This window comes from Paenibacillus sp. LX16 (assembly GCF_036252815.1).
In the GTDB taxonomy this organism is placed as follows: Bacteria; Bacillota; Bacilli; order Paenibacillales; family Paenibacillaceae; genus Paenibacillus; species Paenibacillus polymyxa_B.
In genome coordinates, this window is record NZ_CP141152.1 from 2,122,759 (window position 1) to 2,180,429 (window position 57,671).

61 protein-coding genes (2 of these 61 only partly in view) are annotated in these 57,671 nt (G+C 46.2%); 60 read left to right on the forward strand and 1 reads right to left on the reverse strand.

What is annotated here, in order from left to right; genetic code table 11:
• The 18 genes from smc to T3H97_RS09850 all read left to right on the forward strand — a co-directional run.
• Positions 1 to 2,740 carry the 3' portion of a chromosome segregation protein SMC gene (gene smc, locus T3H97_RS09765; RefSeq protein WP_328802410.1) on the forward strand. The gene continues 830 nt to the left of window position 1, outside the view, so only the last 2,740 of its 3,570 coding nucleotides appear in the window; its start codon lies beyond the left edge, outside the window; its stop codon occupies positions 2,738 to 2,740.
• Positions 2,741 to 2,778: 38 nt separating this feature from the next.
• A complete protein-coding gene (gene ftsY, locus T3H97_RS09770) occupies positions 2,779 to 3,795 on the forward strand; it encodes a signal recognition particle-docking protein FtsY (RefSeq protein ID WP_328802411.1) in 1,017 nt (338 codons plus the stop codon).
• A 162-nt stretch (positions 3,796 to 3,957) separates the two neighbouring features.
• A complete protein-coding gene (gene trhA / locus T3H97_RS09775) occupies positions 3,958 to 4,608 on the forward strand; it encodes a PAQR family membrane homeostasis protein TrhA (RefSeq protein WP_013309859.1) in 651 nt (216 codons plus the stop codon).
• Positions 4,609 to 4,774: 166 nt separating this feature from the next.
• Entirely contained in the window at positions 4,775 to 5,143 is a 369-nt protein-coding gene (locus tag T3H97_RS09780; protein WP_023988169.1) for a putative DNA-binding protein, read from the forward strand.
• A 51-nt stretch (positions 5,144 to 5,194) separates the two neighbouring features.
• The gene (gene ffh, locus T3H97_RS09785; protein WP_061832003.1) at positions 5,195 to 6,571 is read left to right on the forward strand and encodes a signal recognition particle protein; all 1,377 of its coding nucleotides are present in this window, start codon (positions 5,195 to 5,197) and stop codon (positions 6,569 to 6,571) included.
• Between the two features lie 67 nt (positions 6,572 to 6,638).
• Positions 6,639 to 6,911 carry a 30S ribosomal protein S16 gene (gene rpsP, locus T3H97_RS09790; protein WP_013309862.1) on the forward strand — a complete coding sequence of 91 codons (273 nt, stop codon included), beginning with the start codon at positions 6,639 to 6,641 and terminating at the stop codon, positions 6,909 to 6,911.
• Between the two features lie 23 nt (positions 6,912 to 6,934).
• The gene (locus T3H97_RS09795) at positions 6,935 to 7,165 is read left to right on the forward strand and encodes a KH domain-containing protein (RefSeq protein WP_013309863.1); all 231 of its coding nucleotides are present in this window, start codon (positions 6,935 to 6,937) and stop codon (positions 7,163 to 7,165) included.
• Between the two features lie 97 nt (positions 7,166 to 7,262).
• Positions 7,263 to 7,778, forward strand: coding sequence for a ribosome maturation factor RimM (gene rimM, locus T3H97_RS09800; RefSeq protein WP_069291714.1), 516 nt, complete (start codon positions 7,263 to 7,265; stop codon positions 7,776 to 7,778).
• Positions 7,778 to 8,596, forward strand: a complete 819-nt coding sequence (gene trmD / locus T3H97_RS09805; RefSeq protein WP_328802412.1) for a tRNA (guanosine(37)-N1)-methyltransferase TrmD — start codon at positions 7,778 to 7,780, stop codon at positions 8,594 to 8,596. The genes rimM and trmD overlap by 1 nt, the downstream gene beginning before the upstream one ends.
• A gap of 224 nt (positions 8,597 to 8,820) precedes the next feature.
• A complete protein-coding gene (gene rplS, locus T3H97_RS09810) occupies positions 8,821 to 9,165 on the forward strand; it encodes a 50S ribosomal protein L19 (protein ID WP_010346403.1) in 345 nt (114 codons plus the stop codon).
• A 101-nt stretch (positions 9,166 to 9,266) separates the two neighbouring features.
• Positions 9,267 to 9,893: a signal peptidase I gene (gene lepB, locus T3H97_RS09815; protein ID WP_025721709.1), complete on the forward strand. Its 627-nt coding sequence runs from the start codon at positions 9,267 to 9,269 to the stop codon at positions 9,891 to 9,893.
• Positions 9,894 to 9,979: 86 nt separating this feature from the next.
• Entirely contained in the window at positions 9,980 to 10,840 is an 861-nt protein-coding gene (gene ylqF, locus T3H97_RS09820) for a ribosome biogenesis GTPase YlqF (RefSeq protein WP_023988173.1), read from the forward strand.
• A gap of 208 nt (positions 10,841 to 11,048) precedes the next feature.
• The gene (locus tag T3H97_RS09825; protein WP_274485010.1) at positions 11,049 to 11,696 is read left to right on the forward strand and encodes a ribonuclease HII; all 648 of its coding nucleotides are present in this window, start codon (positions 11,049 to 11,051) and stop codon (positions 11,694 to 11,696) included.
• Positions 11,697 to 11,786: 90 nt separating this feature from the next.
• The gene (locus T3H97_RS09830) at positions 11,787 to 13,904 is read left to right on the forward strand and encodes a DNA ligase (protein WP_328802413.1); all 2,118 of its coding nucleotides are present in this window, start codon (positions 11,787 to 11,789) and stop codon (positions 13,902 to 13,904) included.
• Complete coding sequence (locus tag T3H97_RS09835; protein ID WP_013309870.1) at positions 13,901 to 14,200, forward strand: EscU/YscU/HrcU family type III secretion system export apparatus switch protein; 300 nt, start codon at positions 13,901 to 13,903, stop codon at positions 14,198 to 14,200. The genes T3H97_RS09830 and T3H97_RS09835 overlap by 4 nt, the downstream gene beginning before the upstream one ends.
• On the forward strand, positions 14,200 to 14,583 hold the full coding sequence (locus T3H97_RS09840) for a YraN family protein (protein WP_328802414.1): 384 nt from the start codon (positions 14,200 to 14,202) through the stop codon (positions 14,581 to 14,583). Before T3H97_RS09835 ends, T3H97_RS09840 begins: the two co-directional genes overlap by 1 nt.
• A 155-nt stretch (positions 14,584 to 14,738) precedes the next feature.
• A complete protein-coding gene (locus tag T3H97_RS09845) occupies positions 14,739 to 15,290 on the forward strand; it encodes a nitroreductase family protein (RefSeq protein WP_134904001.1) in 552 nt (183 codons plus the stop codon).
• Positions 15,291 to 15,454: 164 nt separating this feature from the next.
• Positions 15,455 to 17,074: a YifB family Mg chelatase-like AAA ATPase gene (locus T3H97_RS09850; protein WP_328802415.1), complete on the forward strand. Its 1,620-nt coding sequence runs from the start codon at positions 15,455 to 15,457 to the stop codon at positions 17,072 to 17,074.
• Between the two features lie 374 nt (positions 17,075 to 17,448).
• Here T3H97_RS09850 and T3H97_RS09855 read toward each other — a convergent pair whose 3' ends face one another.
• Entirely contained in the window at positions 17,449 to 17,877 is a 429-nt protein-coding gene (locus tag T3H97_RS09855) for an organic hydroperoxide resistance protein (protein ID WP_103047887.1), read from the reverse strand.
• A gap of 147 nt (positions 17,878 to 18,024) precedes the next feature.
• Here T3H97_RS09855 and T3H97_RS09860 point away from each other — a divergent pair, with 147 nt between their 5' ends.
• The 42 genes from T3H97_RS09860 to T3H97_RS10065 form a co-directional block, all read left to right on the forward strand.
• Complete coding sequence (locus T3H97_RS09860) at positions 18,025 to 18,495, forward strand: MarR family winged helix-turn-helix transcriptional regulator (protein WP_023988180.1); 471 nt, start codon at positions 18,025 to 18,027, stop codon at positions 18,493 to 18,495.
• A 337-nt stretch (positions 18,496 to 18,832) separates the two neighbouring features.
• Positions 18,833 to 19,993, forward strand: coding sequence for an ADP-forming succinate--CoA ligase subunit beta (sucC, locus tag T3H97_RS09865; RefSeq protein ID WP_328802416.1), 1,161 nt, complete (start codon positions 18,833 to 18,835; stop codon positions 19,991 to 19,993).
• 49 nt (positions 19,994 to 20,042) lie between these two features.
• Entirely contained in the window at positions 20,043 to 20,972 is a 930-nt protein-coding gene (sucD, locus tag T3H97_RS09870; protein ID WP_250244695.1) for a succinate--CoA ligase subunit alpha, read from the forward strand.
• Positions 20,973 to 21,200: 228 nt separating this feature from the next.
• On the forward strand, positions 21,201 to 22,319 hold the full coding sequence (dprA, locus tag T3H97_RS09875) for a DNA-processing protein DprA (protein WP_328802417.1): 1,119 nt from the start codon (positions 21,201 to 21,203) through the stop codon (positions 22,317 to 22,319).
• 285 nt (positions 22,320 to 22,604) lie between these two features.
• Positions 22,605 to 24,707 carry a type I DNA topoisomerase gene (topA, locus tag T3H97_RS09880; protein ID WP_061831859.1) on the forward strand — a complete coding sequence of 701 codons (2,103 nt, stop codon included), beginning with the start codon at positions 22,605 to 22,607 and terminating at the stop codon, positions 24,705 to 24,707.
• A gap of 27 nt (positions 24,708 to 24,734) precedes the next feature.
• Positions 24,735 to 26,075 (forward strand): FADH(2)-oxidizing methylenetetrahydrofolate--tRNA-(uracil(54)-C(5))-methyltransferase TrmFO, encoded by a 1,341-nt coding sequence (trmFO, locus tag T3H97_RS09885; protein WP_025723278.1) that lies wholly within the window; start codon positions 24,735 to 24,737, stop codon positions 26,073 to 26,075.
• A gap of 26 nt (positions 26,076 to 26,101) precedes the next feature.
• Positions 26,102 to 26,644, forward strand: coding sequence for an ATP-dependent protease subunit HslV (gene hslV, locus T3H97_RS09890; RefSeq protein ID WP_013309881.1), 543 nt, complete (start codon positions 26,102 to 26,104; stop codon positions 26,642 to 26,644).
• 36 nt (positions 26,645 to 26,680) lie between these two features.
• Positions 26,681 to 28,081 carry an ATP-dependent protease ATPase subunit HslU gene (gene hslU, locus T3H97_RS09895; protein ID WP_071640477.1) on the forward strand — a complete coding sequence of 467 codons (1,401 nt, stop codon included), beginning with the start codon at positions 26,681 to 26,683 and terminating at the stop codon, positions 28,079 to 28,081.
• A gap of 408 nt (positions 28,082 to 28,489) precedes the next feature.
• Complete coding sequence (gene flgB / locus T3H97_RS09900; protein WP_013309883.1) at positions 28,490 to 28,897, forward strand: flagellar basal body rod protein FlgB; 408 nt, start codon at positions 28,490 to 28,492, stop codon at positions 28,895 to 28,897.
• Between the two features lie 6 nt (positions 28,898 to 28,903).
• Complete coding sequence (gene flgC, locus T3H97_RS09905) at positions 28,904 to 29,356, forward strand: flagellar basal body rod protein FlgC (RefSeq protein ID WP_013309884.1); 453 nt, start codon at positions 28,904 to 28,906, stop codon at positions 29,354 to 29,356.
• A 39-nt stretch (positions 29,357 to 29,395) separates the two neighbouring features.
• Positions 29,396 to 29,710: a flagellar hook-basal body complex protein FliE gene (gene fliE, locus T3H97_RS09910; RefSeq protein WP_061831861.1), complete on the forward strand. Its 315-nt coding sequence runs from the start codon at positions 29,396 to 29,398 to the stop codon at positions 29,708 to 29,710.
• Positions 29,711 to 29,745: 35 nt separating this feature from the next.
• Complete coding sequence (gene fliF / locus T3H97_RS09915) at positions 29,746 to 31,329, forward strand: flagellar basal-body MS-ring/collar protein FliF (protein ID WP_013309886.1); 1,584 nt, start codon at positions 29,746 to 29,748, stop codon at positions 31,327 to 31,329.
• A gap of 11 nt (positions 31,330 to 31,340) precedes the next feature.
• A complete protein-coding gene (gene fliG / locus T3H97_RS09920) occupies positions 31,341 to 32,357 on the forward strand; it encodes a flagellar motor switch protein FliG (RefSeq protein ID WP_013309887.1) in 1,017 nt (338 codons plus the stop codon).
• On the forward strand, positions 32,350 to 33,186 hold the full coding sequence (locus T3H97_RS09925; protein ID WP_025723732.1) for a FliH/SctL family protein: 837 nt from the start codon (positions 32,350 to 32,352) through the stop codon (positions 33,184 to 33,186). Before fliG ends, T3H97_RS09925 begins: the two co-directional genes overlap by 8 nt.
• Entirely contained in the window at positions 33,173 to 34,492 is a 1,320-nt protein-coding gene (gene fliI, locus T3H97_RS09930) for a flagellar protein export ATPase FliI (RefSeq protein ID WP_069291725.1), read from the forward strand. Before T3H97_RS09925 ends, fliI begins: the two co-directional genes overlap by 14 nt.
• A 10-nt stretch (positions 34,493 to 34,502) precedes the next feature.
• Positions 34,503 to 34,946, forward strand: a complete 444-nt coding sequence (gene fliJ / locus T3H97_RS09935; protein WP_013309890.1) for a flagellar export protein FliJ — start codon at positions 34,503 to 34,505, stop codon at positions 34,944 to 34,946.
• Positions 34,947 to 34,993: 47 nt separating this feature from the next.
• The gene (locus T3H97_RS09940) at positions 34,994 to 35,977 is read left to right on the forward strand and encodes a magnesium transporter MgtE N-terminal domain-containing protein (protein ID WP_328802418.1); all 984 of its coding nucleotides are present in this window, start codon (positions 34,994 to 34,996) and stop codon (positions 35,975 to 35,977) included.
• Between the two features lie 26 nt (positions 35,978 to 36,003).
• Complete coding sequence (locus T3H97_RS09945) at positions 36,004 to 37,461, forward strand: flagellar hook-length control protein FliK (protein ID WP_328802419.1); 1,458 nt, start codon at positions 36,004 to 36,006, stop codon at positions 37,459 to 37,461.
• Positions 37,462 to 37,480: 19 nt separating this feature from the next.
• Positions 37,481 to 38,014, forward strand: a complete 534-nt coding sequence (locus T3H97_RS09950; RefSeq protein ID WP_328802420.1) for a flagellar hook capping FlgD N-terminal domain-containing protein — start codon at positions 37,481 to 37,483, stop codon at positions 38,012 to 38,014.
• On the forward strand, positions 38,011 to 38,391 hold the full coding sequence (locus T3H97_RS09955) for a TIGR02530 family flagellar biosynthesis protein (protein WP_272640488.1): 381 nt from the start codon (positions 38,011 to 38,013) through the stop codon (positions 38,389 to 38,391). Before T3H97_RS09950 ends, T3H97_RS09955 begins: the two co-directional genes overlap by 4 nt.
• Before the next feature lie 104 nt (positions 38,392 to 38,495).
• Entirely contained in the window at positions 38,496 to 39,305 is an 810-nt protein-coding gene (flgG, locus tag T3H97_RS09960) for a flagellar basal body rod protein FlgG (RefSeq protein ID WP_250272111.1), read from the forward strand.
• A 60-nt stretch (positions 39,306 to 39,365) separates the two neighbouring features.
• Positions 39,366 to 39,590 carry a flagellar FlbD family protein gene (locus T3H97_RS09965; protein WP_013309896.1) on the forward strand — a complete coding sequence of 75 codons (225 nt, stop codon included), beginning with the start codon at positions 39,366 to 39,368 and terminating at the stop codon, positions 39,588 to 39,590.
• Positions 39,587 to 40,060 (forward strand): flagellar basal body-associated FliL family protein, encoded by a 474-nt coding sequence (locus tag T3H97_RS09970; RefSeq protein WP_023988194.1) that lies wholly within the window; start codon positions 39,587 to 39,589, stop codon positions 40,058 to 40,060. Before T3H97_RS09965 ends, T3H97_RS09970 begins: the two co-directional genes overlap by 4 nt.
• A 43-nt stretch (positions 40,061 to 40,103) precedes the next feature.
• Positions 40,104 to 41,102, forward strand: coding sequence for a flagellar motor switch protein FliM (gene fliM, locus T3H97_RS09975; RefSeq protein WP_235308125.1), 999 nt, complete (start codon positions 40,104 to 40,106; stop codon positions 41,100 to 41,102).
• Positions 41,092 to 42,387: a flagellar motor switch phosphatase FliY gene (gene fliY / locus T3H97_RS09980; protein WP_328802421.1), complete on the forward strand. Its 1,296-nt coding sequence runs from the start codon at positions 41,092 to 41,094 to the stop codon at positions 42,385 to 42,387. The genes fliM and fliY overlap by 11 nt, the downstream gene beginning before the upstream one ends.
• A 29-nt stretch (positions 42,388 to 42,416) precedes the next feature.
• Complete coding sequence (locus T3H97_RS09985) at positions 42,417 to 42,782, forward strand: response regulator (RefSeq protein WP_010346372.1); 366 nt, start codon at positions 42,417 to 42,419, stop codon at positions 42,780 to 42,782.
• 12 nt (positions 42,783 to 42,794) lie between these two features.
• Positions 42,795 to 43,328 carry a flagellar biosynthetic protein FliO gene (locus T3H97_RS09990; protein WP_328802422.1) on the forward strand — a complete coding sequence of 178 codons (534 nt, stop codon included), beginning with the start codon at positions 42,795 to 42,797 and terminating at the stop codon, positions 43,326 to 43,328.
• Positions 43,325 to 44,080 (forward strand): flagellar type III secretion system pore protein FliP, encoded by a 756-nt coding sequence (gene fliP, locus T3H97_RS09995; RefSeq protein ID WP_013309901.1) that lies wholly within the window; start codon positions 43,325 to 43,327, stop codon positions 44,078 to 44,080. Before T3H97_RS09990 ends, fliP begins: the two co-directional genes overlap by 4 nt.
• A gap of 37 nt (positions 44,081 to 44,117) precedes the next feature.
• Positions 44,118 to 44,387 carry a flagellar biosynthesis protein FliQ gene (fliQ, locus tag T3H97_RS10000; protein ID WP_007430038.1) on the forward strand — a complete coding sequence of 90 codons (270 nt, stop codon included), beginning with the start codon at positions 44,118 to 44,120 and terminating at the stop codon, positions 44,385 to 44,387.
• Between the two features lie 10 nt (positions 44,388 to 44,397).
• Positions 44,398 to 45,183 (forward strand): flagellar biosynthetic protein FliR, encoded by a 786-nt coding sequence (gene fliR, locus T3H97_RS10005; RefSeq protein ID WP_023988198.1) that lies wholly within the window; start codon positions 44,398 to 44,400, stop codon positions 45,181 to 45,183.
• A complete protein-coding gene (gene flhB, locus T3H97_RS10010; RefSeq protein ID WP_254327932.1) occupies positions 45,183 to 46,295 on the forward strand; it encodes a flagellar biosynthesis protein FlhB in 1,113 nt (370 codons plus the stop codon). The genes fliR and flhB overlap by 1 nt, the downstream gene beginning before the upstream one ends.
• A gap of 23 nt (positions 46,296 to 46,318) precedes the next feature.
• Complete coding sequence (gene flhA / locus T3H97_RS10015) at positions 46,319 to 48,352, forward strand: flagellar biosynthesis protein FlhA (protein WP_016820963.1); 2,034 nt, start codon at positions 46,319 to 46,321, stop codon at positions 48,350 to 48,352.
• Positions 48,349 to 49,791: a flagellar biosynthesis GTPase FlhF gene (flhF, locus tag T3H97_RS10020; RefSeq protein WP_328802424.1), complete on the forward strand. Its 1,443-nt coding sequence runs from the start codon at positions 48,349 to 48,351 to the stop codon at positions 49,789 to 49,791. Before flhA ends, flhF begins: the two co-directional genes overlap by 4 nt.
• Entirely contained in the window at positions 49,788 to 50,675 is an 888-nt protein-coding gene (locus tag T3H97_RS10025) for a MinD/ParA family protein (RefSeq protein WP_328802425.1), read from the forward strand. The genes flhF and T3H97_RS10025 overlap by 4 nt, the downstream gene beginning before the upstream one ends.
• A gap of 30 nt (positions 50,676 to 50,705) precedes the next feature.
• Entirely contained in the window at positions 50,706 to 52,250 is a 1,545-nt protein-coding gene (locus T3H97_RS10030) for a chemotaxis protein CheB (RefSeq protein ID WP_328802811.1), read from the forward strand.
• Between the two features lie 33 nt (positions 52,251 to 52,283).
• Positions 52,284 to 54,380, forward strand: a complete 2,097-nt coding sequence (locus T3H97_RS10035; RefSeq protein WP_328802426.1) for a chemotaxis protein CheA — start codon at positions 52,284 to 52,286, stop codon at positions 54,378 to 54,380.
• 62 nt (positions 54,381 to 54,442) lie between these two features.
• Positions 54,443 to 54,904 (forward strand): chemotaxis protein CheW, encoded by a 462-nt coding sequence (locus T3H97_RS10040; RefSeq protein WP_007430046.1) that lies wholly within the window; start codon positions 54,443 to 54,445, stop codon positions 54,902 to 54,904.
• Positions 54,905 to 54,907: 3 nt separating this feature from the next.
• A complete protein-coding gene (locus tag T3H97_RS10045; protein WP_071640509.1) occupies positions 54,908 to 55,534 on the forward strand; it encodes a chemotaxis protein CheC in 627 nt (208 codons plus the stop codon).
• Positions 55,527 to 56,024: a chemotaxis protein CheD gene (locus tag T3H97_RS10050; protein WP_010346358.1), complete on the forward strand. Its 498-nt coding sequence runs from the start codon at positions 55,527 to 55,529 to the stop codon at positions 56,022 to 56,024. Before T3H97_RS10045 ends, T3H97_RS10050 begins: the two co-directional genes overlap by 8 nt.
• A 2-nt stretch (positions 56,025 to 56,026) precedes the next feature.
• Positions 56,027 to 56,440, forward strand: a complete 414-nt coding sequence (locus T3H97_RS10055; RefSeq protein ID WP_328802427.1) for a hypothetical protein — start codon at positions 56,027 to 56,029, stop codon at positions 56,438 to 56,440.
• A gap of 14 nt (positions 56,441 to 56,454) precedes the next feature.
• Positions 56,455 to 57,243, forward strand: coding sequence for a FliA/WhiG family RNA polymerase sigma factor (locus tag T3H97_RS10060; protein ID WP_013309911.1), 789 nt, complete (start codon positions 56,455 to 56,457; stop codon positions 57,241 to 57,243).
• A gap of 44 nt (positions 57,244 to 57,287) precedes the next feature.
• Positions 57,288 to 57,671: the 5' portion of a flagellar assembly protein A gene (locus tag T3H97_RS10065; protein WP_328802428.1), read on the forward strand. It continues 1,026 nt past the right edge of the window; 384 of the gene's 1,410 nt are visible here — the first part of the coding sequence; the start codon lies at positions 57,288 to 57,290; its stop codon lies off the right edge, out of view.

Genomic DNA, 57,671 nt, shown 5'->3' on the forward strand with positions numbered 1-57,671 from the left:
CCAGCTGGAAGAGCAAGTAGAGCAGTTGCAAAGGGATCTGCTGCAATACAGTGAAGCGACGGAGAAAAGTGAAGGCTACGGCGAATTGCTCAAAGAGCGCACACGCAATCTGGAGGCTAATCGGGAACAATTGATCTTATCACTTAGCACAAGTGAATCACGGCATTCCGAGCGCAGGAGTGAACTGGATCAGCTGAACGAAAAACTGTCTGCACTGAATGTAGAGCTTGACGAGTTGCGTGTGCGGCTGTCTGACGAAGAGGCCAAACTGATTGGTGTTACAGGCGGAATCAGCCAGGAGCAGGAAGAAAGCCTAAAGGGTGGTCTGCTGGAACTGATGAATCAGATGGCGCAGGCGCGTAACGAAATCCGTTATACAGACCAACAGAAGGAAGCATTGGAACGGCGTGTGACTCGCGTAAGTGACGAATCCGGCAAATGGGAAGCCCAGAAAGTACAACTTGAACAGCGCAAAAAGGGATTGGAAGCTGCGGTTCAGAAGCTGGGGCAGGAAATCAGTAGTTTGCGTAGTGGCTATATTCAGGGAAGTGAAAAGTATCAAGCCCTGCAAAAATTACTGGAAGAAAACCAGGGTACCGTTCGTAAATGGGAACAAAAACGTGAGGCTCAAATTTCACGACGAGATACAATGAAGGAAATGCAGGATGACTTTGACGGCTTCATGCTTGGAGTTAAAGAGGTATTGAAGGCTGCACGAAAAGATACTTTGCACGGTGTGCATGGAGCGGTAGCGGAGCTGATTCGGGTGCCTGAGCATTTAGAGCAGGCGATGGAAACCGCTTTGGGTGCTTCAGTTCAGCATATCGTGATGGAAAATGAATCCGTATCCAGACAGGCGATCAGTTTTCTAAAGCAACGTCAACTGGGCAGAGCGACATTTTTGCCTATGGATGTTATCCGCCCGCGTCAAATCGGCGCAGGAGAACGCCAAATTGCAGAAGGAGCCGAAGGCTTTGTCGGGATCGGTGCAGATCTTGTTCAGTATGATGATCGATATGCCGGAATTGTAGGCAGTCTCTTGGGGAATGTGGTCATTGCCCGTACGTTGGAAGATGCAAACCGTATTGCGGCTCGTTGCCAATATAGATACCGCGTGGTCACTTTGGAAGGCGATGTTGTCAATGCAGGGGGTTCCATGACTGGGGGAAGCCAGTTCAAGAAAAATGCTAATCTGCTTGGACGGAAACGTCAGCTGGATCAGTTGGATCAGGACATTGTAGATACGGAGCAGCAAATTGCAAGGTTGCGTCAGAGTGCAATAGATACCAAACGCCAGTTGGAGGAGACACAGACCCGTCTGGACGAGTTGCGCCAGGGCGGCGATGTGAAGCGCGGTGAAGAGCAGCAGATGGCAATGGAACTCAAGCAACTGGAGCATGAACTTCGTCATGTTCTGGAGCAGGTCGCTGCATCTGGTCAGGAGAAAAAGGGCTTTGATCAGGAAATCAAGGAGCTGGAAACTTCCCGTGAAGAAGCGTTGGTAAAGTTGGCTGCGCTGGAGGAAGAAGAAAAGAAAACGCATCAGGCCATTCACGCTGCTGAATTTGCCCGTAAAGCCAACGAATCTGCCAAAGAGCAGCTGCAGGGAGAGCTTACGAATCTCAAGGTAAGAGAAGGAAAGCTGGACCAAGAGCGCTTTTCTTTGGAAGAGCAGTTGCGCAGATTGCGTGGGGATTATGATACTCTTGGTAAGGATTCGAGACAAAACAAAACCTTGCTTGCTTCCATCGAAGCAGATTTGCTGACCAATGAGCAGGAGACCGTGAAACAGATTGAAAATCTCAATCAATACCGTTTGAAAAAGGAAGAAGCCGCACAGCAACTGGAATTCAAGCGGGCTGCACGTAGCAGCTTGTCCAAAAAGCTTGAAGTGGCTGAGAACGACACGAAAGAACAGCGGATTCAGCTCAAGTCAGTGGAGGAGTTGCTTCGTCAAACGGAAATTGGAGTAAATCGTCTTGATGTGGAACTGGAAAACGTTCTGAAAAAATTAAGTGATGATTATGAACTCAGCTATGAGTTAGCCAAGCAGCGTTACCCTATACCAGAAGATATTGAAGGTACGCAGAGCGAGGTAGAGAGGCTCAAACGGGGTATTTCCGCGTTGGGTGAGGTGAATCTGGGCGCCATTGAAGAATACCAGCGTGTGCATGAGCGTTATACGTTTCTTGATGAGCAAAAGTCTGATTTGGTGGAGGCCAAGACAACGCTCTATCAAGTTATTCGTGAAATGGATGATGAAATGTCCAAACGCTTTAAGACTACGTTCGATGCTATTCGGCGCGAATTTGGAACGGTATTCTCCAAGCTGTTCGGAGGCGGACGTGCTGATCTCGTGCTGCTTGACCCGGAACGCTTGCTGGAGACGGGGATCGACATCGTAGCTCAGCCACCGGGCAAAAAATTGCAAAACTTACAGCTACTGTCGGGCGGTGAGCGTGCGTTAACAGCGATGGCGTTATTATTTGCCATTTTACACGTTAAACCTGTTCCATTCTGTGTACTCGATGAAGTAGAGGCTGCACTGGACGAAGCAAACGTGGTGCGTTTTGCCCAGTATTTACGAGAATTCTCGGAGCAGACACAGTTCATTGTAGTCACACACCGCAAGGGCACAATGGAAGAATCAGATGTGCTGTACGGGGTTACGATGGAGGAAGGCGGGGTTTCCAAACTCGTATCTGTCAAGCTGGACAACGATGAAGCTGAGATTGCCTGACATTAAATAACATACTTTCAGACCAACGGAGGGAATCCATGAGTTTCTTTAGGAAATTGAAGGAAAGCATTGCAAACAAAACTGAATCTGTCACAAAACAGTTCAAAGATGGTTTGGAAAAAACACGTAAAGGTTTTGTTGAAAAAGTAACGGACTTAATGATTCGCCGAAAAAAGATTGATGAGGAATTTTATGAGGAACTGGAAGAAATTCTGATCGGAGCGGACGTAGGCGTCAACACGGTTATGAACCTCATTGAAGACCTGCGAGAAGAAGTGAAAAAGCGCAAAATCGAGGACGCATCCGAGTTACAGCCTGTATTGTCGGAAAAGCTGTCCGAGTTGCTGCGGGGTAATGACAATAGTCAGCTCAAAATGAGTCCTGACGGGATTACAGTCATTTTATTCGTGGGAGTCAATGGCGTCGGCAAAACGACAACCATTGGCAAGTTAGCTCACCGTTTTAAACAAGAGGGCAAAAAAGTATTGTTGGCTGCTGGGGATACGTTCCGGGCGGGTGCGATTGAACAGTTGGAGGTATGGGGCGAACGGGCAGGTGTAGAGGTTATTAAGCAGCAATCTGGTTCCGATCCGGCTGCGGTTATGTTTGATGCCGTACAGGCTGCCAAGCAGCGTCAAGTGGATGTTTTGTTGTGTGATACCGCAGGACGTCTTCAGAATAAAAGCAATCTAATGGAGGAACTGAACAAAATTTTCCGTGTGATTCAACGCGAAATTCCAGATGCTCCTCATGAAGTGTTGTTGGTACTTGATGCGACGACTGGACAAAATGCACTTAACCAAGCCAAGCTGTTTGGTGAGAAAAGCGGTGTAACCGGACTGGTACTAACGAAGTTGGATGGTACAGCGAAGGGCGGGATTGTTGTGGCCATCCGTCAGGAGCTGAATTTGCCTGTTAAGCTGGTGGGCTTAGGTGAAAAAGTGAATGATCTTCAGCCGTTTGATTCCGAGCAATTCGTTCATGCGTTGTTTGCGGGGTTGATTCAGGAAGAGACGGTCGAAGCAACTGCTGCAGGCGAGGAAGAACAGAACTGATACGTTTAAAGTAGGCCTTCATGCCACGTTTGGGACTAAGTAGCCATCCTGTTGCTGCTCAAGCTCGCCCAGATGTATAATGAAAGCAAGAGGTCTGTCGATGCCGTATATGTAATGTATCTTGTATGTAAAATATAAATAAGGAAGCCGGGTGAAAAACCGATGGCAAACACCTATACCTACTCCCGACGGGAAGAAGTAGCCAACGCCATTACACATGGAATTGGAGCCGTTTTAAGCGTGGCAGCGCTTGTGTTACTCATTGTTTTTGCTAGCTTGAAAGGAACCACTTGGCATGTCGTCAGCTTTACGATTTACGGGATTACGATGTTGCTGTTGTACACCAATTCAACGTTGCTTCATAGCCTGCGTGAAGGGAAAATGAAGGATTTGTTCGAAATATTCGATCATTCTTGCATTTACCTGTTCATTGCAGGTAGCTATACCCCGTTTATGCTCGTTGCACTGCGAGGTACTCTGGGATGGACATTGTTTGGAGTGATTTGGGGGATTGCACTGTTTGGTGTGTTGTTCAAGGCGTTCTTCACCAAGCGCTTCCTGTTTATGTCTACCGTGTTTTACATTGTGATGGGCTGGCTCATCACCATTGCCTGGAATCCTCTGGTTGCGACTGTTCCCGCCGGAGGGATGACGTTATTGTTCGTAGGTGGTCTTATGTATACGTTGGGCACAATTTTCTATGTGTGGCGGGCATTTCCATATCACCATGCGATCTGGCATCTGTTTGTTTTGGCAGGCAGCATACTTCATTTTCTGGCTGTTCTGCTGTATCTTACTCCAGTAAGGGTTTAAGTAACAGTGGGCAAAAAGCCGATCCGTACTTCCGTTTAAGGGCAGTGGATCGGCTTTTTTTTGTATGACAAGGGATAACGCTTGACATCTTCTTTTCTTTTATGTATCATAAGGAACGTTGAAAAGAACTGTAAAGTGTTTTTCCTTGACGATGGAGGTATACAAGATGAGTCAGGAGAATCGGCTGGAAAAGACAAACCGGATTAACCGACTGTTTGACTTCTATGAACCTCTGCTTACAGAGAAGCAACAGATGTTTTTAAAATATTACTTCCATGATGATTTTTCTTTAGGGGAAATTGCATCGGAATTTCAAATTAGCCGTCAGGCAGTATATGAACATATTAAACGTGCCGAACAGGTATTGGAAATGTACGAGGAAAAGCTTGGTTTGCTAAGTAAGTATGAGCGTAGAATCCAAGATCTCGAAGAATTAAATAAGACGTTGTATGAGGCATTCGGTAAAATCGGTGAGTCCGATGAAGGCACTCTGCAACATGTCCATCAAATTGTAAATCGCCTGCAGGAATTGTAGGACATATAGATTAAGAACAAACAACCCTGGTAGACAAGGAGGTGCGAAAGTATGGCATTTGAAGGATTATCGACTCGCTTGCAAAATGTATTCAGTAAACTGCGCGGTAAAGGAAAAGTGTCTGAGGATGATGTAGCTCAGGCGATGCGTGAAGTACGATTAGCTTTGCTTGAGGCGGACGTTAACTTCAAGGTTGTAAAGGACTTTATTGCCAAGGTAAAGGAGAAATCCGTTGGTAAGGAAGTGATGGACAGCTTTACGCCAGGCATGGTCATTATCGACATCGTGAACAAGGAACTGACCGAGTTGATGGGTGGCAGTCAGGCCAAGCTTGCCAAAGCAAACAAACCGCCTACGGTCATTATGATGGTGGGTCTCCAGGGCGCAGGTAAGACGACGACGTCTGGTAAACTGGCGAAATTGCTGCAAAAGCAAAATCATCGTCCATTGCTTGTAGCTGGTGATATTTATAGACCAGCCGCGATCAAGCAACTTCAGGTTCTTGGGGAGCAGATTAATACTCCTGTATTTACACTGGGAGATCAGACAAGCCCGGTAGAAATTGCGAAACAGGGTTTGCAGCATGCTAAGGATAATGGTAATGACTACGTTATTATAGATACTGCGGGTCGTCTTCATGTTGATGAAGAGCTCATGGAAGAGTTGCGCCAGATTCACACCAACGTCAACCCGGATGAAGTTCTACTGGTTGTAGATAGCATGACGGGGCAGGACGCGGTTAACGTTGCGGAGCACTTTAATAATAGCCTGGAGTTAACGGGAGTTGTACTGACGAAGCTGGATGGTGACACTCGTGGTGGTGCAGCTTTATCGGTTAAGGCTGTGACTGGATGTCCGATTAAGTTTGCTACATTGGGTGAAAAGCTGGATGCGATGGAGCCGTTTCATCCTGAACGGATGGCTTCACGGATTTTAGGCATGGGTGACATGTTGTCCCTGATTGAAAAAGCGCAGTCCAATATCGACGCCGATAAGGCGAAGGAAATGGAACGGAAAATGCGTAATGCCGAGTTTACTTTTGAAGATTTTCTGGAGCAAATGGATCAAGTTAAGAAGCTTGGCCCAATCGACCAGATTCTTGATATGATTCCCGGTATGGGCAACATGAAGCAAATGAAAGATATCAAAGTGGATGACAAACAGATGGGCCGGATTGAGGCTATCGTTCATTCTATGACCACACAGGAAAAGCAAAACCCAGACATGATTAATCATAGCCGACGCAAACGTATTTCTGTAGGCAGTGGAACATCACTGGCTGAGGTAAATCGTCTGATAAAGCAATTTGACGAAATGCGTCGTATGATGAAGCAGTTCTCAGATATGATGGGACCTAAGGGTGGCAAAAACAAGGCTATGAAGCAGTTGAAGAGTATGGGTAAAGGTATGAAGTTTCCTTTCCGCTAAGGCCAATAGGCCCTTGGAATTATGGGATAACAATATACAGTCTACTTTTTGAAGGAGGTGAATTTTCGTGGCAGTTCGTATTCGTCTGAAACGTATGGGTGCACATAAAGCTCCTTTCTATCGCGTCGTGGTATCTGATTCTCGTTCCCCGCGTGACGGTCGTTTTATCGAAGAAATCGGTTACTACAACCCAATCACAGTACCAGCGGTTGTAAAAATTGATGAAGATAAAGCGCTGAAATGGTTGCAAGATGGTGCACAAGCATCCGACACAGTCCGTAACTTGCTTAGCAAAGCGGGCGTAATGAAAAAGTTTCATGAGTCTAAACTACAGAAATAAGGTGCTGATACGGAGGGTCAACCATGGAAGAATTAGTGATAATCATTGCTAAGGCTTTAGTCGATCATCCGGAAGATGTAACCGTGAAGACCTTGGAGAAGGATCGGCTTGTTGTATATGAGCTTAGTGTGCATCCTGAGGATGTAGGCAAAATCATTGGTAAGCAGGGTCGTATCGCCAAGGCGCTTCGCACTGTGGTTGCATCAGCAGCCGTTAAGATGGATAAACGGGTTACCGTAGACATCATATCTTAAAGATATACGAAAGTGGGTTAGGATGTATGTCCTAACCCTTTTTCGTACATGATGAAGATGATATGGAGCGGGACCGATTACAAGCAGGAGGAACACGATGCAACAATTGTTTAATGTCGGAAAAATTGTGAACACCCATGGAATCCGTGGGGAGCTTAAAATATTAACGACGACAGATTTCCCAGAGGATCGCTTTGCTAAAGGTAGTGAACTTTTGATTGTTCCGGCTGAAGGTAAAGCCCCGATTCCCGTAACTATTGAAACAGCGCGTTTTCAAAAAAATATGGTTGTTGCTAAATTTAAGGAATATCACAATATCAATGAAGTTGAAAAATATAAAGGTACTTTGTTGAAGGTATCTGCTGAGCGGTTAGGCGAATTGGAAGAAAATGAATTCTATTTTCATGAAGTAGTCGGCATGGAAGTAGTGACCGAAGACGGAAATGAGCTCGGCGTGGTCAAAGAAATTTTGACTCCGGGAGCCAATGATGTATGGGTAGTCAAAATGCCTAAAGGCAAGGAACTGCTATTGCCGTATATAGAGGATGTTATTTTGGATGTAAACGTGCGCGAAAAACGGGTTACGGTACGGTTGATGGAAGGTCTGCTGTAATGCGGGTAGATGTGCTGACCCTGTTTCCAGAGATGTTTGATGGAGTGTTTAATGCAAGCATTCTGGGAAAAGCAAGGGATAAGGGAATTGTATCACTGCAAGCGGTTAATTTTCGTCAGTATGCCGGCAACAAGCATGGACAAGTGGATGATACGCCCTATGGTGGTGGGGGCGGCATGGTTTTGAAGCCTGACCCTATTTTTGCTGCCGTGGAAGCGCTGTTGGATAAATCAGAGGAATCAACATTAGAGACTGCCGATGAAGTTATCCAACATGAAGGGGTAGAACGTAACACAGACATAAAATCTCCGCGTATCATTTTGATGTGTCCACAAGGCGAGACTTTTACGCAAAAGAAAGCGGAAGAGCTGGCCAAAGAGGACCATCTTATTTTTATATGCGGGCATTATGAGGGTTATGATGAGCGTATTCGAGAGCATTTGGTGACGGATGAGCTTTCTATCGGAGACTATGTGTTGACTGGTGGTGAGCTTCCAGCCATGACCGTCATTGACAGTGTGACACGGTTGCTACCAGGAGTGCTGGGGAACGAAACGAGTGCGGTAACGGACTCGTTTAGTACCGGGCTGCTGGAGTACCCCCATTATACCCGGCCTGCGGAGTTTCGGGGCTGGAAAGTTCCTGATGTACTCCTGTCAGGGCATCACGTCAATATTGATTCTTGGAGACGACAAGAGGCGTTACGTCGTACGATGGAACGCCGACCGGATCTGTTGGAACAAGCTGAATTGACAGGCAAGGAGCGCGTGTGGATTGAGGAGCAGTGCAAAGCTGACGGTTTGGAGGAAAAGCAATAAAGCGCTTTAGACATGAGTGGATTTGAAAGCAGGCAGTGACCTGTTTTATAATGGAGTCAATTAAATAATGTTTGGTCAAATCCCTTTTTGTTGTTGCAATGCGGTATCCTCCATGATACAATACATCTGTTGTGTGTAATACGGTGGTCCTCTGTGGATAATGAAGGAAACGGTTGTGTTTCCAGAAGAAGCATGAACACCTGTACGGAAGGAGGGAGTCATAGATGAATATCGTCCAAGCGATCACTGAAGAACAACTGCGTAAAGATTTGCCTAACTTTCGTCCTGGTGACACTTTGAAAGTGCACGTGAAAGTTATTGAGGGAACTCGTGAGCGTATCCAGTTGTTTGAAGGTGTTGTAATTAAACGCCGTGGTGGTGGAATCAGTGAGACTTTTACAGTTCGTAAAATTTCTTACGGTGTAGGTGTGGAAAGAACTTTCCCGCTTCATTCCCCAAAAATCGATAAAATCGACGTGGCTCGCCGTGGTAAAGTGCGTCGTGCGAAGCTTTATTATCTTCGTGAACTGCGCGGTAAAGCAGCGAGAATTAAAGAAATTCGTCGTTAATACAACGAATAACGAAAGGGGCTTGGTTACAAGCTCCTTTCGTTTTTTCTACGTACATAGGGAACTGTGGATTATTGACCGTAAAGAGAGGACAGTGAGCTATGGAGCAAGAAGTAGGACAAGGAGCTGTACAGCAGCCAACTGATCAGGATGGTACGCCCAAGCGTAAACCAAAAAATGAGATTTTTGAGTGGCTCAAGGCCATCATTATTGCGTTAGTGCTTGTCTTTTTAATCCGCTGGCTTCTCTTTAAGCCGTTTATTGTGGATGGCCCGTCGATGCAGCCTAACTTTCATACCGGAGAACGCGTCATTGTGAATGAGATTTTGTATGATTTCCGTGCCCCTAAACCAGGGGAAGTGATCGTGTTTCATGTGCCGGAGGAAGGAAGAGACTTTATCAAACGCGTCATTGCCGTTGAAGGAGATACGGTCAAGGTAGAAGGTGACACGATTACAGTAAATGGTAAGCCGATTCAGGAATCTTACCTGAAAGCTCCTTTGGAAGAAGCGCATCAAAATGGCGAGCTTTACAACAAGTTTACAAATTTTCCAAATGAGAAGTTTAAGGATGGAAAAGTTCCGGCGGGGCATATTTTTGTAATGGGAGATAACCGTTCCAATAGTACAGACAGTCGGATGATTGGATATATTGATTTGAAGGAAGTCGTGGGTCGGGCTGACGTTATTTTCTGGCCGGCGAAAGATATGCAGTGGATTAACCACTAGAATAACTAATAAGCAGCATAGCTGCCGTAATCCTAACTAAGAGCCTAAGGGTAAAAGTAGGAGTTACGATCAATGGGGTGATGACGGTGACGATTCAATGGTTTCCTGGTCATATGACCAGAGCTCGCCGCCAAATTGAAGCGAAATTAAAGTTAATTGATTTAGTTATTGAGCTGATTGATGCTCGATTGCCGCTCTCCAGCCGAAATCCAATGATTGATGATATTTTGCAAGGCAAGCCGCGAATGATTATTTTGAATAAAGCAGATTTGGCGGACCCGGTAGTATCACAGCAATGGATTGCCTACTTTAAGGAGCAGGGACATGTGGCCTTACCAGTGGATGCCACAACTGGAACAGGACTAAAAGAAATTCCGATTCAGGCCAAACTGCTGCTTAAGGAAAAGATAGATCGGCAGATTAGGAAGGGAATGAACCCGCGTCCTATGCGTGGATTGATTGTTGGTATTCCGAATGTCGGTAAATCGACACTGATCAACCGAATGGCGGGACGTAATATTGCAGCTACGGGTGACCGTCCAGGGGTAACGAAGGCACAGCAGTGGATCAAGATTGGAGAAATTGAATTGCTGGATACACCAGGGATTCTATGGCCTAAATTTGAGGATCAGAATGTAGGCTATCGTCTGGCAGTTACAGGTGCGATCAAGGAAGAAATTCTGAATGTCGAGGATATTGCCTTTTTTGCGACTAAATATTTGGTTCAGTACTATTGGGATGCACTGGCAGAGCGCTTTGAGCTCACCGAACGTCCTGAAGATACAGAAAATCCTGATGAAATTGTCAACGTTATGGAAGCGATCGGACGTAAACGTGGCTGTATTGTTAGCGGCGGACGTGTGGATCTCGAAAAGGCGTCAAAAATCATTTTGCGTGAGCTGCGTGCAGGGAAGCTGGGACGATTCAGTTTGGAAGCTCCTTACTGATTTTACTGGTACACCGATACAGAATATAGCATTTTGTGGCAAGGAAGAACCTTCCCCATCTCTCCGGAGAGGAGGAAGGTTTTTTGGCATTTGAAGGCAGTTAGAAAAGGGTTTTGGACGATGAAGGTCTGTGGTAAGCTGAATTCAATCGCTAGAGCTACGGCATGAATGACGCGTTAAACTACATATAGATGGGCAGGTATTGAATATGGAAGATAAAGAGATTGTAGTGAAGGACATGCTACATTATGAAAAAAAATGCTGGGAGCAGTCTTGTGAGCGGATTGCAGGGATTGACGAGGTAGGTCGTGGATGCCTGTTTGGAGATGTTGTGGCCGCAGCAGTCATTTTACCAGTGGGTGAGTTACTGGAAGGTGTGGATGATTCCAAAAAATTGTCGGACAAGAAGAGAGAAGCATACTACGAGCTGATTATGGAGAAGGCCATTTCTGTAGGAGTTGGCTATGTAGATGCGCAAACGATTGATGATATTAATATTAAGCAAGCAGCTCGTTTGGCTATGAAGCAGGCTATTGAGGCTTTACATGTGTCTCCTGATTATTTACTGGTGGATGCAGAAAAGGTAGATGTGCCTATTCCTCAACTCTCTATTATTAAAGGAGATGCCAACAGTCAGTCTATTGCGGCAGCCTCTATCATCGCCAAGGTAACCCGTGATCGGCTGTGCAAAGGTGAATGGGATGCGAAGTATCCGGAATATGGGATCGGTATACATAAAGGTTACGCTACCAAGTTACACAGGGAACAAATTTTGGCGCTAGGACCTACAAAGATGCATAGACGCAGCTTTCTGGGCAATTTGTTGACGGAGCAACCGACGCTGTTTGATCTGTAGTTACTTATTATGAATCGGCACAATGCCGATATAAAGTATAACTAATACCATAAGCCCCTTTGAATGGGGGAGAGTGAGAGGAGGGGCGATATGAACATCGGATCTGTATTTCGTGGATTACTTGGAGATGTGAAGGCTGGAGAGGCTAAAAAGCTCGATATGCAGCCAGGCCAGGTCGTACGAGGAGTCGTGCTAAAGGTGTCTGAGGACGGCGGCGAGGCTGTGTTGCAAATACAAGGTTCTCAGGTCAGGGCAAAGCTGGAGACCCCTCTTCAACCTGGACAGACTACAACGTTTCAGGTTCAACCGGCTTCCCCCAGTGGAATGACGGTGCTTAAGCCTCTGAACGATGTGGCCAATACACCACAGCAAACCGTAGCGCTGACAGATGTATTGGAATCGGTGGGACTACCGGATACAGCTCAGAACAGGGAGCTTATACAGGCAATGCAAAAGAATGGTGTGCCGTTGACATCTGAAAATGCGGCTTCTTTGCGAGAAGCTATGGCGAAGCAAAGCGGCAATGTACAATTGGGAACGTTTGTGCAGGCGGCGGCAGTTGCCTTTCAGCGGGGACTTCCATTGACGGCAGAAAGCATAAACGGATTGCGTCAAGCGATGTTTGGGCCTCCTTTAAATGATCTGTTGTCTTCGCTGGAGCAAGAGCTTGAAACGATATTAAAACAGCAAGGACAGGGAATATCCACTGAACGCTCAGTGGGGGAATTAACAGCTATAAAGAGCGCTGATCGAATGTCTGCTAGTCCAACAGGTGCTTCTTTCGGGGGGGTAGTAGATGGGCAGGAAGGCCGAACTCCTATATTGTCCAAGGATGCTTCTACCGCTGCAAAGCAGGCAGAAGCTGGACAAACCACAGGCGGTAAGGAATTGTTAAAAGGGACTCAAGCAGCCAACCTTGCTGCTGCAGTGAGTGAAGCGAGTGCTTTGGCAACAGATTCAGATACTGCGACGGGGGCTACATCTGTAGCCAAAGGGACTGCTTCAGGAGAAGCGGAGGCAGTCAATGGACGCGGAGCGACAGTGGCATCGGAAGCTAGCGTAAATGCTCCAGAAGCGAGTGCTGATGCATTAAATGGTCCCCGCACCAGAGTGGAGCATTCACAGTCACAGCAAGCCACTGCGACAAGCACACAGCTTAAGGATGCCGATGGCGCTCCAGCGGCTGCCACGGCAGAACCTGCGGGGGCAAAGACAGCCTTAACCGCGGCCACGGCTGACCGTCCCACCGCACAGCAGGCTGGTGCCCCTGTGCCGCAATCCACAGCAGGTAACACTGCTGCGCCAGAGGTGCCGCTCCAGCGGCTGCGCACGTTGCTGCAGGAGCTACGCGCGGCGGTGCCGCCCGCACTGAGCACGGCTGCGCCAGAGCCGCCCGCAGCGGAAGTGGCGCAGCCAACGGCTGGCGCCTCGCGGGCCGCAGACGCCGCTGCATCGCAGCCTGCGGCGTCCAGCCCGCAGCTCACCCCCTCGGAGGACCCGTGGGTGGGCCGCGTACTGAAGCTGCTCGGTGCAGAGCACGAGCAGCAAGTACACCGCGCGACTACACAGGTCGCGCAAGGGGCGGCGGCACGTATGGAGCCGCCAGAGGGAATGCCCCAGACGCTGCCGGGATTAGCGGCTGCGTCTGGGGACACGGTGTCAGCAGACGCAGACACCGTAAAAGGGGCGCTGCTCCAGCTGATGAGCAGTGACGATCTGCCGCCCGCTTTGAAAGAGGCGGCTCAGCAGGTTGTACAGCACCTGACAGGTCAGCAGTTGCTACTCAATACAGACCGAACGGCGCCTTTTGCACAAGTACACATGTTTATCCCGTTCGTTGGACCGGACGGTCGTGAAACAGCTACGATCCAGATTCAGTCCCGCCGCGGCAAACGGGGAGAGCTGGACGCCTCCAACTGTCGTCTTTGGTTTGATTTGGACATGAAGGGGCTTGGACCGACCCTGGTAGATGTCCAGGTTGTAGATCGGATTGTAAGTGTCAAGCTCCATAATGATCATGAATGGGCGGCTTCGTTGTTAACCAGTGGGCGTGAGTCCATTCACACAGCGTTGGAGTCACTAGGATACCAACTTCTATCGCTTCGTACCGAGCCTATGCCCATAAGGACTGAACAGAACAGTCTCGCCTCTTCTGAAGTAGAAAGCTATGTGCCTCAGCCGTATAAAGGAGTCGATCTTAAAATATGAAAGAGCCGTTGGAACCTCCTTCTCCTTCCATAAAGAAGGCGGTCGCCCTTAAATATACGCCTGGTGAGAGCGAAGCACCGATTGTCGTTGCCAAAGGGAGCGGCCGTGTTGCGGATAGCATTTTAGAAAAAGCTAAAGAACATGGTGTTCCAGTACAGGAGGATGCTGCGCTGGTTGAAGTACTATCCAAACTCGATTTGGACGAACAAATTCCTGCTGAGCTCTATCAGTTGGTGGCAGAGGTGCTTACCTATATATATCAAATGGATCGGCTTGCATCAGGGGATGACTGGTGATGTCGAATGAAATGAAGGCTGGCGGCAAGGATCAACGGAAAGCCAAAGGAGCGATGGGCGAAGAGGCAGCGGCTTTGTTTTTAGAAAACTTGAGTTTCCGTATCATAGAGCGTAATTGGAGATGCCGCAGTGGTGAAATAGATCTGATTGCCAAGCAGGAGCATACATTCGTGTTTATTGAGGTACGTAGTCGAAGTAGCTCCAAATATGGAACGCCAGCAGAATCAGTTAATGCGCGTAAAATAGCCCAAGTTCGCCAAACAGCCGCTGTATATTTGCATATGAACAGGATTGGAGATGCTCCAATCCGCTTTGACATGATTTCTGTACAATTAACTGACGAAAAGGCAGTTGTTACGGACCATTTAATAGGCGCATTTTAAAAGAGTAAGAGCTTTTTCAAAGGTAAGAGTGCGGGACTGAATCCATATGTGTAGGTTGACAGGAAGGAAAGCTACAGGTATATTTTATTGAGAATAGTTATCATTTTCATCTTAAAATGAATATCTAGAAGTTGTACCTGTGAAGGAGGATTTACGTGACAAAGCATACCTTTAGTGAACATGTCATAGATGTAATTCAGGAACGCCGGACGATTAAACGATTTAAATCCGACTCCATTCCGGTAGATACGATCAAAGAACTGCTCGACGTCGCTGTGTGGGCTCCTAATCATAAAATGCGTGAACCGTGGCGTTTTCTGTTATTTGCTGGTGAAGGACGGAAAAAGCTTGCAAAAGCAATTGCAGCCGATATCGGTAAGGACAACAAGTTTGAGAGCGGCATTTTGCACAACCCGATCCAGCTTTTAGTAGTGATGGAAGAAGATCCGCGTCAAGCGGTTTGGGATGAGGATTTTGCAGCGGTCAGTGCGCTTGTACAAAACTTTATGCTTGCCGCATGGAGCAAAGGAATTGGAACGTTTTGGGTGACAAAGCCATTTTTGTATTCGCCTAAGTTCCGTGAGCACTTGGGAATTCAACCGGGTGAGAAGGTAATAGGAATGATATATGCAGGCTATCCTGACGTTATCCCAGAATCAAGACCACGTACTCCGGCAGCCGATAAGCTGACCTTGTTTGACAAATAATCTGTCGTCAGATAAACTTAGTCAAGAATTTTTGAAGGCATGGTTCGGAGTTAAAATTTCGAACATCACATTTGCAAAGAATGAAAATTTGGAAGCACCTTTTTTCATATATGCAATGATTCCCGAGAGGGAGCATTCCAATATGAGGAGAGGTGCTTTTTGATATGTATGGAAAATTACACGGAGCTTGTTTGTATGGAATAGATGGCGTTCTGATTGAAGTTGAGACTGATTTGTCCAATGGCTTGCCTCAGACGGCGATTATAGGCTTGCCGGATTCGGCGATTCGAGAGGCAGTGGAGCGTGTCAGAGCAGCAATCAAAAACTGTGGCTTTAAATATCCGTCCCAGCGTGTCACGATTAATTTAGCTCCTGCTGATTTGCGTAAGGAAGGTTCATCTTTTGACCTTGCTATCGCTTTAGGGTTGCTGACAACCAGTGAACAGGTCGTTTTACCCGTGGGAGAACGGACGCTGTTTATTGGTGAGCTGGCGCTGGATGGCAGTATTCGCCCTGTGAATGGGGTACTGTCCATGGTTGATCTGGCCAAGCGTGAAGGATTCAACTCCGTGCTGCTTCCCCAGGAAAACGCAAGCGAGGCTCGTCTGATTACGGGTATACGTATTTACGCTATACGTCATCTAGCAGATCTTATTCCGATTGAAGATCGTGCACAAGGCACTGTTGATAGCCCAGCGACAAATCCGGGTTGTACTGCCAGTAAACAAGTCATGATCTGTTCCTATGACCATTTACCTCAAGCAGAGCATATACGGTTGTGTGAAAAAGAAGAGATAACTAGCAACATGGAGGATTACAGCGATGTGTTGGGTCAGCTGCACGCCAAGCGTGCGTTAGTCATCGCTGCAGCCGGAATGCATAATATCCTGCTTATGGGACCGCCGGGGGCTGGGAAAACAATGCTCATCCGCAGGTTGCCATCTATCCTTCCGCCTTTGACTGAAAAGGAGGCGCTTGAAGTCACCAAAGTATACAGCGCTGCCGGGAAGTGGAAGGAGTCATCGCCTCATCTGATGAATATTCGTCCCTTCCGTTCGCCTCATCATACGATCTCTGCTGCTGGTTTGGTGGGTGGGGGAGGTATACCCAAACCAGGAGAAATCAGTCTTGCACACCGGGGAATTTTATTTCTGGATGAGTTGCCTGAGTTTAGCCGTCATGTACTAGAAGTGCTGCGTCAACCTTTGGAAGACCACAATGTTACGATCAGTCGTTCACGTGCAGTTTTTAAGTATCCGGCGCATTTCTTACTTGCTGCCTCTTTAAATCCGTGTCATTGTGGCTTTTTCGGAAATGACACGGAACATCAGCGCTGTACCTGTTCACCTGCAGCAGTAGCCCGCTACCGTTCACGTATTTCTGGTCCACTGCTGGATCGGATTGATCTTCAGCTTGAAGTATCGCAACCGAAGGATTGGCGGGAGGAAAAAGAATCATTGTCGTCCGTTGAAATGCGAAGACAGGTGCTGGCTGCTCAAGCGATACAAATCCACAGATATAGCAAGCTTCCCTTTTCATGGAATAGTGAGCTGTCCGGTCAGATGCTTCGTAAATATGCTGTATTAGAAAAAAATGCAGCGGAGTTGCTTGATCAAACAATGGACGCACTCGGTTTAAGCATGCGTGCGTATGATCGAATTCTCAAGCTTTCGCGTACCATTGCAGACTTACATGACTCGGAGAAAATTTTGACTTCACATGTGGCTGAAGCTATTCAATACCGCCACATGGATAGAGCAAATGCCAGTTTTCCTGAAAGTTAAAAAGGCGATAAAACTTAGTAGTTATAACACATTATCTTTATGAAAGAGTTTTTCCAAGGGGTATGTACAATAGAAAGTGGAAAAAAGAGCAAAAAAAAGCTCCAGGCAAAAAGACCTGGAGAAGAAAAATAAGATTATGACAATAGTGATTATACTATGAGTATATCATTTTCGTATATACGATTATGCATCATCTTCCATGTTACTTGATGGAAAAAAACAAACAGTCTTTAAGGAATGGATAGCTCAAAGGATAATAAACCCCTCGACCAAAACGGTCGAGGGGCTTGTTGTGAACTTTATTCTAACGAAACTATTGAATTCATGAAGAGAGATGAAGATGGCCCCCCTACATATGCTAAAGAAAATCTACGTTACAAAACGTTCAGTTTCACTTCAATATTACCGCGGGTAGCGCGGGAGTATGGACATTGTTCGTGTGCGCCTTCCACCAGTTTTACTGCAGTTTCATGATCGACGCCTTTTACCAGTACGTCGAGACTTACTCCGATTCCGAAGCCGCCGTCTTCCACTTTTCCGAAATGGACCGTAGCTGTTACTTCAGTACCTTCATGCTTAACACGTTGCATGCGAGCAACCATATTTAAGGCACTGTCAAAGCAAGCGGAATAGCCTGCTGCGAACAATTGCTCTGGATTCGTACCTGCACCGCCTGCGCCGCCCATTTCTTTTGGGGTATCAATATCTAAACGAAGTTCAGGGGAAGAAGACTCGATATAACCGTTACGTCCACCAACCGCTTTTACTGTTGTTTCATACATTTTTTGTTGAATGGTCATCATAATCCAATCACTGCCTCTCGCTCAACTTATATTTTACACAATTTAATTTATCAAAATAATTATTGTTTGTAAAGTGTTTTGTGCAATTAGCATGTATTTTATTATATAATGTGCTAAAATAATGACGAAAGTAGGTGATCAGACAGCATGGAAAACAATCCTAATGAAGGTACAGCGTTGAAACTTGATAATCAGTTATGCTTTGCCATATATGCATGCTCCAGAGAGATTACGAAGCTATACCAGCCTTATCTGGAAAAGCTCGGTGTGACGTACTCGCAATATTTGGTACTTATCGTGCTCTGGGAGCGTGAAGAATGTACAGTGAAGGAATTGGGGGAGGCACTATATTTGGACTCCGGCACACTAACTCCGCTATTGAAGAGATTGCAGAACGCCGGGCTTATCGATCGAAAGCGTTCCACTCAAGATGAGCGTAAGGTGCTGATTTCTTTGACGACAGAGGGAAGCGCATTACGGGAAAAAGCTCTGTCTGTACCAGGATGCATCCAGGAAAAAACAAGTATGACTCATGATCAATTTGGGTCGCTTCTGCTCCAGTTCAATGATCTGCTCGATCGTGTTCATCAAGCTAATGTACAAATTGAAAAATCATAAGGTATCTTCAGTTGCTCTTGCGAATCTTATGGCATGAGTTGTTCTCAGCTGGAAAGAAAAAATACCTAATCATGCTTGAAGAATTAAAGTGCCTCTTAATGTGGATTAGGCAATCCCATGTTGTAGAGGTGCTTTTTTTGTGAATTTGTATTAGGAGTAGTATCCAATAATATCCAAACATTCGATTTTGGGAATGATAATGATATCAAAATACTGTAATTCATGAGGTTAAATTATAAGGAAAGCGTTTTAAAAACATGTTACAATGATGTAGGTTTAGTATAGATTTCCTTGTGAACCGCCCTTGTTGCAGTCATGTTGATAGGAGGATTCCAGAATGAATATCCATGAATATCAGGGTAAAGAAGTATTGAAGCAGTACGGAGTGGCTGTACCGAACGGTAAGGTTGCCTATACGGTGGAGGAAGCCGTTGCTGCGGCAGAATCGCTTGGAAGCGCTGTTACGGTGGTAAAAGCACAAATTCATGCTGGTGGACGCGGTAAAGCGGGTGGCGTGAAAGTTGCCAAAGGTTTAGATGAGGTGCGGACTTTTGCTTCTGAAATTTTGGGTAAGGTGCTGGTGACGCATCAGACCGGACCTGAAGGTAAAGAGGTCAAACGCCTTTTGGTTGAGGAAGGCTGCGATATTCGTAAAGAATATTACGTTGGCGTTGTCGTAGATCGTGCGACTGGACGTATCGTAATGATGGCCTCAGAAGAAGGCGGTACGGAAATCGAAGAGGTGGCTGCAGCCACTCCGGAGAAGATTTTTAAAGCGGTTGTTGATCCAGCGATTGGGCTTCAGGTGTATCAGGCCCGTAAGTTGGCGTATGAGATTAATATCCCCAATGAACTGGTAAACAAAGCGGTCAAGTTTATGCTGGCGTTATACGAAGCTTTTGTGGACAAGGACTGTTCGATTGCAGAAATCAATCCCTTAGTCGTTACGGGTGATGGGAATGTACTGGCGTTAGATGCCAAACTGAATTTTGATTCTAATGCGCTGTTCCGTCACAAGGATATTTTGGAATTGCGTGATTTGGATGAAGAGGACGAGAAGGAAATTGAGGCATCTAAATATGATCTAAGCTATATCGCTCTGGACGGAAATATTGGCTGTATGGTCAACGGTGCGGGCTTGGCGATGGCAACCATGGATATTATCAAATATTACGGTGGCGATCCGGCCAACTTCCTGGACGTAGGGGGCGGTGCGACGACGGAAAAGGTAACCGAAGCGTTCAAAATCATTTTGTCCGATCCGAAGGTTGAAGGTATTTTCGTGAACATTTTCGGCGGAATTATGCAGTGTGACATCATTGCGAACGGCGTCGTGGAGGCTGCCAAACAGTTGGGGCTGACTCGTCCGCTTGTTGTCCGTCTTGAAGGGACAAATGTTGAGCTCGGCAAACAGATTTTAGCGGAATCCGGTTTGAATATCGTAGCAGCCGATTCCATGGCGGATGGTGCCCAAAAAATCGTCGAACTTGTTCAATAGCCTGTTTGCATTCCGATATGCCGAATAAACGATAGGGGATGTGAAGATCGTGAGTATTTTGGTCGATAAGCATACAAAGGTGATTACACAGGGGATTACGGGAAAAACGGCGTTGTTTCATGCCAAGGGTGCACTTGATTACGGTACACAAATGGTAGGTGGCACCTCTCCGGGTAAGGGGGGCACCGAGGTAGAAATTACACTGGAGAACGGACAACAGGTCAAATTGCCAGTGTTTAACACCGTAAGCGAAGCCAAGGAAGTTACTGGCGCAACAGCGAGCGTGATTTACGTGCCACCGGCTTTTGCAGCAGATTCCATTTTGGAGGCTGTAGATGCAGAATTAGATCTCGTGATTTGTATCACGGAAGGCATTCCGGTGCTTGATATGATCAGGGTCAAACGTTTTATGGAAGGTAAAAAGACCGTTCTGATTGGCCCTAACTGCCCAGGCGTTATTACGCCAGGAGAATGTAAAATCGGTATTATGCCAGGTTACATTCATCTACCAGGTCATGTAGGTGTTGTGTCACGTAGTGGTACTTTGACCTATGAAGCAGTGCATCAGTTAACGACCCGAGGTATAGGACAATCTTCCGCGGTTGGTATTGGCGGTGACCCCGTTAAAGGTTCAGAATTCATTGATATTTTGCAACGTTTCAATGAGGACCCCAATACTCACGCTGTCATTATGATCGGAGAAATTGGGGGTACAGCCGAAGAAGAGGCGGCCGAGTGGATCAGGGACAATATGACGAAGCCAGTGGTTGGTTTTATCGGCGGTGTGACTGCGCCTCCGGGCAAACGGATGGGGCATGCAGGCGCCATTATTTCTGGTGGAAAAGGAACGGCCAAAGAGAAAATTGCCACGCTTGAAGCCTGTGGGATCAAGGTGGCACCGACTCCTTCCGAAATGGGCTCGACACTGGTAAGTGTGCTGGAAGCACGTGGTATTTTGAATTTGTGTACGACACATTAAATCGTGTTTCTTCATTAATATACAGGCCATAAAACTGCATCGAAATTTGCCGCAGGCTAGTGTATAATGAAAGAAAGGTAAGCAACCTTTTTATCTTCTGAAACAGGGGATGAAAAGGTTGCTTTTTTTTGCGTTAAGACAGGCTTGTCAGGGAAACGCTTGCAAAATGATTCATTGTGCCACAAAATAAGGAAGGGTTCACTCTTCCGTGAATGGGGGAACCATAGTTTGGAAGAAAGATGGCTTTTGTTAGGCTTACATGAGTTAGAGGGAATCGGAAGAAAAACAATTCAGCGTATTTGGTCGAGTGACTATCGATTGCATGAGCTACTGCATTTTAGCGAACAAAAGTGGATTGAGATAGGGTTAAGCCCTGCTCAGGCACGAATTGCGGCTCAGTGCTACGATGAAGAATGGGTGCATGAACGTTATCAGCGAGTTCAGTCCGGTGATATTGGAACGGTAACTTATGTGGACGAGGATTATCCCCTATTAATGAAGGAAACAGTTGACCCACCTTGGGTAATGTATACAAAAGGGGATAAATCACTTTTGCATACATGTTCTGTAGCTATGGTAGGAACTCGCGTTCCCACCGCTTATGGACGTAGAGCAGCGGAGATACTAACAGAGGGATTATGTAATGCAGGGATTACAGTAGTTAGCGGATTGGCGAGAGGGATTGACAGTATTTGTCACGAAACTGCCCTACGCTGGGGAGGAAACACGATTGGTGTACTGGGAACAGCGATAGATCAAATTTATCCTCCCCAAAATGCGTCTTTATTTGCAGAGATGGCTAGCAAAGGCTTGATTGTATCGGAGTATCCTCCAGGCACGAGGTCACATCCGGGAATGTTTCCACAACGTAATCGGATTATAGCTGGCCTAACGAAGGGAACGCTCGTCGTCGAAGCAGATGCAAGAAGCGGCTCCTTGATTACAGCTGATGCTGCGCTAGAGGCAAATCGAGATGTGTTTGCTGTTCCCGGACCCATTACGTCACCGAAGAGTAGAGGCACGCTGAGCTTGATTAAGCAAGGAGCCAAAACAGTCACTGAAGCTTCGGATATTATTGAGGAGTATGAAGCAGATTTGCGTACAAGGGAGGTTTCTTCATACAATAGAGAGCAGAGTCTTAAACTGAAGGAGGCCTCCAAAGTGCCAGAAAGGGAGACTTCTGAGGAAAACCGTGTCATACTGTTGCTCGAACAGGGAACCATGACACTGGATGAACTGCTTGATGCTACAGCATGGGATTTTGGACTTTTACACGCAGTTCTGTTATCGTTAATCATAAAAAAAAGGATCGCCCAGCTAGCGGGCACAAAATACAAGCTTATTTAGTAGTTGTTTTTGCAAAATCCTTAGTTAGTAAATGCACAAATTCATTTTTAAACATCAGGTGGAGGGCAGTATGGCATTCATCCGCGCCGCGGATTCCTACTCCTTCCCCACTTCCTGAAATGTGTTGACATTATGACTCGCAGCAGCGGAGCAGATGGAATCTTTCTGAACAAGTATAGCGATCTGGAAAAATGACCAATCTGTGAAGCGCTCTCCGCGTCATAAATCACCACATTTCAGGAAGTCTATCATATTCATGTGTGTAATTGAGAGGAGGAAGAGCCTATGGCGGATTCACTCGTCATCGTGGAATCGCCTTCCAAGGCGAAGACGATCGGCAAATACTTAGGCAGCAAATATATCGTCAAGGCTTCCATGGGTCATATCAGGGATTTACCGAAGAGTCAGATCGGCGTAGAGGTCGAAAATGATTTTAATCCCAAATACATTACCATTCGAGGTAAAGGCTCAATTCTAAAAGAATTAAAGGATGCCCGAAAAAAAGTAAAAAAAGTATATCTGGCGGCTGACCCGGATCGCGAAGGTGAGGCTATTGCCTGGCATCTGGCGCATGCGCTGGAACTGGACGATACAGCAGATTGCCGTGTTGTATTTAATGAAATTACGAAGCAGGCTGTCAAAGATGCTTTTAAAACACCCCGTAAAATCAATATGGATTTGGTCAACGCTCAGCAGGCACGACGGATACTGGATCGACTTGTTGGCTACAAAATCAGCCCGTTGCTCTGGAAAAAGGTAAAAAAGGGTCTATCCGCTGGGCGTGTGCAGTCGGTTGCGGTGAAGATTATTTTGGACCGGGAAAACGAGATCAGTGAGTTTGTACCGGAAGAATACTGGACGATTACAGCTAAACTAGCTATTAAAGACAGCACCTTTGAAGCGAAATTTCATAAGCTGCGCGGTGAAAAGAAAGAGCTCTCCAGCGAAGCGGATGTACAAGAAGTGTTGGAAGCTATCGGGAAATCGTCTTACAAGGTGCGCGATGTGAAAGAGAAAGAGCGTTTGCGCAATCCTTCTCCTCCATTCACAACAAGTTCCTTGCAGCAGGAGGCGGCTCGGAAGCTCAACTTCCGCGCATCTAAAACGATGTCTGTAGCTCAGCAGCTATATGAGGGTGTGGATTTAGGTAAAGAAGGGACCGTGGGTCTGATTACGTATATGCGTACGGATTCCACACGGATCGCCGCTTCAGCTCAGGAGGAAGCGAAAGAATTAATTATTCAAAAATATGGCGAAGCTTTTGTGCCTGAAACTCCTCGACAATATTCAAAAAAAGCGGCCAACGCCCAGGATGCGCATGAAGCGATTCGCCCAACCTCTGCGTTACGCGATCCGGAAACAGTTAAGCCGTTTATGAGTCGGGATCAGTTCCGCTTGTACAAATTGGTATGGGAACGTTTCATGGCCAGCCAGATGGCTTCTGCTATTATGGATACTTTGTCCGTAGATATTGAAGCGGGTGAGACGATATTCCGGGCAGCAGGTTCTAAGGTTCGTTTTCCAGGTTTCATGAAAGTGTATGTAGAGGGAAATGACGACGGTAAAACTGAAGAAGATAAACTGCTGCCACCACTTCAACCAGGCGATAAATTAAAAAAAGAAGCGGTTGAGCCGAAGCAGCATTTTACACAACCGCCTCCCCGTTATACGGAAGCGCGACTGGTGAAGACGCTGGAAGAACTGGGTATAGGACGTCCAAGTACGTATGCACCAACGCTGGAAACCATTCAGAAACGTGGGTACGTTGCTATTGAAGAAAAGAAATTTTTTCCTACAGAGCTGGGCGAATTGGTCATCGAACAGATGGAGGAGTTCTTTCCAGAGATTCTGAATGTGGAGTTTACAGCTAATATGGAAGGTGATCTTGACCACGTCGAAGAAGGCGAAGGTAATTGGGTCAAGGTGTTGAGTGACTTTTACGAGTCATTCGAGAAGCGACTTGAAGTGGCTGAAGAAGAAATGAAAGAAATTGAAATAAAAGATGAAGTATCCGATGTCATTTGTGATAAGTGTGGCAGCCAAATGGTGTATAAGCTCGGCCGATTCGGTAAATTCCTGGCCTGTTCTGCTTTTCCAGATTGCCGTAACACAAAGCCAATTGTTAAGGATATCGGGATTAATTGTCCTACATGCGGTGAGGGCCATGTCGTCGAACGACGGAGTAAAAAAGGACGTATCTTCTATGGATGTGACCGCTACCCGGAATGTGATTTTGTTTCCTGGGATAAACCGTCCATTAAGCCTTGCCCAAGTTGCAGTAGCCTAATGGTCGAAAAACGTACAAAACAAGGAACGAAGCTCAACTGTACTGTCTGCGATCACAGCGAAATGCTGGAAGAGAGCGATGAGAGCGTAGAGACTTCTTAAGAACAACAATAGCAGGGGGATTTAAACGTGAGTGAACTACAAAAGGTAACGGTCATCGGAGCAGGTTTGGCGGGCAGCGAAGCTGCCTGGCAAATTGCAAGCCGTGGAGTGCCAGTCAAGTTATATGAAATGCGGCCGGTTGTAAAAACACCAGCACATCATACAGATAAATTTGCCGAACTGGTATGCAGTAATTCCTTGCGGGCAAACGGCCTAACGAATGCAGTAGGCGTACTGAAGGAAGAGATGAGAATACTAAACTCCTTGATTCTGAGTGCAGCAGATCGTCATGCTGTTCCGGCTGGCGGTGCATTGGCAGTGGATCGTGACGGATTTTCCGGTCATATTACTGATACACTTCATCAACATCCCTTGATCGAGGTTGTTAATGAAGAGCTTCAGGAAATCCCACAGGATGGTATTGTGGTCATTGCGACGGGGCCTTTAACTTCTCCTGCTTTGTCGGAACAAATTAAATCGCTGATGGGAGAAGAGTATTTTTATTTTTACGATGCGGCAGCCCCTATTGTAGAAAAGGACTCTATCGACATGAGCAAGGTTTATCTGGCTTCCCGTTATGATAAGGGAGAAGCAGCGTACTTGAATTGTCCGATGAACGAAGCAGAATTTGATGCTTTTTACGAGGCTTTGATTACGGCTGAGGTGGCGCAAGTCAAGGAATTCGAAAAAGAAATTTATTTCGAAGGCTGTATGCCCATCGAAGTGATGATGCAACGTGGGAAACAAACGGCATTGTTCGGACCGATGAAACCTGTGGGTCTCGTAAATCCACATACAGGTGAACTGCCCCACGCAGTTGTTCAGCTTCGGCAGGACAACGCCGCAGGAACGCTGTATAATCTGGTTGGTTTCCAGACTCACCTCAAATGGGGGGAGCAAAAGCGTGTGTTTTCAATGATTCCGGGTCTTGAAGAGGCAGAGTTTGTACGTTACGGTGTGATGCATCGCAATACCTTTATTAATTCTCCGCAGCAACTTCATCCAACTTATCAGTTCAAGGGAAGAAGTAATCTATTCTTCGCCGGACAAATGACCGGTGTAGAGGGATATGTGGAGTCAGCGGCTTCTGGTCTGCTGGCCGGGATGAATGCGGCACGAGCAGCGCGTGGACAGGAAATGTTTGTATTTCCTGCGGAAACGACATTAGGCAGCATGGCGCGGTATATTACGACCGCTGATTTTAAGCATTTTCAACCGATGAATGCAAACTTTGGTTTGCTTCCAAAGCTGGAGACACGGATTCGTAACAAAAAGGAAAAAAATGAAGCTCTCGCTAATCGCGCGCTGGAAAGTTTGCGCGGTTATATCAACGAAACGGGAGTTATGTCAGCTGAAGTACAGGCATAAGGATGAAGGAAAAGGAGGAGCGCGTTATGGATATGTCCTTTCATGCTACCACCATCTGCGCTGTACGCCACAATGGCAAAGGAGCTATTGCGGGTGATGGACAGGTAACGTTCGGCAACAGTGTTGTAATGAAGCAGACGGCTAAAAAAGTGCGCAGATTGTATCGTGGTCAGGTCGTTGCGGGATTTGCGGGTTCGGTGGCCGATGCTATCACGTTATTTGAAAAGTTCGAAAATAAGCTAGAGGAACACCACGGAAATCTTCAAAGAGCAGCCGTGGAACTGGCCAAGGACTGGCGTCAGGATCGTATCCTGCGCAAGCTGGAAGCGCTCATGATTGTGATGGACTCATCCGGAATGCTGCTCATTTCTGGAGGCGGCGAAATTATAGAGCCGGATGATGATGTGCTTGCAATTGGATCAGGTGGTAATTTTGCATTGGCAGCTGCCCGTGCTTTCAAACGCCATGGCTCTGGCATGGAAGCAAAGGACATGGCACGGGAAGCGCTAGAGGTTGCTTCGGAAATATGTGTGTATACGAACAATCAGATTATCGTGGAAGAACTGTAAATCGGCTCTGAGTATTCAAGGGTGGAGGAGTGCAAAATGAATAATCAATCGTTGACGCCCAGACAAGTGGTATCCGAGCTGGATAAGTATATTGTCGGACAAAAGCAAGCTAAAAAATCTGTTGCTGTTGCCTTGCGCAACCGCTATCGGCGTAGTAAGCTGCCGGATGATATCCGGGATGAAATTGTGCCTAAAAATATTTTGATGATCGGGCCGACTGGTGTGGGTAAAACTGAAATTGCACGTAGACTTGCACGGCTCGTGGGAGCTCCTTTTGTCAAGGTAGAGGCGACCAAATTTACAGAAGTGGGTTACGTGGGTCGTGATGTGGAATCCATGGTGCGTGATCTGATGGAAACCTCCATTCGCATCGTTAAGTCGGAACGAACAGAGAATGTGAAGGACAAAGCGGAGGACATGGCAAATGAACGGATTGTCAGCATTCTTGTACCTGCAGAAAAGTCAAACAAATCGCAACGTAATCCTTTTGAAATGCTATTTGGTAATAACACGGGAACTTCGGTAGAAGAAGAACCACCACAACAGGATGGATCTTTGGCAGAAAAGCGCCGTAAGGTTAAATTCGATCTGTTATCCGGAAAGCTTGAGGATGATGTCATAGAGATTGATGTGGAGGATACTGCACCCAATATGCTCGATATGTTTGCTGGGCAAGGGAATGAACAAATGGGTATGAATATGCAGGAGATGTTCGGAAGTTTTCTGCCCAAGCGGACGAAGAAGCGCAAGCTACCAGTCAAGGAAGCTCGCAAGGTGTTGATTCAAGATGAAGCCGCCAAATTGATCGATATGGATGATGTGATTCAGGAGTCTGTGAAGCGTGCTGAGCAATCCGGTATTATTTTTATTGATGAAATAGATAAGATTGCCAGCCAGGGTAAGGGTAGTGGCCCCGATGTGTCGAGAGAAGGCGTCCAGCGCGATATTTTACCTATTGTCGAGGGATCTACCATCATGACCAAATACGGTCCGGTAAGAACAGATTACATTCTGTTTATTGCTGCAGGAGCTTTTCATGTTGCAAAACCATCTGACCTGATCCCTGAGCTTCAGGGCCGTTTCCCAATCCGTGTGGAATTAAGTAGCCTGACCTTGGATGAGTTTGTGTCGATATTGACGGAGCCTAAAAATGCGCTGACCAAGCAATACACTGATTTACTCCGTACTGAGGAGATTGAAGTCGAATTTTCTGCGGAAGCGATCCGTGAGATTGCCAGCATTGCTGAGTCTGTAAATCGCAACACCGAAAATATTGGCGCACGTCGTTTGCATACTATTCTAGAAAAGCTGCTGGAGGATCTGTCGTTTGAAGCACCAGAGCTTACATTGGATCGTATGATCATTACCCCGGAATATGTACGTGAGAAGCTGGGAGATATTGCCCAAAACAGGGACCTTAGTCAGTATATTTTATGAATAGGGTTTCTAAAAATAGGGTGTGTGGTCCAGAATAACACTATCTTGCACCGTCGTTTAGACCTAGATAATGGTCAAGTTGATGATTTTTCTGTCTATTCCAAAAGTAGGACGTATAATCTTTTACAGGTGTAAAGTGCTAAGAAAACATTCATTTTCTTGAAATAAACCTGAAAAATTTAACATTTTATGCATCTAAAGCCCTCTTTTTTAAAAAAGATAGGGCTTTTTTCTTATTGTAATTAGGTCCCAACTCTACGAAACTTAGAATATATGACAGAAAGTTATTATTTTCTACTTAAGACCTAAAAGAAATGTATAATTATGAAATTTTATTGTCGAAAAAAAGTGAAAAATCTTGTTTTATTGAATCTTACTTTGGAGTAGACGCTGGGAGGGAGGAGCTAAATGAATCTGCTGGGTGATATGAGCTTTCAAAAGCTTCAGGCAGGTGTACAGGCGGCAAATACGAGACAACGTGTGATGGCCGACAATATATCCAATGCGGATACCCCGTATTTTAAGCGTTCGGAGGTTTCATTTGAAGAACTGCTTCAGCAGCAAATGGACGGGGATGTCACACCACTACGTGGAAAAGTAACCAATTCAAGACATTTTCAAATAGGACCTGTGAACTCCATTCCAGATGCCACGGTCACCAAAGATGGGTACTCAGTCATGAATAACAATATGAACAACGTAGATATCGACAGAGAAATGAGTCTTATGGCTGAAAATCAACTAAGATATAATACCTACATCCAAGAAATTAATGAGCGCATCAAGATGATGAGAACAGCGGTAGAAGGGAGATAGGACTAGGTGAAGATTAACAACGGCTTTGATATTAGTGCATCTGCTCTTACGGCCCAACGGTTGCGGATGGACGTTATATCTAGCAACATTGCCAACGCAGAGACAACTCGGGCGAAAGTAGAGAATGGACAAGCAGTTCCATATCGGAGAAAAACGGTTGTTTTGGAGCCGAACCAATCTGGCTTTGCCGATGTTTTGAAGGCTCAAATGGAAGGAAGTAGTACAAGCGCTGCTGGCGTTAAGGTTTCGCAAATTCAGGAAGATCAGTCACCTTTGAAGCCTGTGTACAACCCGGGTCACCCGGACGCTGATAAAGATGGCTATGTATATATGCCTAATGTAGACATTATGAAAGAAATGGTCGACATGATTTCCGCAACACGCTCATACGAAGCCAATGTAACAGCTCTGAATGCATCAAAGGCTATGGTTTCCAAAGCGCTTGAAATCGGTCGCTAAGTTCTAGGACTACTAACTACTTAATAGGGAGAGTAAAACATGATTCAGAACGCCATGTTTAATGTACAGACACCGGCAATACAGCAGATTCAATCGCCTAACAATGAGTTGACGAAAGCGACTCCTTCCGAATCCTTGAAGGATTTTGGTTCCTTCCTAAAGGATGCTCTCAATGAGGTAGGGCAGCAAGAAGCCGCTACGCACCAGATGTCCGACCAATTCATGGCAGGCAAAGTTGATGTAGATCAGGTCATGATCACTTCCCAACAAGCGCTGCTTTCCCTGCAGCTTACTACACAGGTCCGAAACAAAGCGATCGAAGCCTATCAGGAGATCATGCGTACACAGATGTAAAGAGGGTTTAGCAAAGTTTCGGATGGGGTGACGGAGTGAACGAGAGAATCGCCCAATATCGGGATAAGATTTCCGGGTATTGGAATAATTTCAGCAAAAAACAGAAAATATTACTTGTTTCGACATTAGCATTCATCATTATCGCCGTTGTAGTGCTAACGATGCAGTTTACCAAAACCGAGTATGAAGTGGCTTTCCGAGATCTAAATGCTAACGATGCTGCCGGAGTCATTAAATATCTCGATTCTGCGGGTATACCGTATCAACTTAATGCTGGCGGGACACAAATCTCAGTCCCAACTGCTAATGCGGATAAGGCGAAGGTAGATGTTGGGTCTCAAGGCCTGATTCAGAAGGGTTCAATCGGCATGAGCGCTTTTGACCAGTCCTCCTCTGCCATTGGTATGACGGAGAACGAGTTCAATGTGAAGTACAATAATGCATTGAACGGCGAAATACAGCAACTGTTGGAACGGATGGATGGTGTCCAAAGCTCCAAAGCTGTCATTAATATGCCAAAGGAAAACATTTTTGCCGGACTTGAAGAAAAGGACAAAGCCTCCGCTTCGATTCAAATGGAATTCGAGCCTGGCTTTACTCCAAATCAGCAAGCAATCGACGGATACTTTAATCTGGTAAAAACGGCCGTGCCGAATCTGCCAGTGGAAAACATTACGATCACCAATAAGGAATATGAGTTGATTCCAACGGCCAAGGGCGGCCAAGGTGGGCTCACTAGTGGTGTTCAGGAAAACATGGCTCTACAGAAGAAGTTTGAGAGCGATGTAAGGAATAATGTCCAACAATTTTTGTCGAAAATTGTTGGAGACGACAAAGTAAACGTGCTGGTTATGTCCCAGCTAAATTTCGACAAAGTAACATCTAAGGAACAAATGGTCACACCTGTTGATCAAACGAAAATGAAGGGTATTGAGATTAGCGCCCAACAAATTCAGGAAAGCTATACGGGCAGTAGTGGACAAACCGGAGGAGTTGCAGGAACAGGAACACAGGATGTTCCGGGCTACCCCGGAGGAGCTAATTCCGGCAACACCAGCTCAGATAAGAGCTCAAGTACGATTAACTACGAAGTTAACCGAATTGCAAGGGATATTATCCAAAGTCCGTACACTGTAAAAGATTTAACCATTAATGTAGCAGTTGAACCACCAACAGGTCAGCAAACGTTGGATACTGCAACTCAGACAGCAATTCAAAATATTTTGGTTAATATCGTAAGAGCGTCGTTGGCGAATTCTGGTACTACAATTACAGACGCTGATTTGGCTAAGAAGGTTTCGGTGTTCTCACAAGCTGTTCCGGCGCCTGCGAGCACAAATACATTCTTCTCAGCTTCCAACCCTTGGCTATGGGGCATCGGAGCTGCTGTTCTGGCACTGCTGGCGGGTGTAATCTTCCTCATCGTACGCGGTCGTCGTAAGCAGGAAGAAGAGTTGGATGAAGAATTGCAACTCATGCCAACGCCGACGGAGTTCCCGTCTATTACCATGGAAAGTGTGACAAATGAAAGTCAAGTGCGTAAACAGCTTGAAAGTCTGGCGAAAAAGAAACCCGACGAATTCGTCAATCTGCTTCGTACATGGCTGGCTGACGAATAGAGGTGAGTTCATTGGCAAAGGCAAGCAGTCAAGGTTTAACGGGAAGACAGAAAGCAGCTATACTTCTGATCACAATGGGACCAGAGGTATCTGCTCAAATATTCAAGCATTTGCGTGATGAGGAGATCGAGCAACTTACTTTGGAAATTGCCAATGTGCGGAAGGTCGATGCCATTGAGAAGGACTCCATCATGGCCGAGTTTCATCAAATTTGTTTGGCTCAGGAGTACATTTCTCAAGGCGGTATTAATTACGCTAAAGAAATATTGGAGAAAGCACTCGGATCGCAAAAAGCAGTTGAGGTCATTAACCGTCTAACAGCGACGTTACAGGTAAGACCCTTCGATTTTGCTCGCAAGGCTGATCCAAACCAGATATTGAATTTTATACAGAATGAGAATCCGCAAACGATTGCTCTCGTGCTTTCGTACTTGCAATTCGAGCAGGCGGCTGCAATTCTGTCGTCTCTGCCACAGGAAAAGCAGGCAGATGTGGCCCGGCGTGTCGCTGTCATGGACAGTACATCTCCGGAAGTTATTTCCCAGGTGGAACGAGTGTTGGAGCAAAAGCTGTCTGCAACCGCGACGCAGGATTATACGAATGCAGGTGGTATCGAGTCCATTGTTCAGATTTTGAATGGCGTAGACCGCGGAACCGAACGTACGATTCTCGACTCGCTTGAAATTCAAGATCCAGAACTGGCTGAGGAAATCAAGAAAAGAATGTTCGTGTTCGAGGATATCGTCAATGTGGACAACCGTTCCATTCAGCGCATTGTCCGCGATATCGACAATGCAGATTTGCAATTGGCGCTTAAAGTATCCAGTGAAGAAGTACGCGATGTGATTTTCCGAAATATGTCGAAGCGTATGGCAGAAACCTTCAAAGAGGAAATGGAGTACATGGGACCGGTGCGGTTGCGTGATGTGGAAGAAGCACAGACACGTATCGTATCGACGATCCGCAGATTGGAAGAGGCCGGTGAGATTATAATCGCACGCGGCGGAGGAGATGACATCATTGTCTAACTTGATCAAATCTTTCCAATATGTTCCTGTAGAGGCTTTGAAAACAATTGATGTGGCACATACGTATGCGCCAGAAACGACGGATGAAGAAATCACAACTGAATATACGGAGCCGGAGCCTCAGCGAGATCACGAGGCTGAACGACTACGGGATGAAATGCTGAATGACGCTAAGGATTTTGCCGAACGTCAGGTTCGCGAGGCAGCTGAAGAAGCGGAACGGATGCTTCAGGAGGCACAGCAGCAGATTGAAGCATGGTGGCAGGAACGACGCGAGCATGACGAGCAGTTAACTCAGTCGTTAAAAGCTGATGGGTTTCAGCAAGGATATGAAGAAGGTCAGAAGCTGGCTGAGGCCGAGCTCCAGACGAAATCAGAGCAGATGATGGAAGAAGCACAGGATATTTTGCGTCAGGCTTATGAGATCAAGGAACAACTGATTCAGGAAGCTGAGCCTTTCCTGGTTGAACTGAGTAGTGCTATTGCTGAGAAGGTCATTGAGAAACAGCTTAGCCTTGAGCCTGAATACACGATTGAATTAATTCGTAAAAATTTGGCTCGTAAGCGGGAAAAAGGAACCATTACATTGTGTGTGTCGCCTCAGCATTTCGCATTTGTGCAAGGTGCGCGAGAAGAATTGTCATTAACTGTCGATTCGCAGGCAGAACTGCAAATTATTCCTGATGGTACCGTGAAAGATCGCGGTTGTGTTATCCGTTCTTCCTTTGGAAGTGTGGATGCGCGGATTGATACGCAATTAGCTGAGATCAAAAAGGAATTACTGCGTCTGGCACATGAGAATGAGGAGCGAAGACATGAAGGGGCTTAATGCGCAGCGCTACATGGATCATTTGCGCCAGCTGGACCCGGTTCGGGTAAATGGCAAGGTTACGCAGGTTATCGGCCTGATGGTTGAATCGGAAGGTCCAGACGCCAGTATCGGGGATGTTTGTTACATTTATCCGGGTAAAACGGCAAAGCCGTTGCAAGCGGAGGTTGTAGGCTTCAGGGACAATAAAGTGCTCCTGATGCCACTTGGAGAACTGCAATCCATTGGTCCCGGTTGTGATGTTGTAGGAACAGGGAAGCCGTTGAATGTGCAGGTCGGGTCGGAGCTGTTAGGCAAAGTGCTGGATGGCTTGGGTCAGCCTCTGGATGGTTCATTGATTCCCTCGCGAATGGCGAGATATTCAACCTTCAATATTCCATCTAATCCGCTGAATCGTCCGCGTGTGCAGGAACCAATCAGTATCGGGGTACGCGCTATCGACGGGTTGCTTACTATCGGTAAAGGACAACGGGTTGGTATTTTTGCAGGTTCGGGTGTAGGTAAAAGTACCTTGATGGGAATGATTGCTCGTAATACGGAAGCCGATGTGAATGTAATTGCCTTGATCGGGGAACGTGGACGCGAAGTGCTGGACTTTATTGAACGGGATTTAGGTCCGGAGGGACTAGAACGTTCCGTGGTCATTGTGGCAACTTCCGACCAACCTGCGTTAATCCGCATTAAGGGTGCACTTATTGCAACGACGATCGCGGAATATTTTCGGGATCGCGGGTTAAATGTCATGCTGATGATGGATTCAGTTACCCGGTATGCGATGGCCCAACGTGAAGTGGGACTAGCCGTAGGGGAGCCACCAGCAATGAGAGGGTACACACCTTCCGTGTTTGCTAGTCTACCTAAGCTTCTAGAACGTGCAGGGACAGGTCCTACTGGCTCCATAACCGCTTTTTATACGGTACTGGTCGATGGTGATGATATGAACGAGCCCATCGCGGATGCGGTGCGCGGGATTTTGGATGGACATATTGTTTTGAATCGTGGGATTGCGAACAAAGGACATTTTCCCGCAATTGATGTGTTAGCGAGTATTAGCCGGGTTATGAAGGATATCGCACCACGAGATCAGATAGACGCTGCCGAGAACATTAAGCGCTTGATGGCCATTTACAAAGATTCGGAGGACCTGATTAATATCGGGGCCTATCAGCAGGGTTCAAATGCAGAAATTGACGAATCCATGGAGCGTATACGGGATATATGGGATTTTACAAGACAAAGAACAGATGAAAAGGCTGAGCTGGATGAGGTAAGGGAGCGTTTGATTTCTGAATTTACGAGGAGATGAAGGTTGAACGATGAGATTTCAGTATTCCTTTCAGAAAGTTGTAGACTTGAAAACCAACGAAAAGTCACAGGCCGAATGGTTGCTTTCCAGTGCTGTCGGACAATTGCAGGCTGAGGAGCAGACATTAACACAGCTTGTAGGCGAAAGGAATCGGGTCATATCAGCCATTCAAAAGGCTGCCGAGGATTGCGCGCCACTCTCTACTATTCAGGAATTACAGGCTTATGTTAATCATCTAGACCAATGTATTACACGCAAGCATAGGGATGTTCAATATGCGCAGCAAAATGTGCAAAGCAAACAAACCGTTTTGACCGATAAAATGCTGGATGAACAGGTTTGGCTGAAAGCGAGAGAGAAGGCCAACGTGAAATTCCAACAGGAAATGCTCCTGCGCGAGCAGAACGAGCTGGATGAAATGGCTTCCGTGCGATTTGCCATGAAAGCCCGGTAAGCGGAAAGTCATAGGATACGCATATCAGCTGCCTGAGGAGGAAGACGATGGCACAGAAGTTAGCAGAAAATGAACTGGATATGGATTTAGGAAAAGAATCAGGCGGGGGATTTGAACGGTTTATGTTTTTCCTGATTCCGATTGTGTTCACAATCGTTCTGGTCGGGGTCCTGCTTACATTGTTCAATATGGACTTCAGAAGCGAAATGATTTCATTAGGGAACAAAATACCAGTTGTTAAAAATTGGGTACCTGAACCGAAAGATAAGGCTACCCAGACGAAAGAGGCAGATCAGAAGGCACAGTCTGAAAGTTCTGAAGCAACCATTCAGCAGTTAAAGGCAGATTTAGCCAAGCAGACGGAGGAGCTTAAAAAGGCTACCGCTGCTAAGACGACACAAGATAAAAAGGTTTCTGAACTGCAGAATCAGGTCAATACGCTGCAAACGCAACAGGAACAGCAGCCACAGGCCAGTCAGCAGGGACAGGCTGGTACGCAAACTACAGGTGGAACAACAAATGAAGATCCTTATGTAAAACAGGCCAGAGATCTTGCTAGCATGTATGAAGGAATGACAGCTAGTAAAGCGGCACCGATTATGGAGAATCTGACTACGGAAGAGACTGTGCAGCTGCTAAGCTACATGGACCCTGCCAACAGTGCAAAGATTTTGCAAAAGATGGACGCTAAAAAAGCAGCCGATATTACTATGGCTCTGAAAAACGTAACGCCATCTACGGATTTGTCAGTTGCTGCGTTGCAGTCTCGTCTGAAAAAGGATCAAGGTACCACAGCTGGAACAACGAGTAAGAGTTTGCAAAGCACTCAAATCAGTAGCACATTTGCTTCTATGGACAAGAAGAGCGGTGCCGAACTTATTTTACAAACTTACAAAATCAGTCCAGACAAGGCATTAAACATATTAAATACAGTAGATGATTCGACACGTGGTTCTTTACTACAAAATATGTCTGCCAAGGATGCGGCTCAGACCGCAAAAATTTTGAACAAACTGATGGGCAGTAAGTAATTTAAATGAAGGGAGGTGAAAAATAAATGACCCTTATTTCTCAAAGTGTATCGGTCAGCTCAAGTCAGACAGCTAGCAGTACAACGGCCTCAACAACGACTACAGCCACAGCTGCTGGAGCAACCACGGGTGCTTTTAATCAAACACTTACGCAAATGATGACAGGCGGGCAAACGGGCTCAGCAGGCACAGATGCGAACGGCTCTCCATTAGTTATGGTACTTCCGCTTATTGCAACTGGAGAATCCACGGAAGCTCCCACCGAGCCGCTGGCCGAAACACTGGCTCCTTTGCTACAAAATCTCGATAAGCTGGATGATCAAGTAGCTGTCGATCCTGCTCTGCTTGCAACTCTGCAAGCGTGGATACAGCAAGTACAACAGTTTTTGCAAGGCGACGGAACAAATCAACAGTTAAACGGTGGAGAAACGACAGAGGCGACAGGCTTAACAGCCTTGGCAGCCAACCCGGCTACTCTTCGATTTGCATTGCAGGACGCTTTGTCACAACTTGCCAATGTAGCAGAGCAGGCTTCTGGAGACCAAAAGTCCCAAGTGGCACAGTTGCTACAATCGCTCCAAAGCGCAACGGCAGGTACGGGAGCAATTTCCGATGAGCAGTGGAATGGTGTAATGAAAGCTGTGGAACTTGCTGATGGTGGGGATTCACAAGCGGTTCAGCCTTCTGCAAATCGATCAAATGGTACTCAGACCGTAGCTGCGGCTACTACTGACAAACAGGTTGTTGCTTCTCAGCAGCAAACAAGTCAGGGTGAAACTAATCAACAAGGCTCAGATGGGCAACGTTCATCAACTAATCTTCTCGTTCAGTCTGCAGTTAAGACGACTGAAACGGATGAAGCGAGTGCATTCGTAGATGCAACTGAGCAAGCAGATTCGACAGCAACTGACAATCAGACTCCAGTGATCACGACTGCGGGACAGCTTTCGGTACAAACTCAAGGAACAACACCTTCGACTCCGGCTCAACCAGTCGTACATGTACGGCAATTTGCCAAGGAGATGACCGAATTTGTAGTGCAGAAACTTGACATTGTAAAACACACTGGTTTGACGGAAGCGACTATCATGCTTCGTCCAGATCATCTGGGCCAGCTGGAGGTTAAGCTGACAATGCAAAATGGTCATCTGGTTGCCCAGTTCATGACTGAGCATAGCGGAGCGAAGGATTTGCTGGAACAGCAAATGTCGCAGCTGCGTTCGAGTCTCCAGAGCCAAGGTATCCAGGTGGATAAGGTAGAAGTAACGCACAATGAGTCGCTTTCCTCCCATATGTATCAGGATGGACGCGGATCTGGAGCTAATCAGCAGCAGCAATCCAATCAACGTTCCAAAGCTCGAGGAAGAGAAGAGAGCGAGGATGCTTTGAAGGTAGCTGAAATGGCAGAAGAGCTTCGTAACTGGACAGCAGAACAACGCGCAGATGATATGAATCGGACAGGCTCCTTTACAGCACAAGCGTAATGATGGAGGTGAGAACACAATGACGACTACAGACAACAATGTATCCACCAGTAACGTCTGGCCGAATTACAATGTGAACAATGTCAAAACAGCAAGTGCCAAGGATACTAAAACGATGGGTAAAGATCAATTTCTGAAAATTTTGATCACCCAGCTACAAAATCAGGATCCGATGCAGCCTTTGGAGGATAAAGAATTTATCGCTCAAATGGCCCAGTTTTCCTCGGTGGAACAACTAATGAACATTTCTACGCAGTTGAATGCATTGGGACAGTCTTTAGGTACGGCTTCCGGTTTGATAGGAAAAGAAGTCAGCTGGATTGAGGCAGGTAAAAAAGACTCCATTACAGGTGAAACAGGTGCGGGTACAGTAAAAAGTGGAATCGTAGATTCCATCGTTATTCGCGACGGTGTGCAGTATGCCAAAATGGGAGCAGCTGAGGTGGCATTAAAAGATGTAACATCAGTGAGCCAGGCTAACACAACGACTCCCGCTACGGATACATCGGATACTTCATCTTCTTCCACTACTGGAAGCGGTGAGGACTCATGAATGACAGGATAACGGTCGGACGCCTTTTTCCCGCCAACGTGCCCCCGGCAGCAATCTCACAAAACCGAGTAAATTCGGTATCTAAGGATGCCAGACCGTTCGGTCAGGTGTTGCAGGATCAGGTGCTCAAGCTGAGCAACCATGCAGCCAAGCGTCTGGAGCAGCGGGGAATAGAGTTGAGAAGTGACCAAATGGCGAAAATTAATTCTGCTGTGGATAAAGCAGCTGCCAAAGGCGCCAAAGAATCATTGATTTTAATGCAGGATATGGCTTTGATTGTAAGTGTTCCTAATCGAACCGTTGTTACCGCGATGGATAAGAAATCCATGGAGGATAACGTATTTACGCAGATAGATAGTGCTGTAATTATTTCATGAAAAATGTATACGAAGTGGCTGGCCCGAATAGGAAAGCCATGAAAAAGCCGCGGATCGACTGATGCGGTCAACTAAGCAACCAATCAGAGGAGGATTTATACTCAATGTTGAGATCAATGTATTCAGGTGTATCGGGCATGAAGGGCTTTCAAACAAAGCTGGACGTTATCGGTAACAATATTGCAAACGTAAATACTACAGGCTTCAAATCCAGCCGAGTAATGTTCAAGGATATCTTGAGCCAAACGAGTTCAGGTGCAAGCGCACCAGACGGAACAACAACCGCCGGGCAGAATGCCAAGCAGGTAGGTTTGGGGGTCTCGGTTAGCTCAATTGATACACTGCATCTTCCAGGTAGTGCGATGACCACCAATAACCCAACGGATTTGCGGATTAATGGTGACGGATTTTTCTTGGTCAAAATGAATGATGCACAGGAAGTTCCCTATCTGACTCGTGCGGGTGATTTCCACATAGACGCAAACCGGAATCTGGTTACTGCAGATGGATTTTTTGTGGGAAATGCGGATGGAGATCCAATCACACTTGAAGACAATGTTACGGCAGTCTCTATCTCACAGGATGGCACGATTGTACAGCAATTAGATGATGGTACAGTGAATAATGGCACGCAAATTGGTATAGCCAAAGTTACTAACCCGGAAGGTTTGGAGAAAATTGGAGGCAGCCTATATCGTACAACGGTCAACTCCAACATTGATGAACTTGAGCCTGGACCAGCCAACTCAGAGGGGCGTGGAGCTATTATCTCAGGTCAGCTGGAAATGTCCAACGTTGATCTGACAGGCGAATTTACCGAAATGATCGTAGCGCAGCGCGGATTCCAAGCGAACTCCCGTATCATTACGACCTCGGATGAAGTGCTTCAGGAAGTTGTAAACTTGAAACGATAATCTCATTTAAACGCGGAGGAGTAGAGGCTCCTCCGCACCTATCAGGAGGTTGGTGTTACGATGATCCCGTTAACGCGGCTGAACGGCTCGCCTATGTGGCTTAATGCGCTGCTCATTGAGACTGTGGAGGAAACACCGGATACATACGTCACTTTGGTGACGGGGAAACGGTTGATTGTATTGGAAAAAGCGGCAGATGTCGTCTCCTTGATCAAGGGTTACAGCCGTGAAATCGGCATGCATGCCGCCACGATAAAAGTGCAACAAATGGAGGAAGACGAATGAAGAAGATGCTGCCATGGCTCATTACAATTTTACTCGCGATTACTTTGATTGCAGGCGCGGCCTTTGTACTTATACCAGCGCTTAGCGGGAAGAAGTCGGAAGTCATACCGAATGCGCAAGCTGCTCAAGCAGAACAACTTCCAAGATTGTCAGCAGATGAATTGGTGGAAGTGAGCTCTGAAATTACCGGTATCAAAACGAATTTGGCAGACGCAGATTACATTGTCCAGATGAACCTATCTTTTCAATTGAACGATGCCAAAGCAAAAGAATCTTTTGAAAAAATTAAAGACATCAGTATTAAGCCCATCGTTATTCAATTGCTTGCAGACACCAAACCTGATGAGCTCAGAACGGCTAAAGGCCGGGACCAGTTCAGTGACAAGCTGACGGATCTCATCAACAAGTCGCTCCCTGAAGGTCACCTGGGGAACGCCAAAATTACAGACTTTTTGCTGGCAGCCATTTGATTCCAGGTGAACTTGTCAGGAACACGTAAGGGGGTGAATAACATTGGTGGATGTACTGTCACAAGGGGAAATTGATGCCCTTTTAGCAGCTCTTTCGTCCGGTGAAATGGATGCGGAAGAACTTAAAAAGGAAGATACCCAAAAGAAAGTTCGCGCTTATGATTTTAAAAGAGCGCTTAGATTTTCCAAGGACCATATACGGAGTCTGACGCGGATACACGAGAACTTTGCACGGTATCTAACCACATATTTTTCAGCGCAGCTTCGTACTTTTGTCCAAATTAATGTCGTTCAGGTGGAGCAGCTTCCTTATGATGAATTCATTCGCTCCATTCCGAAAATGACCATTCTAAACATTTTTGAAGCTGAACCGCTGGAAGGCCGTATGGTGCTTGAAGTTCACCCGAACGTTGCTTATGCCATGTTGGACAGGCTTCTCGGAGGAACAGGTTCGGCACCGTCAAAGGTTACTGCGTTGACCGAAATCGAGACGACGATCATGGAGCGAATTTTCAGTCGTACCTTTGATAGCCTGCAAGAGGCTTGGAAAACGGTACTGGACATTGAACCGCGCCTAGAGGCGATGGAAACGAATCCGCAGTTTATGCAGATTGTTTCGCCCAATGAAACGATTGCTCTGATTTCGCTTAGCACTAAAATTGGTGATACCACGGGGATGATTAACCTCTGTATCCCGCACGTGGTATTGGAACCCATTATGGCCAGACTGTCCACGCACCAGTGGTTTACATCGGAAAAGAAATCAAGGGCGCCCGAAGAGATCGACGCCTTGAGATTACGGGTCACCAAAGCAGAGCTCCCTATTATTGCGGAGTTGGGTGAATCCCGGATAAATGTAGCCGAGTTTCTGGGTCTTTCGGTAGGGGATGTCATTTCATTGAACAAGCCTGTCAAAGAAGGACTATCCATCCGGGTAGGCGATAAATTGAAGTTTATGGGAAGTCCCGGCATGGTAAGAGATCGTGTTGCCGTACAAATTGATGAAATTGTCAACGAAGGAGTTGAAGAAATTGACGAGTAAAGACTATTTGTCCCAGGAGGAAATCGATGCCTTGCTGAAACAGTCTGAAGCGGGGACGGATTCTACTCCCGCAGGCAAGACCGTTGACGATTTTCTGACTCCTCTGGAGCAGGATGCTCTCGGGGAAATCGGTAATATAACGTTCGGCAGCGCAGCTACGGCTCTTTCCACACTGCTCGGTCAAAAGGTGGATATTACGACACCTAAAGTTTCAATTATTACCCGTTCTGAATTTGAAACTGCATTTCCAAAGCCACACGTAGCCGTACATGTAAATTATGTCGATGGATTCGAGGGTATTAACTCACTCGTAATCAAAAAGCGTGATGCACAAGTGATAGCGGACTTAATGCTTGGTGGCGAAGGTAACCCAGCGGATGAAGAATTGAATGAAATTCACATCAGTGCCGTGCAGGAAGCGATGAACCAGATGATGGGATCGTCGGCGACCTCTATGTCTACCATGTTTAATCGTTTTGTTAATATCTCTCCACCGGGGATTGATATTTTGGATCCTATGCACGGTGATGGAGTATCCAGTCTGCCGGATGAAGAGACGCTCATTACAGTATCCTTCCGGTTATTGATTGGGGATCTTATTGACTCTACGCTGATGCAACTGTTACCTGTTAATTTCGCTAAAAAAATGGTGAGTATCCTAATGAATGGCGGAGAGGATGAAGAACAACCGCAAGCGTCCGCACATCAGGTAGCTGCAACAGCTGCTCCCGAAGCGCCGCAACAAGCTAGCGTTCCGCAGCAACCGCCTGCACCAGCCTATCAACAGCCACCTGCAGCCGCGCAGGCGCCGCAAGACGCAAGCTATGGACAACAACCGCCAATGTATCCTCAAGACCCGGGATATGGGCAGCAGGGCGCTCCAGGCTATGGAATGCCAGCGGGTGTACCGCCGCAAGCTCCATACGGAACGCCTCATCACTACGGCGCAGTACCGGGGCGTAATGTAAATGTACAACCTGTACAATTTTCTAACTTGCAGTCCGGTGCATTTGCGCAAGTGGATGAAAACAATTTAAATTTATTGATGGACATTCCCCTTAGAGTCACCGTAGAATTAGGAAGGACCCAAAAGCAAATTAAAGATATTCTGGAGCTCTCACAAGGTTCAATTATTGAACTGGACAAGCTTGCCGGTGAGCCGGTGGACATTTTGGTTAACAACAAACTGATTGCCAAGGGCGAGGTTGTCGTAATCGACGAGAACTTTGGCGTGCGTGTAACAGATATTGTAAGCCAATGGGACCGTATTCAAAAATTACAATAAAAGCATAATTTAGGGAGGATTTATTTCAGATGGCAAACCGTATTTTGATCGTGGACGATGCTGCATTTATGAGAATGATGATTCGGGACATCCTGTCCAAAAATGGATTTGAAGTAGTAGGAGAGGCCCAGGACGGATCACAGGCCATTGAAAAATTCAAGGAGCTTCGTCCGGACCTGATTACGATGGATATCACGATGCCTGAAATGGACGGCATTGCCGCTCTGAAGGAAATCAAACAAATTGACGCGAACGCAAAGGTTATCATGTGTTCCGCGATGGGTCAGCAAGCAATGGTTATTGATGCCATTCAAGCTGGCGCAAAAGATTTTATCGTTAAGCCTTTCCAATCGGATCGGGTTATCGAAGCCATCAACAAAACACTGGGTGTGTAAGGCGCACCCAGTATGGATACACAACAGGGTGCCTCTGACGCATTGAGTACATCCAGCAATATAGGCAACATTGCCTGGGTCCTTTTCGTGCTAATCTTTATCATCGTACTGATCGTGTACTTGATACGGTTTTTGAGTAAAAGAAATCAGAGCTGGTTCAGCAACCGCTCCGTTCGCATACTGGGAGGCGTGGGACTTGGTCCCAATAAATCCCTTCAGCTTGTTGAAGTTGGTAGCAGTGTGTACCTCATTGGTGTGGGAGAAGATATCCGGCTTGTTGACAAAGTATCCGATCCTGAAGAAGTGGAGCAAATTTTGGCCGCACTGGAGCAAGAAGCTTCTCTGCAGCGCGGCCCGATTGCCCCGCTATTCGCTAAAATTGCGGATAGGCTTCGCCGGAACAACGCGGCACAGCAGCAGCCTGAAGAGGAGACATCTTTTCACGAGATGTTTGAATCCAAGCTTCGACAAATGCCGAATCGCAAGGATAAACTTGAAAAGCTGCGCAATGAGGAGAATACTACAGATCGGTCGGGAGATTCATGAGAAAAAAGATTATACTTGCATGTTTGCTGCTTGTCTTGTTCAGCTTCATTTCGGTGACGGCGGCCTCTGCGGAACCGATTCCGAACATTGATATTCAAGTCGGCAATTCGGACAAAGGACAGCCCGGTGCCACCTCGCTGTCTATTATTTTACTTATTACTGTCATTAGTGTAGCGCCGGCGTTACTTGTGCTTATGACAAGTTTTACGCGAATTGTGATTGTGCTTGGCTTTGTGCGAACTTCGCTGGGAACCCAGCAGATGCCGCCTAATCAGGTGCTTGTCGGACTGGCTTTGTTTCTCACTTTATTCATTATGGCACCGACGTTCTCAGCTATGAATGAAACTGCACTTCAGCCGTATCTCAAGGGGGATATAACACAGTCTCAGGCGCTGGACAAGGCATCGGTACCGATCAAGACCTTTATGTTCTCTCATACACGTGAGAAGGATCTACTGCTCTTTATGAAATACACCAAGATGGAAAAACCAAAGAATTATCAGGATATTCCACTAACGGTGATGGTTCCAGCTTATGCAATCAGTGAGTTGAAAACGGCATTTCAGATGGGCTTTATGATTTTTATACCATTTTTAGTTATAGACATTGTAGTGTCGAGTACACTCATGGCTATGGGGATGATGATGCTACCCCCGGTAATGATTTCACTTCCTTTTAAAATACTGCTTTTCGTACTTGTAGATGGTTGGTATTTGGTTGTCAAATCATTGCTTTTGAGTTTTAACACATGAATACTTCATGCAAGGACAGCAATCAAGGAGGACGGCAATGACTTCGGAGTTTATTATTTCCCTGGCTGGGCAAGCGGTGTACATTGTACTCAAGGTGAGCGCTCCGATGCTGATTTTGGGGCTAGTCGTGGGTTTGATTATCAGCATTTTTCAGGCGACAACCCAAATTCAGGAGCAAACACTAGCCTTTGTTCCGAAGATTGTCGCCGTATTGCTGGCATTGCTTTTGTTCGGGCCCTGGATATTGACCACATTAGTGGACTTTACGTATAACATTCTGGACAATTTGTACAAATATATAGGTTAGGCTGAATGTTATGAACATATTGTTACAGAGTTTTCCTGTTTTTTTGCTGATTTTTTGTCGGATTACCTCATTTTTTGTAGTAGCGCCTATTTTTTCAACCCGAGGGGTACCTAATATCTTTAAGGTCGGAATTTCAGGGTTTCTAGCTTTGGTCGTGTATCTTACATACGGTACGCATCAACAGGTACCGACCGATGTAGCGTATGTGCTGTTAGTGGGTCGTGAAGTGCTGATTGGGTTGTTATTGGGGTTTACTGCATATCTGTTCATGACAGCGATCCAAACCGCAGGTTCATTTATAGACCTACAGGTGGGCTTCGGAATGGCGAGTGTGTTTGATCCCATGACTGGGGCTTCAACGCCTTTAACGGGGAATTTTAAGTTTGCCATTGCAGTATTGTTCTTTTTAAGTATAAATGGGCACCATCATCTGCTAAATGCTATCTTATACAGCTATGATTGGGTACCGTTGACAAATGATTTTTTTGTAAAGCTGTATGGTGGCAGTGTAACTGAATTCCTGGTACGTTCTTTTGCGGAATCATTTATGCTTGCTTTTCAAATTGCTGCTCCCATTGTAGTGGCTACCTTTTTAACAGATGTGGGACTTGGTTTTTTAGCTAAAACAGCGCCACAATTCAACATTTTTGTTATTGGTGTACCTCTTAAAATTATTGTGGGACTGTTCATGTTACTGCTTCTCATGCCAAGTTTTGCTTTTATATTCGAAAGATTGTTTTCGGTGATGTTCGAATCCATGCGCAACTTGTTGGATATTATGGGTAATCGTCCTTAATGTCTGGTCTGGAGGAACGTAGTTTGTCATTTAAATATGCTATGAACCTGCAGTTGTTCTCAGGGGAAAAAACGGAAAAAGCTACACCCAAAAAGAAACAGGATGCAAGACAAAAAGGGCAGGTTGCCAAAAGCATGGAGTTGCCCGCCGCTGGTGTCCTGCTGGTTACGTTTTTTTGCCTCATGATTTTCGGCGGGTATTTTAAGGACCATGCAGTTCGACTATTTCGAGATATTTTTGTGAATCGGCTCTCTATGGAGGTAACGCCGAACACAACGCTGCTGATGATGGGTGAGTACGGCGTGCAAATCTTGATTATGCTTGCGCCTATTTTCATTGGGGCTATTGTCATCGGGATAGCAGCCAATTACATGCAGATCGGTTTTTTATTAACCGGAGAGGGCATTACGCCCAAGTTTAGCAAGATTGATCCGATTAAAGGATTCAAAAATATTTTTTCCATGAGGTCATTGGTTGAATTCCTAAAATCTGTTTTAAAAATGACCGTAATTGGTTATCTGGTGTACAGCGTACTCTGGAAAACAAAGGCTGACCTACCCAAACTGGCTGAAATGTCCGGCGATCAGATGTTGAGCTTTACAGCTTCATTAACGATGGAACTGGGGCTCAAAATTGGTGTGGTGCTGTTCGTTTTAGCGGTATTGGATTATATGTATCAACGTTACGAGCATGAGAAAAACCTGAGAATGTCCAAACAGGATATCAAGGATGAATACAAGAAAATGGAGGGTGACCCGCTGATTAAAGGGAAAATTCGCGAGCGTCAGCGCCGTATGGCTATGCAGCGTATGATGCAGGAGGTTCCTAATGCAGATGTCATCATCACCAACCCTACGCACTTTGCTGTGGCTTTGAAATATGACGGTTCGGAGATGGAAGCGCCGCAGATCATTGCGAAAGGGCAAGATTACGTTGCACTCCGAATTAAAGAAATTGCCAAGCAAAACGGCGTAATAACGATGGAAAACAAGCCGCTGGCGCGGGCGCTGTTTCAAAGAGCCGAAATCGGGGATGCGATACCAGCTGACCTGTTCCAGGCCGTTGCCGAAGTGCTGGCGTATGTATATAAATTAAAAGGTAAAGTGAAATAAAGGGATCGGAGGGCTAGAGACCCGTGAAAATAAAAGAAATAACTGTCCTTGCAGGCGTCATCGGTATCGTTCTTATGATGATTCTCCCGATCCCATCATGGCTGCTGGATATCCTACTCGTCATTAATATTTCTATTGCTTTGATGATTCTACTCGTTTCTATGAATACGAAGGAAGCTTTACAGTTCTCTATTTTCCCTTCATTGCTGCTCATTACAACGTTGTTTCGTCTGGCACTTAATATCTCTACAACCAAACTTATTTTAGGTGAGGGACATGCAGGGGAAGTAGTTGCTACGTTTGGTAGTTGGATTGCAGGAGGGCAAATTGCCGTCGGTTTTGTTGTCTTTCTCATTCTCGTGGTCGTACAGTTCATTGTTATCACTAAGGGATCTGAGCGGGTTGCTGAGGTAGGCGCACGGTTTACATTGGATGCGATGCCGGGTAAACAAATGAGTATTGATGCTGATCTGAATGCAGGTTTGATCAATGAGCAGCAAGCCCGTGAACGACGCAGTAAAATCGAACGGGAAGCAGATTTTTACGGAGCGATGGATGGTGCGAGTAAATTCGTTAAAGGTGATGCCATTGCTAGTATTATCATTTTGATCATTAACTTGGTCGGTGGCTTTATTATCGGTATGGCCGTTCAGGGAAAAGGATTTCAAGAGGCGCTGTCGACGTATTCTGTTCTCACCATCGGTGATGGACTGGTCAGCCAGATTCCCGCACTGCTCATATCCACGGCGTCAGGCTTGATTGTTACGCGGGCTACGTCGGATGGCAACTTGGCAGAGGATTTAACTGGACAGCTCTTTTCTTATCCAAAACTGATCTATATTGTGGCTGCCACAATTGCATTATTGGGTCTTTTCACGCCTATTCATATCATTACAACTCTTCCACTGGCGATACTGCTGTTTTTTGCGGCTCGAAGAATGCAGGGCAATATGGAACGCAAGCAGATAGCCGATGAACAGCTGGAAGAGGAGCAACAAATTGAAGAAGTCCGTAGTCCGGAAAGTGTCATTAATTTGCTTCAGGTAGATCCAATTGAATTTGAATTTGGATACGGGTTAATTCCGCTGGCGGATACACAGCAGGGCGGGGATTTATTGGATCGGATTATTATGATCCGTCGTCAATGTGCTTTGGAGCTGGGTTTGGTTGTGCCGGTCATTCGTATTCGGGACAACATTCAGCTCAAGCCTAACGAATATGTAATTAAAATTAAAGGTAATACCGTGGGCGGCGGAGAGCTTCTGTTAAATCATTACCTGGCTATGAGTCCGGGATACGACGATGATTCTATTACAGGAATCGAAACAACAGAACCTGCCTTCGGATTACCTGCGCTCTGGATTGATGAGAACACCAAGGATGTTGCAGAACTATCGGGTTATACCGTAGTTGATCCACCTTCAGTTGTAGCTACTCATCTTACGGAGACGATCAAGAAACATGCTCATGAGTTGCTTGGCAGACAGGAAACACGGTCGCTGGTCGACAATCTCAAAGAGAATTATCCAGTGCTGGTGGACGATCTTATTCCTTCTGTGCTTGCGATTGGGGATGTACAAAAAGTGCTGGCCAAGCTGTTGAAAGAAAAAATCTCCATTCGCGATATGGTGACTATTTTCGAAACGCTAGCTGACTACGGTACTTATACAAAAGATCCCGACGTGCTGACTGAATATGTCCGTCAGGCGTTGTCCCGCCAAATTACGCAGCAATTTGCCCAACAGGGGGAGACGTTACGCGTTATTACAGTGGGACCAGGATTGGAGAAGAAAATTGCTGAAAGCGTGCAACAGTCGGAGCAAGGTAGCTATTTGGCTCTTGACCCGGTGTCTACGCAAACGGTGTATCAAAGGATGATGGAGCAGATCAACCGACTTATTCAATCTGGACAGCAGCCTATTGTGTTAACATCACCGACAATTCGGATGTATTTGCGGCAAGTGATGGAGCGGACGATGCAGGATGTCCCGGTGCTGTCGTACAGTGAGCTGGAGCCGAACGTTGAAATTCAAAGTGTCGGGGTGGTGAACTTATGAGAGTAAAACGATATGTAGTGGATACCATGCCAGAAGCCATGCTGCAAATCAGGGGTGACTTAGGAACAGACGCCGTCATTTTAAGTACAAAGGAAATGAAGGTCGGCGGTTTCATGGGAATGTTCAGTAAAAAGAAAATCGAAGTGGTTGCAGCGGTAGAGGAGAAGCAACCTCAAAAGCCACGACGGTTTGGACCATCTTCACAAGAGCTTGCCCGGGCGGCTTCACCTCAAATGAACGCTCCTGAACAGCCAGAAAAGTCATTTATGCCTGTGGTTCCCAGACAAGCTGCTCCAGAAGCTTACCGGCGGGTAACGCAGATGACGAGTGGTTCCAAAGAAGAACAAGCTGAATTAACGATCGATGCAGAACAAGCAGCTTCAGCAACTGAGCATTTGTCATCTAGGTCTGCTAATAATCTGGAGACTATGTCTCAAGCACTTGATCATGAAGCATTACTTTCGAACATGAAATCATCCAGTGAACTGTCTAAACAGCCCATGGAAGCAAGTGTTCCAGACAAGAGCGGAGCAGAGGAAAATCAGGCTCTGCTTAATGAATTGCGGGAAATGAAAGCTATGATGACTCGGTTTTCCCGAAACTCTTCAATGGAAAGTACTTGGCCGGGGCCGCTGCAAGAGATTTGTGAGCGTGTGCTGGAACAGGAAGTGGAACGTGATTTACTGGAGTATTGGCTCGAACAGGTATATGTGCGTCGGAGTGAGCACCCTTTTGCGCCTGAAACTTTTGATTGGGAACAAGCCTTTCGTGAGGAAGTGGCTAGTTTTATTCAGACAAGACTGGACAAAGGGATCTCCAAAGATACCAAAATTGTGTATGTGGCAGGTCCTACCGGAGTAGGGAAAACAACAACCATTGCCAAGTTAGCAGCAGAACAGTTGTTTAAGCATCATCGCAAAGTTGGATTTATTACTTCTGACACGTACCGGATTTCTGCCGTCGAGCAACTGCGTACATATGCTACGATTTTAAATGTACCGCTTGAAGTTGTGCAATCTCCCGGTGACGTTCACAGAGCCATTCAACGTCTGGAACATTGTGACCTGATCCTCATGGATACCGCAGGACGAAATTATCGTAATGAATTACTTGTTTCGGAACTGCAAAGTCTGCTTTCGCCTATTAATGAAAGTGAGACGTATCTGGTACTCAGCCTGACATCCAAAAGTAAAGATATGCTCAATATAACTGGACATTTCAGTAAGTTTGGTCTTGGTAAGGTTGTATTTACTAAGATGGACGAGACAGGTAGCTGCGGTGGGATGTTTAACCTTTTGCATCATTTTCCGATGCAGCTGGCCTATATTACCAATGGACAAAATGTTCCTGACGACCTGCTTCATCCCGATACAGAAATGGTGACAAGCATGCTGCTTGGACCCAAAGCATCATCAGGAGCTAACGGAGATTCCATATGAGTGACCAAGCCCAATCACTTAGACAAATGGCTTCTTCCTTGGATAAATATCGATTGCCCCCACGTAATCGTCAAGCAAAGATTATAACAATCACCAGTGGTAAAGGCGGGGTGGGCAAATCCAATTTTACGCTGAACTTTGCTCTAGCTCTGCAATCCCTTGGCCGAAAGGTACTTGTGTTTGATGCTGATATCGGTATGGCCAATATTGATGTATTAATGGGAGCCAATTCACAATACAATCTTCTTCACCTGCTAAAACGCGAGAAATCAATTGATGAAATTATTCAAACGGGTGTAGGTGGTTTGCCTTATATTGCTGGAGGATCGGGCTTGAGCGAATTGTTTACGTTATCGGATGACGATCTAAATTATTTCGCCGAAGAAGTAGAGAAAATGGCGGCAGATATGGATTATATTCTATTTGATACAGGTGCAGGTTTATCTAAAGAAAACCTTAAATTCATCACTTCAGCTGACGAATGCCTGGTCGTAACTACGCCAGAACCGACGTCCTTAACAGATGCGTATGCGCTAATTAAAGTCGTCAGCGGGTTGCAAAAGGATACGGTATTCAAAATTATAGTCAATCGTGCCGATAACGATAATGAGGCCCGTCAAGTTGCCGATAAGATCGCACTGGTTGCGAAACGCTTTTTGGAGATCGATATCCCGTTGCTTGGACATATCAGTGATGATACTCATGTCATGCAAGCAGTCAAAAGGCAAGTACCTTTTATGGTTGCTTTTCCGGGATGTGCGGCTTCAAGAGATGTATTGAATCTGGCACACCGTTTTGCAGCAATGCCACAGATTCCGCAATCAGGTGCATTGAGTGGAATTAAAGGGTTTATGCAAAAATGGTTGCGGCGTTCTGTACATTGATTTTGATGAGAGGAAACAGAGGTGTTTAACATGTGTGCTTACCGGGTGCTGGTTGTAGATGATTCGGCCTTTATGCGCAAAATTATTACAGATTTAATTGTAAGGGATGAGTCGTTCAACATCGTAGGTACAGCCGCCAATGGCAAAGAGGCTGTAGAGAAAGTGAAGGAATTGCAGCCCGATTTGGTCACCATGGATGTCGAGATGCCTGAAATGAATGGTCTTGAAGCATTGCCATTGATTATGGCAGCCCATCCGCTACCTGTTATTATGCTGTCAGGCATTAATGAACAAGGCATGAAGGAGACCATCATGGCTCTGGAGGCAGGAGCTTTCGATTTTATAAGAAAGCCTTCCATTGCTCATGCGCAAGATATTGAGCAAGTGAGCAAGGCACTACTGGAACAGATGCACACTGCTATGCAAGCAGTGCGGAGCCGCCTGGAGCGCAAGGAAGCTAATGAGCGCAAAGCTGCATTGGAACAAGCGAAAAAAACGCCACAGGAAAAGCCTCCAGGACAGGCTGTGCCTGAGAAACGAGCAGGCAGTCAAGCTTCGACAGACAAGCCTCCTGTTGTTCCGCTTGCTCCTTCACCTGCTGTATCAGCTCAGCCGAAGCGTGATGCTGGCAAGTCCGTCCCGGCAACAGCTAAGCAGGAAACGAAACGACAACAGTCTGGAACATCTGTTACGGCGGGGCGCATAGAACAGCCAGCTGCTCAGTCAAGCAAGTCAGTCCAAGCATCTACTGTTCAGAAGAAGGAAGACTTGTCCAAGGGGATGGCACGAACACCAGGGAAATTAAACAGTTCTAATACGGCCGCTGACAAATCGCTGCATGGTAAGGATAAAGCAGGGCTGGTTAAACCGGAGCCCCGTAAGACGGTGATTTCATCAGCTACTCCTATTACTGCGGCTGCTACGCCTCCAGTAACGGCACCTACAGTTCCTGCCGCACCTAAGGGATTTTCTCTTAAAAAAGGTGTGCACACGTCCAGCTTTCGCAAACTGGTGGCGGTGGGATGTTCTACGGGTGGCCCGCGGGCGCTTAAGACGCTGTTGGAACGCATTCCTGGTGATTTTCCTGCTCCAATCGTTATCGTTCAGCATATGCCGCCAAACTTCACTCGTTCGCTGGCACAACGCTTAAACACGTTAAGTCCACTCCGAGTTGTGGAGGCTGAGCAGGGAATGACGCTGGAGACTGGAACGGCCTACATTGCTCCAGGGGGATATCAACTAAGAATTGTGCCAGGAGCCGGTGGTAAATACACGGTATCACTGAAGATGGAGGAAGCTCGCAATGGTCACCGTCCTTCCGTAGATACGATGTTTGAATCGTTGCTCTCGTTAACCTCGTTGGAGCGGCATCTAGTATTGCTCACTGGAATGGGGAGCGACGGGGCCAAAATGATGAAAAAGCTTTATGATGCTGGGGTACAATCCACATTTGCTGAAAATGAGGAAACTTGTGTAGTGTACGGAATGCCCCGCTCAGCAGTAGAGTTAAAATGTGTGCGTCACCTTCTGCCAATGCAGGAGATCGCCCCCAAGCTTGTACAAGTTGTGAAATAATCGGAGTGTAACTCATGGAGGAGGTGTCTCACAATGGACATGAACCAATATTTAAACATGTTTATTGATGAGTCGAATGATCATCTGCAATCTCTTAACGAAAAAATGCTTCAACTGGAAAGCAATCCAACCGATCTAGGCATCGTTCAGGTGATTTTCCGTTCTGCCCATACCCTCAAAGGAATGGCTGCTACGATGGGATTTGAAGACCTAGCATCGCTAACTCACCAAATGGAAAACGTTCTTGATCTGGTACGTAACAACAAGCTGGCGATGCATGAATTTATATTCGATACCTTATTTAAAGGATTGGATGCTTTGGAGTCCATGGTGCAGCACATTACAGAGGGAGGCGACGGAAAAGCGGATGTCTCCTCTATTGTATCTTCACTACAATCCATCGTGAGTGGGGATTTCCAAAAGTCCGGCGCAAATGCTGCCACTGAGGAGTCTCCATCTAAAAAAGTGGACAAAAACGATAGTGCTGGGCTTGTCTTGGATCAGTTCCAGTATTCTGTACTGGAGCAATCTATTTCTGAAGGACATCGTGTTCACTATATACAGGTAACAATCAGCTCAGAGAGCCAGTTGAAAGCGGCACGTGCCTTTATGGTGTTCAATACGCTGGAAAACTCTGGTGAAATCGTCAAGGCCTATCCGTCGGTACAGGATATTGAGCAGGAGAAATTCGAGCAAAGCTTCTCGTTATATTACATAACGCAGAAAGAAGTTGGGGAGCTGGAAAAGGAAATCGCGGGTATCTCTGAAATTGACACTGTCTCAGTGGTACAACTAGATCAGGAATCGCTTAAACAAATGAGCGAAGTTACTGCTGGACTAGCTGAGGCTGCTGCGGTGCAGGAAGCACCTGTTGCCGTGCAACCATCCGCTCCATCCCAGCCGCAGTCTCCAGTTGCGGCCTCTATGGCTAAGCCAGCAGCAGGTAAAGCGCCAGTAGCTAAGGCAGCTGCGCCTACGCATAATCGTACGATTCGCGTAGATATTGAACGCCTGGATGTACTTATGAACTTATTTAGCGAGTTGCTCATTGACCGTGTGCGGTTAGAGCAGTTGGCAAGTGAAGCTTCCAATCCAGCACTGACAGAAACGGTAGAGCACATGAGTCGTGTGAGCAGCGATTTGCAAAACGTCGTTCTTAAATTGCGGATGGTACCAGTAGATACTGTTTTCAATCGTTTCCCGCGTATGGTGCGCGATCTGGCCAAATCGCTGGATAAAAAACTTGATTTGGTTATTACTGGAGCAGAGACTGAAATGGACCGCACTGTTATCGACGAAATTGGCGATCCTCTGGTGCATTTGCTTCGGAACTCCGTGGATCATGGCATTGAGTCGGTAGCCGACCGGATTGCAGCTGGTAAACCTGAAACAGGAACGGTTAACTTGCGTGCTTTCCATAGCGGAAATAACGTATTCATCGAAATTGAAGATGACGGAAATGGTATTAATCGCGATAAGGTACTAAACAGTGCTATTTCTAAAGGGATTTTGACAGCAGAGCAAGCAGCAGTCATGACCGACGAGGAAGCCTATCAGGTATTGTTTGCTCCGGGCTTTAGCACAGCTGCAGTCATTTCAGACGTATCAGGACGCGGTGTCGGTTTGGACGTTGTTAAATCCAAAATCACTGCTTTGGGTGGCAATGTTACTGTTCACTCAGCACTGGGCCAAGGCACTAATTTCTCTGTGCAATTGCCGCTGACCCTATCCATTATTGCAGCCATGATGATACAGATCGGTTCTGAAAAATATGCGATTCCATTGTCCTCCATTGTGGAGACTGCGATCGTCAAACGGACACAAATTCGTTCTGTACATGGCAATAAAATGATTGCTTTCCGCGATTCTCATATCCCGCTCATCTCCTTGAGTCAGCTGTTCGAGGTTCCAGACTTCAATGAAGATGAAGAAGAAGAGACAGAGGTCGTGGTCATCCGCAAGGGAGACCGTCTGGCAGCTCTTTCCGTACAGGACTTTTTGGGACAGAGTGAAATTGTTCTTAAAAATCTGGGCAAATACCTTCCAAACATCCAAGGAATTTCAGGCGCCACGATTCTGGGTGACGGTCAGGTTGCTTTGATCATTGATCCGAATGTTTTCATTAAATAATGTCTTCATCAGAAATGAAAGAAATGTGAAGTTGCTGACATCAATAAGGAGGGTTTTTAGACATGGGAGAAGAAATTAAAGTTATCGTATTTAAGCTTGGTGAAGAGGAATACGGTGTTGAAGTAGAAAAAGTCCAATCTATTGAACGCATGGTGCCGATTACACGGGTTCCAAGAACCTACGATTTTGTGAAAGGCGTATTCAACATGAGAGGCGTAGTCATTCCGGTTATTGATCTTCGTGGCCGATTTGGATTACCTGAAGCTGAATATACCGATCAAACCCGTATCATTATCGTTGCAGTGGGTGAAATGCAAGTCGGCTTTATCGTTGATTCAGCGAATGACGTTATTGACCTGAATACTGACAACATCGAGACACCACCGGAAGTGATTGGCGGAGTTAAGGCTAAATACCTTCGCGGAGTTGCTAAAATTGGTGAAGAGCGCTTGTTGATTATGCTGAACTTGTCTGAAGTCCTGAATCGTAGCGAAATGAACCAACTGGAAGGCTTAGAGGATTAACATATGGAAAATCTTGGTAATCTCGAAGACTTCAAATTGGATGTGTTGAAAGAAGTCGGCAACATTGGCTCGGGGAACGCTGCTACAGCGCTCTCCCGTCTTCTCAATAAACCGGTCGACATGGGTGTCCCCAAAGTACAGATGCTGCCCTTTGAGGAAATTGCCGACAAAGTTGGCGGATATGAGCAACTTGTTGTTGCAATATTTTTTAGGGTAGAAGGGGAAGCCCCCGGCAATCTATTCTTCATATTGCAGCCTCAGGCGGCAAAAGGCTTACTTTCCCGTTTGGCGAATATTCCTTCAGATGACGAGGACAGTTTTAATGAAATGGAGCACTCAGCCCTGTCTGAGATCGGAAACATTTTAGCAGGCTCATATCTGTCTTCGCTGGCCGATTTTACACGTTTATCTATGTATCCAACAGTCCCTGCACTGGCGTTGGACATGGCAGGTGCAATTCTTAGCTACGGACTGCTGCAGTTTGGGCAGATGGGGGATGCTGCATTATTGATTGACACATCGTTTCTGGAAGGGCAGAATCAGATAGAGGGTCAATTTTTCCTGATTCCTGATCCAGAATCGTTCGGGAAAATCTTTAGGTCGTTAGGAGTCCCGATGAACGATGATTGAGGATAAAAGCATCATTAAAGTCGGTATGGCTGACTTAAATGTTACCAGTAACCCGAACTCGATTCGCACGACAGGACTTGGCTCCTGCGTCGGATTGACTCTCTACGATCCTCACTTGAAACTGGCAGGTATGGCACATGTGATGCTACCATCCTCGGATATTGCACGTGAAGGGCAACTGAATATTGCTAAATACGCCGATACGGCGCTGCCCGAGTTATTTGAGCGGATGCTGAAATTGGGTGCTGAACGACGCAGACTGATTGCCAAAATGGCAGGGGGAGCGCAGATGTTCGCCTTTGCCGGTAGTGGGGATACCATGCGCATTGGTCCACGTAATGTAGAATCATGTAAAGAAATGCTCGTAGATCTCGGCATTCCTTTGATTGCGGAGGATACAGGGGGCAATTATGGACGAACGATTGAGTTGGACTCTGAAACTGGCGTTTTGAATATTCGAAGCGTACAAAAAGGTGTAAAGGAATTATAAACATGTTATTTGGCAGCTTACGCATTAATCTTTGGTCTGGAGTAGTCGGATTTATTCTGACTTTTGTGTTGTCCGTTGGCAGCAATCTGCTGACCACGAGCTTAATTCGTGGCTTGATCGCCTTCGTTTTTTGGTTCCTACTTGCATTTGTGCTGCGCTGGACACTAGGTGTGGTAGCGCGGCCAGATCTGGGGAATGCCCAAAGCCGGGCAAGCTCTCAGGTAGATGGCGTAGGGGGGAATCTGGACCTGACGACACCAGACGAAAATGAAGACCTGAATGAATTGCTGAAACCGAAACCAGAGAAGAAGGACGAGGGGAATAATGGTTTTGCACCTTTAAACCCACCTAAGCTGGTTTCCAACAAGGACCCTGAAGAATTGGCCAAGGCCGTTCGTCACCTGACAGACAAATAAGGAGGGTGAAGCCGATGAACGAGCGAAAAGCCGCTCATTTAAACCATTCCGAACTATGGGAACAATGGAAAGAACACGGTGACAAGGAAGCAAAAAAACAGTTAATTGAAAAGTATCTCCATATTGTGGAATATGTGTCAGGCCGTCTTGCAGTAGGCTTGCCTAAAAATGTATCCAAAGATGATCTGGCGAGCAACGGCGTTATGGGTTTGATTGACGCTTTAGAGAAATTTGACTATGAGCGTGGCTTGCAGTTTGAGACCTATGCTTCTTGGCGTGTTCGTGGAGCGATTTTGGATGGTCTTCGTCAAGGGGATTGGGTTCCTCGTTCAGTTAGGGAAAAAGCGAAAAAAATCGAGGATGCCTACCAGCACTTGGAACAAAGATATCTACGCACGGTAAGCGACGAAGAGATGAGTCATTATTTGGACGTTTCTGAGAAAGAGTTTCAAAATATGATCCAGGAGGTCGCCGTTATGTCGATTGTCTCCCTGGAGGACCCGATCCGCGAAGAGGAATCGGAAACACGGCTTTCCCTTTTGGTGGACGAGAAGGCGAAAAATCCGGATCATAAGGTCAATGAATTTACACTTCGTGATGCCCTTGCACAAGGCATTGATAAATTGACTGAAAAAGAGCGTATCGTTGTTTCTTTATTGTATTACGAGGATTTGTCACTCAGCGAAATCGCTGAGGTCATGTCGCTATCTCCATCGCGAATTTCACAGTTGCATTCCAAAGCAATATTACGTCTGAGAGCGACATTGGACAAACAACGGGATTTGCTAATGCGTAAAGATTAACGTACGGGAGGTTACAGTAACAGTTAGACGGAAGGAGCACCCTTGTGGAGAAGCAATATGCTTTGGACCAGTTTTTAAAAGTGGTTGTCTCACCTGACAAACAAACCGCCTACTTGGAGTTTGCCAAACGTGAAGAAGGCTTTGCCTGTTCTGTGGAAGAATTAGAGCGTTTTCTAAGCAACCAAAAAATATCCTACGGTTTAATGACCGATGCAATTCGCGTATTTGCGGCAAGTCCGGAAGATCATTTCTTCGGAAAATTACTGATTGCTCAGGGAAAGCAGCCGATTCATGGCACAGACGGAAAAATTAATCTGGCTGATATTGTGACTGACGAAGATGCACATAAGCCGCTTGAAACCGTGGATGGACGGGTGGATTATAAAGAACTAACTCGTTTAAGAAATGTAAAACGTGGTCAACTGATT

Coding starts and splice junctions, on each gene's coding strand:
- fliJ (WP_013309890.1), top strand. CDS start 34,503: ATGAGATTTCAGTATTCCTTTCAGAAAGTTGTAGACTTGAAAACCAAC.
- T3H97_RS10040 (WP_007430046.1), top strand. CDS start 54,443: ATGGGAGAAGAAATTAAAGTTATCGTATTTAAGCTTGGTGAAGAGGAA.
- T3H97_RS09850 (WP_328802415.1), top strand. CDS start 15,455: ATGTATGGAAAATTACACGGAGCTTGTTTGTATGGAATAGATGGCGTT.
- flhF (WP_328802424.1), top strand. CDS start 48,349: ATGAGAGTAAAACGATATGTAGTGGATACCATGCCAGAAGCCATGCTG.
- hslV (WP_013309881.1), top strand. CDS start 26,102: ATGGATATGTCCTTTCATGCTACCACCATCTGCGCTGTACGCCACAAT.
- rplS (WP_010346403.1), top strand. CDS start 8,821: ATGAATATCGTCCAAGCGATCACTGAAGAACAACTGCGTAAAGATTTG.
- rimM (WP_069291714.1), top strand. CDS start 7,263: ATGCAACAATTGTTTAATGTCGGAAAAATTGTGAACACCCATGGAATC.
- T3H97_RS10025 (WP_328802425.1), top strand. CDS start 49,788: ATGAGTGACCAAGCCCAATCACTTAGACAAATGGCTTCTTCCTTGGAT.
- T3H97_RS09990 (WP_328802422.1), top strand. CDS start 42,795: ATGGATACACAACAGGGTGCCTCTGACGCATTGAGTACATCCAGCAAT.
- T3H97_RS09830 (WP_328802413.1), top strand. CDS start 11,787: ATGAACATCGGATCTGTATTTCGTGGATTACTTGGAGATGTGAAGGCT.
- ftsY (WP_328802411.1), top strand. CDS start 2,779: ATGAGTTTCTTTAGGAAATTGAAGGAAAGCATTGCAAACAAAACTGAA.
- trmD (WP_328802412.1), top strand. CDS start 7,778: ATGCGGGTAGATGTGCTGACCCTGTTTCCAGAGATGTTTGATGGAGTG.
- flgG (WP_250272111.1), top strand. CDS start 38,496: ATGTTGAGATCAATGTATTCAGGTGTATCGGGCATGAAGGGCTTTCAA.
- fliE (WP_061831861.1), top strand. CDS start 29,396: ATGATTCAGAACGCCATGTTTAATGTACAGACACCGGCAATACAGCAG.
- flgB (WP_013309883.1), top strand. CDS start 28,490: ATGAATCTGCTGGGTGATATGAGCTTTCAAAAGCTTCAGGCAGGTGTA.
- flhB (WP_254327932.1), top strand. CDS start 45,183: ATGTCTGGTCTGGAGGAACGTAGTTTGTCATTTAAATATGCTATGAAC.
- ffh (WP_061832003.1), top strand. CDS start 5,195: ATGGCATTTGAAGGATTATCGACTCGCTTGCAAAATGTATTCAGTAAA.
- T3H97_RS09855 (WP_103047887.1), bottom strand. CDS start 17,877: ATGATGACCATTCAACAAAAAATGTATGAAACAACAGTAAAAGCGGTT.
- T3H97_RS09840 (WP_328802414.1), top strand. CDS start 14,200: ATGTCGAATGAAATGAAGGCTGGCGGCAAGGATCAACGGAAAGCCAAA.
- T3H97_RS09860 (WP_023988180.1), top strand. CDS start 18,025: ATGGAAAACAATCCTAATGAAGGTACAGCGTTGAAACTTGATAATCAG.
- lepB (WP_025721709.1), top strand. CDS start 9,267: ATGGAGCAAGAAGTAGGACAAGGAGCTGTACAGCAGCCAACTGATCAG.
- T3H97_RS09825 (WP_274485010.1), top strand. CDS start 11,049: ATGGAAGATAAAGAGATTGTAGTGAAGGACATGCTACATTATGAAAAA.
- T3H97_RS09795 (WP_013309863.1), top strand. CDS start 6,935: ATGGAAGAATTAGTGATAATCATTGCTAAGGCTTTAGTCGATCATCCG.
- T3H97_RS10055 (WP_328802427.1), top strand. CDS start 56,027: ATGTTATTTGGCAGCTTACGCATTAATCTTTGGTCTGGAGTAGTCGGA.
- sucC (WP_328802416.1), top strand. CDS start 18,833: ATGAATATCCATGAATATCAGGGTAAAGAAGTATTGAAGCAGTACGGA.
- T3H97_RS10030 (WP_328802811.1), top strand. CDS start 50,706: ATGTGTGCTTACCGGGTGCTGGTTGTAGATGATTCGGCCTTTATGCGC.
- T3H97_RS09945 (WP_328802419.1), top strand. CDS start 36,004: ATGACCCTTATTTCTCAAAGTGTATCGGTCAGCTCAAGTCAGACAGCT.
- T3H97_RS09950 (WP_328802420.1), top strand. CDS start 37,481: ATGACGACTACAGACAACAATGTATCCACCAGTAACGTCTGGCCGAAT.
- fliI (WP_069291725.1), top strand. CDS start 33,173: ATGAAGGGGCTTAATGCGCAGCGCTACATGGATCATTTGCGCCAGCTG.
- T3H97_RS10060 (WP_013309911.1), top strand. CDS start 56,455: ATGAACGAGCGAAAAGCCGCTCATTTAAACCATTCCGAACTATGGGAA.
- T3H97_RS09835 (WP_013309870.1), top strand. CDS start 13,901: ATGAAAGAGCCGTTGGAACCTCCTTCTCCTTCCATAAAGAAGGCGGTC.
- T3H97_RS10045 (WP_071640509.1), top strand. CDS start 54,908: ATGGAAAATCTTGGTAATCTCGAAGACTTCAAATTGGATGTGTTGAAA.
- T3H97_RS10050 (WP_010346358.1), top strand. CDS start 55,527: ATGATTGAGGATAAAAGCATCATTAAAGTCGGTATGGCTGACTTAAAT.
- T3H97_RS09940 (WP_328802418.1), top strand. CDS start 34,994: ATGGCACAGAAGTTAGCAGAAAATGAACTGGATATGGATTTAGGAAAA.
- T3H97_RS09985 (WP_010346372.1), top strand. CDS start 42,417: ATGGCAAACCGTATTTTGATCGTGGACGATGCTGCATTTATGAGAATG.
- trhA (WP_013309859.1), top strand. CDS start 3,958: ATGGCAAACACCTATACCTACTCCCGACGGGAAGAAGTAGCCAACGCC.
- T3H97_RS09965 (WP_013309896.1), top strand. CDS start 39,366: ATGATCCCGTTAACGCGGCTGAACGGCTCGCCTATGTGGCTTAATGCG.
- T3H97_RS09780 (WP_023988169.1), top strand. CDS start 4,775: ATGAGTCAGGAGAATCGGCTGGAAAAGACAAACCGGATTAACCGACTG.
- T3H97_RS10035 (WP_328802426.1), top strand. CDS start 52,284: ATGGACATGAACCAATATTTAAACATGTTTATTGATGAGTCGAATGAT.
- T3H97_RS09955 (WP_272640488.1), top strand. CDS start 38,011: ATGAATGACAGGATAACGGTCGGACGCCTTTTTCCCGCCAACGTGCCC.
- topA (WP_061831859.1), top strand. CDS start 22,605: ATGGCGGATTCACTCGTCATCGTGGAATCGCCTTCCAAGGCGAAGACG.
- fliR (WP_023988198.1), top strand. CDS start 44,398: ATGAACATATTGTTACAGAGTTTTCCTGTTTTTTTGCTGATTTTTTGT.
- T3H97_RS09970 (WP_023988194.1), top strand. CDS start 39,587: ATGAAGAAGATGCTGCCATGGCTCATTACAATTTTACTCGCGATTACT.
- fliQ (WP_007430038.1), top strand. CDS start 44,118: ATGACTTCGGAGTTTATTATTTCCCTGGCTGGGCAAGCGGTGTACATT.
- hslU (WP_071640477.1), top strand. CDS start 26,681: ATGAATAATCAATCGTTGACGCCCAGACAAGTGGTATCCGAGCTGGAT.
- fliP (WP_013309901.1), top strand. CDS start 43,325: ATGAGAAAAAAGATTATACTTGCATGTTTGCTGCTTGTCTTGTTCAGC.